General features: G+C 67.3%; 48 protein-coding genes and 1 tRNA gene (2 of these 49 only partly in view). 30 read left to right on the forward strand and 19 right to left on the reverse strand.

Going from position 1 to position 57,671, the window contains the following annotated elements; all coding sequences use genetic code 11:
* From bamA to rpsB, 9 genes are all read right to left on the reverse strand, one after another.
* Positions 1-1,733, reverse strand: the 5' portion of a protein-coding gene (bamA, locus tag CTP10_RS08835) for an outer membrane protein assembly factor BamA (RefSeq protein ID WP_116320651.1). Its footprint begins 577 nt before the window's first position; 1,733 of the gene's 2,310 nt are visible here — the first part of the coding sequence; its start codon is at positions 1,731-1,733; the stop codon falls past the left edge of the window.
* A 120-nt stretch (positions 1,734-1,853) separates the two neighbouring features.
* Positions 1,854-3,257, reverse strand: a complete 1,404-nt coding sequence (gene rseP, locus CTP10_RS08840; RefSeq protein ID WP_116320650.1) for an RIP metalloprotease RseP — start codon at positions 3,255-3,257, stop codon at positions 1,854-1,856.
* Positions 3,258-3,372: 115 nt separating this feature from the next.
* On the reverse strand, positions 3,373-4,554 hold the full coding sequence (ispC, locus tag CTP10_RS08845) for a 1-deoxy-D-xylulose-5-phosphate reductoisomerase (protein WP_116320649.1): 1,182 nt from the start codon (positions 4,552-4,554) through the stop codon (positions 3,373-3,375).
* Positions 4,555-4,577: 23 nt separating this feature from the next.
* Complete coding sequence (locus CTP10_RS08850; protein ID WP_116320648.1) at positions 4,578-5,399, reverse strand: phosphatidate cytidylyltransferase; 822 nt, start codon at positions 5,397-5,399, stop codon at positions 4,578-4,580.
* Between the two features lie 60 nt (positions 5,400-5,459).
* Positions 5,460-6,230 (reverse strand): isoprenyl transferase, encoded by a 771-nt coding sequence (locus tag CTP10_RS08855; protein WP_116320647.1) that lies wholly within the window; start codon positions 6,228-6,230, stop codon positions 5,460-5,462.
* Positions 6,231-6,275: 45 nt separating this feature from the next.
* Positions 6,276-6,836, reverse strand: coding sequence for a ribosome recycling factor (frr, locus tag CTP10_RS08860; RefSeq protein WP_116320646.1), 561 nt, complete (start codon positions 6,834-6,836; stop codon positions 6,276-6,278).
* A 117-nt stretch (positions 6,837-6,953) separates the two neighbouring features.
* Positions 6,954-7,664: a UMP kinase gene (gene pyrH / locus CTP10_RS08865; RefSeq protein WP_063237869.1), complete on the reverse strand. Its 711-nt coding sequence runs from the start codon at positions 7,662-7,664 to the stop codon at positions 6,954-6,956.
* Positions 7,665-7,958: 294 nt separating this feature from the next.
* A complete protein-coding gene (gene tsf, locus CTP10_RS08870) occupies positions 7,959-8,837 on the reverse strand; it encodes a translation elongation factor Ts (RefSeq protein WP_116320645.1) in 879 nt (292 codons plus the stop codon).
* A 284-nt stretch (positions 8,838-9,121) separates the two neighbouring features.
* Positions 9,122-9,865: a 30S ribosomal protein S2 gene (gene rpsB / locus CTP10_RS08875; RefSeq protein WP_078196561.1), complete on the reverse strand. Its 744-nt coding sequence runs from the start codon at positions 9,863-9,865 to the stop codon at positions 9,122-9,124.
* Between the two features lie 362 nt (positions 9,866-10,227).
* Here rpsB and map point away from each other — a divergent pair, with 362 nt between their 5' ends.
* The 3 genes from map (at position 10,228) to CTP10_RS08890 (ending at position 15,791) form a co-directional block, all read left to right on the forward strand.
* Positions 10,228-11,046, forward strand: a complete 819-nt coding sequence (gene map, locus CTP10_RS08880) for a type I methionyl aminopeptidase (protein ID WP_116320644.1) — start codon at positions 10,228-10,230, stop codon at positions 11,044-11,046.
* 76 nt (positions 11,047-11,122) lie between these two features.
* Complete coding sequence (locus tag CTP10_RS08885; protein ID WP_116320643.1) at positions 11,123-13,714, forward strand: [protein-PII] uridylyltransferase; 2,592 nt, start codon at positions 11,123-11,125, stop codon at positions 13,712-13,714.
* Positions 13,715-13,733: 19 nt separating this feature from the next.
* Entirely contained in the window at positions 13,734-15,791 is a 2,058-nt protein-coding gene (locus CTP10_RS08890; RefSeq protein ID WP_116320642.1) for a pseudouridine synthase, read from the forward strand.
* A 73-nt stretch (positions 15,792-15,864) separates the two neighbouring features.
* Here the strand turns inward: CTP10_RS08890 and def are convergent, their stop codons facing one another.
* From def to smc, 4 genes are all read right to left on the reverse strand, one after another.
* Positions 15,865-16,398, reverse strand: a complete 534-nt coding sequence (gene def / locus CTP10_RS08895) for a peptide deformylase (RefSeq protein WP_116320641.1) — start codon at positions 16,396-16,398, stop codon at positions 15,865-15,867.
* 15 nt (positions 16,399-16,413) lie between these two features.
* On the reverse strand, positions 16,414-18,546 hold the full coding sequence (gene ligA / locus CTP10_RS08900) for an NAD-dependent DNA ligase LigA (RefSeq protein WP_116320640.1): 2,133 nt from the start codon (positions 18,544-18,546) through the stop codon (positions 16,414-16,416).
* A gap of 12 nt (positions 18,547-18,558) precedes the next feature.
* Positions 18,559-19,920 carry a cell division protein ZipA C-terminal FtsZ-binding domain-containing protein gene (locus CTP10_RS08905; protein WP_116320639.1) on the reverse strand — a complete coding sequence of 454 codons (1,362 nt, stop codon included), beginning with the start codon at positions 19,918-19,920 and terminating at the stop codon, positions 18,559-18,561.
* 106 nt (positions 19,921-20,026) lie between these two features.
* Positions 20,027-23,542, reverse strand: a complete 3,516-nt coding sequence (smc, locus tag CTP10_RS08910) for a chromosome segregation protein SMC (RefSeq protein ID WP_116320638.1) — start codon at positions 23,540-23,542, stop codon at positions 20,027-20,029.
* A 701-nt stretch (positions 23,543-24,243) separates the two neighbouring features.
* Between smc and CTP10_RS08915 the strand changes: the two genes are divergently transcribed.
* The 10 genes from CTP10_RS08915 to CTP10_RS08960 all read left to right on the forward strand — a co-directional run bounded on the left by CTP10_RS08915 (position 24,244) and on the right by CTP10_RS08960 (position 33,990).
* Positions 24,244-24,933: a carboxypeptidase regulatory-like domain-containing protein gene (locus CTP10_RS08915; protein ID WP_116320637.1), complete on the forward strand. Its 690-nt coding sequence runs from the start codon at positions 24,244-24,246 to the stop codon at positions 24,931-24,933.
* Between the two features lie 57 nt (positions 24,934-24,990).
* A complete protein-coding gene (locus CTP10_RS08920; RefSeq protein WP_116320636.1) occupies positions 24,991-26,118 on the forward strand; it encodes a metallophosphoesterase family protein in 1,128 nt (375 codons plus the stop codon).
* A 48-nt stretch (positions 26,119-26,166) separates the two neighbouring features.
* Complete coding sequence (locus CTP10_RS08925) at positions 26,167-26,625, forward strand: hypothetical protein (protein ID WP_116320635.1); 459 nt, start codon at positions 26,167-26,169, stop codon at positions 26,623-26,625.
* Between the two features lie 40 nt (positions 26,626-26,665).
* A complete protein-coding gene (locus tag CTP10_RS08930; protein WP_116320634.1) occupies positions 26,666-28,096 on the forward strand; it encodes a cbb3-type cytochrome c oxidase subunit I in 1,431 nt (476 codons plus the stop codon).
* Complete coding sequence (locus CTP10_RS08935) at positions 28,093-29,805, forward strand: cbb3-type cytochrome c oxidase subunit II (RefSeq protein ID WP_116320633.1); 1,713 nt, start codon at positions 28,093-28,095, stop codon at positions 29,803-29,805. Before CTP10_RS08930 ends, CTP10_RS08935 begins: the two co-directional genes overlap by 4 nt.
* Positions 29,806-29,813: 8 nt before the next feature.
* On the forward strand, positions 29,814-29,990 hold the full coding sequence (ccoS, locus tag CTP10_RS08940) for a cbb3-type cytochrome oxidase assembly protein CcoS (protein WP_116320632.1): 177 nt from the start codon (positions 29,814-29,816) through the stop codon (positions 29,988-29,990).
* The gene (locus CTP10_RS08945) at positions 29,983-30,192 is read left to right on the forward strand and encodes a hypothetical protein (protein ID WP_116320631.1); all 210 of its coding nucleotides are present in this window, start codon (positions 29,983-29,985) and stop codon (positions 30,190-30,192) included. Before ccoS ends, CTP10_RS08945 begins: the two co-directional genes overlap by 8 nt.
* A 264-nt stretch (positions 30,193-30,456) precedes the next feature.
* On the forward strand, positions 30,457-31,212 hold the full coding sequence (locus tag CTP10_RS08950; protein WP_116320630.1) for a sulfite exporter TauE/SafE family protein: 756 nt from the start codon (positions 30,457-30,459) through the stop codon (positions 31,210-31,212).
* 25 nt (positions 31,213-31,237) lie between these two features.
* Positions 31,238-33,406 carry a heavy metal translocating P-type ATPase gene (locus CTP10_RS08955; protein ID WP_116320629.1) on the forward strand — a complete coding sequence of 723 codons (2,169 nt, stop codon included), beginning with the start codon at positions 31,238-31,240 and terminating at the stop codon, positions 33,404-33,406.
* On the forward strand, positions 33,403-33,990 hold the full coding sequence (locus CTP10_RS08960; protein ID WP_116320628.1) for an SCO family protein: 588 nt from the start codon (positions 33,403-33,405) through the stop codon (positions 33,988-33,990). Before CTP10_RS08955 ends, CTP10_RS08960 begins: the two co-directional genes overlap by 4 nt.
* A 24-nt stretch (positions 33,991-34,014) precedes the next feature.
* On the opposite strand, the gene CTP10_RS08965 is transcribed toward CTP10_RS08960, so the two are convergent.
* On the reverse strand, positions 34,015-34,980 hold the full coding sequence (locus tag CTP10_RS08965; RefSeq protein WP_116320627.1) for a DMT family transporter: 966 nt from the start codon (positions 34,978-34,980) through the stop codon (positions 34,015-34,017).
* Between the two features lie 203 nt (positions 34,981-35,183).
* Here CTP10_RS08965 and dapC point away from each other — a divergent pair, with 203 nt between their 5' ends.
* The 10 genes from dapC to CTP10_RS09015 all read left to right on the forward strand — a co-directional run bounded on the left by dapC (position 35,184) and on the right by CTP10_RS09015 (position 44,769).
* Complete coding sequence (gene dapC, locus CTP10_RS08970) at positions 35,184-36,398, forward strand: succinyldiaminopimelate transaminase (RefSeq protein WP_116320626.1); 1,215 nt, start codon at positions 35,184-35,186, stop codon at positions 36,396-36,398.
* 66 nt (positions 36,399-36,464) lie between these two features.
* Positions 36,465-37,292: a 2,3,4,5-tetrahydropyridine-2,6-dicarboxylate N-succinyltransferase gene (gene dapD / locus CTP10_RS08975; protein WP_018005704.1), complete on the forward strand. Its 828-nt coding sequence runs from the start codon at positions 36,465-36,467 to the stop codon at positions 37,290-37,292.
* Between the two features lie 117 nt (positions 37,293-37,409).
* A complete protein-coding gene (locus tag CTP10_RS08980) occupies positions 37,410-37,769 on the forward strand; it encodes a hypothetical protein (RefSeq protein ID WP_233528185.1) in 360 nt (119 codons plus the stop codon).
* Between the two features lie 25 nt (positions 37,770-37,794).
* Entirely contained in the window at positions 37,795-38,142 is a 348-nt protein-coding gene (locus tag CTP10_RS08985) for an arsenate reductase (RefSeq protein ID WP_116320624.1), read from the forward strand.
* A gap of 86 nt (positions 38,143-38,228) precedes the next feature.
* The gene (gene dapE, locus CTP10_RS08990; protein ID WP_116320623.1) at positions 38,229-39,380 is read left to right on the forward strand and encodes a succinyl-diaminopimelate desuccinylase; all 1,152 of its coding nucleotides are present in this window, start codon (positions 38,229-38,231) and stop codon (positions 39,378-39,380) included.
* 24 nt (positions 39,381-39,404) lie between these two features.
* Entirely contained in the window at positions 39,405-40,298 is an 894-nt protein-coding gene (prmB, locus tag CTP10_RS08995) for a 50S ribosomal protein L3 N(5)-glutamine methyltransferase (RefSeq protein WP_116320622.1), read from the forward strand.
* Positions 40,299-40,463: 165 nt separating this feature from the next.
* On the forward strand, positions 40,464-41,732 hold the full coding sequence (locus tag CTP10_RS09000) for an MFS transporter (protein ID WP_116320621.1): 1,269 nt from the start codon (positions 40,464-40,466) through the stop codon (positions 41,730-41,732).
* A 209-nt stretch (positions 41,733-41,941) separates the two neighbouring features.
* The gene (locus CTP10_RS09005) at positions 41,942-42,949 is read left to right on the forward strand and encodes a Bug family tripartite tricarboxylate transporter substrate binding protein (RefSeq protein WP_116320620.1); all 1,008 of its coding nucleotides are present in this window, start codon (positions 41,942-41,944) and stop codon (positions 42,947-42,949) included.
* A 64-nt stretch (positions 42,950-43,013) separates the two neighbouring features.
* Positions 43,014-44,585, forward strand: a complete 1,572-nt coding sequence (locus CTP10_RS09010) for a class I adenylate-forming enzyme family protein (protein ID WP_116320619.1) — start codon at positions 43,014-43,016, stop codon at positions 44,583-44,585.
* Between the two features lie 107 nt (positions 44,586-44,692).
* Positions 44,693-44,769 (forward strand) — tRNA-Val (locus tag CTP10_RS09015).
* A gap of 83 nt (positions 44,770-44,852) precedes the next feature.
* Here the strand turns inward: CTP10_RS09015 and CTP10_RS09020 are convergent.
* From CTP10_RS09020 to CTP10_RS09030, 3 genes are read right to left on the reverse strand one after another with little or no spacing between them, the layout of a single operon-like run.
* Positions 44,853-45,992, reverse strand: coding sequence for a CaiB/BaiF CoA transferase family protein (locus tag CTP10_RS09020; RefSeq protein WP_116320618.1), 1,140 nt, complete (start codon positions 45,990-45,992; stop codon positions 44,853-44,855).
* A gap of 15 nt (positions 45,993-46,007) precedes the next feature.
* On the reverse strand, positions 46,008-47,021 hold the full coding sequence (locus CTP10_RS09025; RefSeq protein WP_116320617.1) for an NADPH:quinone oxidoreductase family protein: 1,014 nt from the start codon (positions 47,019-47,021) through the stop codon (positions 46,008-46,010).
* Positions 47,022-47,031: 10 nt separating this feature from the next.
* The gene (locus tag CTP10_RS09030) at positions 47,032-48,030 is read right to left on the reverse strand and encodes a tripartite tricarboxylate transporter substrate binding protein (RefSeq protein ID WP_116320616.1); all 999 of its coding nucleotides are present in this window, start codon (positions 48,028-48,030) and stop codon (positions 47,032-47,034) included.
* Positions 48,031-48,281: 251 nt separating this feature from the next.
* Here CTP10_RS09030 and CTP10_RS09035 point away from each other — a divergent pair, with 251 nt between their 5' ends.
* The 7 genes from CTP10_RS09035 to CTP10_RS09065 all read left to right on the forward strand — a co-directional run bounded on the left by CTP10_RS09035 (position 48,282) and on the right by CTP10_RS09065 (position 56,642).
* A complete protein-coding gene (locus tag CTP10_RS09035; RefSeq protein WP_116320615.1) occupies positions 48,282-48,782 on the forward strand; it encodes a MarR family winged helix-turn-helix transcriptional regulator in 501 nt (166 codons plus the stop codon).
* A gap of 72 nt (positions 48,783-48,854) precedes the next feature.
* Positions 48,855-50,438, forward strand: coding sequence for an ABC transporter substrate-binding protein (locus CTP10_RS09040; RefSeq protein ID WP_116320614.1), 1,584 nt, complete (start codon positions 48,855-48,857; stop codon positions 50,436-50,438).
* A 195-nt stretch (positions 50,439-50,633) separates the two neighbouring features.
* Positions 50,634-51,575, forward strand: a complete 942-nt coding sequence (locus CTP10_RS09045) for an ABC transporter permease (RefSeq protein ID WP_116320613.1) — start codon at positions 50,634-50,636, stop codon at positions 51,573-51,575.
* An 11-nt stretch (positions 51,576-51,586) separates the two neighbouring features.
* On the forward strand, positions 51,587-52,516 hold the full coding sequence (locus CTP10_RS09050; protein WP_116320612.1) for an ABC transporter permease: 930 nt from the start codon (positions 51,587-51,589) through the stop codon (positions 52,514-52,516).
* Entirely contained in the window at positions 52,513-54,165 is a 1,653-nt protein-coding gene (locus tag CTP10_RS09055) for a dipeptide ABC transporter ATP-binding protein (RefSeq protein ID WP_271815146.1), read from the forward strand. The genes CTP10_RS09050 and CTP10_RS09055 overlap by 4 nt, the downstream gene beginning before the upstream one ends.
* 52 nt (positions 54,166-54,217) lie before the next feature.
* Complete coding sequence (locus CTP10_RS09060; RefSeq protein WP_116320611.1) at positions 54,218-55,663, forward strand: amidase; 1,446 nt, start codon at positions 54,218-54,220, stop codon at positions 55,661-55,663.
* A gap of 79 nt (positions 55,664-55,742) precedes the next feature.
* The gene (locus tag CTP10_RS09065; RefSeq protein WP_116320610.1) at positions 55,743-56,642 is read left to right on the forward strand and encodes a LysR family transcriptional regulator; all 900 of its coding nucleotides are present in this window, start codon (positions 55,743-55,745) and stop codon (positions 56,640-56,642) included.
* Positions 56,643-56,654: 12 nt separating this feature from the next.
* Here the strand turns inward: CTP10_RS09065 and CTP10_RS09070 are convergent, their stop codons facing one another.
* Both CTP10_RS09070 and CTP10_RS09075 read right to left on the reverse strand, forming a co-directional pair.
* Positions 56,655-57,617, reverse strand: coding sequence for a phosphatidate cytidylyltransferase (locus CTP10_RS09070; RefSeq protein ID WP_116320749.1), 963 nt, complete (start codon positions 57,615-57,617; stop codon positions 56,655-56,657).
* Between the two features lie 5 nt (positions 57,618-57,622).
* Positions 57,623-57,671, reverse strand: partial view of a lysophospholipid acyltransferase family protein gene (locus tag CTP10_RS09075; RefSeq protein WP_116320609.1) — the end only. 578 nt of this gene lie beyond the right edge of the window; only the last 49 of its 627 coding nucleotides appear in the window; the start codon falls outside the window, past its right edge — the gene reads right to left on this strand; the stop codon is at positions 57,623-57,625.

Genomic DNA, 57,671 nt, shown 5'->3' on the forward strand with positions numbered 1-57,671 from the left:
GCCCAGCCGATCGTGAACGGGAAGTTGTTGATCCCGTCGCCGCTGTTCTTGCCGATCGCGTTCAGCCACTGCGTGTACTGGCTCGGCGTGTTGACCGAGGTATAGACCTGGGTGCGCTCGTAGCCGATGCCGAAGAACACGGTATCGACTTCCGAGAACGGCACGCCGAACTTGAAGCCGCCGCCGGCGGACACGATCTTGTAGTCCTGGTCGCCCGTGTAGTACAGGGGACGCGAGGTACGGTAGTAGATATCGGTCGAGCGGCTGATGCCATCCACCGTGAAGTACGGGTCGTACTGCGTCAGCGCGATGGTACGGAACGACTTGGCGGTGTTCACGTCCACGCCCAGGCTGGTACCGGAACCGAACACGTTGTCCTGGCGCAGGCCGGCCTGCAGCACCAGCTTGTCGGTGGACGAGAAGCCCACGCCCAGGCTGATCTGGCCGGTCGGCTTCTCGGTCACGTTGACATTCACATCGACCTGGTCGGGCGCGCCGGCCACGTCCTCGGTGGTGATGTTGGTGTCGGTGAAGTAGCCGGTCCGGTTGATACGCGCCTGCGACTGCTGCAGCTTCTCGCTGTCGAACCACGAGCTTTCCATCTGGCGCATCTCGCGGCGCACCACTTCGTCGCGGGTCTTGCTGTTGCCCACCACGTTGACGCGGCGCACGTAGACGCGCCGTCCCGGGTCGACCATCAGCGTCAGCGCGACTTCACGCTTTTCCTGGTCGATGTTCGGCTGCGGGTTGATCGTGGTGAAGGCGTAGCCATAGGTGCCCAGCAGGTCGGTAATGGCCTTGGTGCTGGCGGTCAGCTTTTCGGACGAGAAGATGTCGCCCTTCTTCAGCTGCAGCAGCTTTTCCATTTCCTCCTGCTTGCCCAGCAGTTCGCCGGCCAGGCGGATGTCCGACACCTTGTACTGCTCGCCTTCCTTGATGTTCAGGGTCAGGAAGATGTCCTTCTTGTCCGGCGTGATCGACACCTGGGTCGATTCGATCGCGAACTCGAGGTAGCCGCGGTTCAGGTAGTAGGAACGCAGCGCCTCCAGGTCGGCCGTCAGCTTCTGCTTCGAGTACAGGTCATTCTTGGTGTACCACGACAGCCAGTTCGGCGTAGACAGCTGCATTTCGTCGCGCAGCGTGCCTTCCTTGAACGCCTTGTTGCCGACGATATTGATCTGGCGGATCTTGGCGACCGGGCCTTCCTCGACGTTGAACACGACCGAGACGCGGTTGCGGTCCACCGGCGTGACCGTGGTCTGTACGTCGGCAGCATAGTAGCCGCGCGCGACGTACTGGCGCTTGAGCTCCTGCTCCGCCTTGTCGATCAGCGCCTTGTCGTAGTAGCGGGCTTCGGCGACACCGACCGCGCGCAGCGAACGGCGCAGCGTGTCCTTGTCGAATTCCTTGATGCCGACGAATTCCAGCTGCGAGATCGCCGGGCGTTCTTCCACCTGCACGACCAGCACGCCATCTTCGGCGCGGATCTGCACGTCCTTGAAGAAGCCGGTATTGTAGAGGGCACGGATCGCATCGGCGCCCTTGTCGTCGGTAAAGGTTTCTCCGACGCGCACGGGGAGGTAGCCAAACACCGTACCCGGCTCGACGCGTTGCAGGCCCTCAACGCGGATGTCCCTGACGACGAACGGATCGGCAGCCCAGCCCGCCGGGCTCCAGGCTGCAATAACGGCACTCGCCAGCAAGCCTAGCGAAATGCGCTTATGTCTGATCAATGTTGATCCCCTCTTTGATTCCATCCAGGATTTTCCATGCCTCGTGGGACCGCGCATGGCAATGGCGCCCCCTGGCGACGGTGTCCGACGACACGACCGCCCCCTTGCCGACATGCGTTTCTAGCCGTTCGCCAGAAACATTCGGCTGACGTCATTGAACAAAGCGAGCGAGGTCAGGAGCAAGATGCAGGCGATGCCAACCTTTTGCAGCATTGCCTGCCAGTGGTCTGGGACGGGCCGGCCAGTCAAAAATTCCACGCAATAATACAGCAAATGCCCCCCATCCAGAACCGGAATAGGTAACAAATTCAGTACACCGAGGCTAACGCTGACCAGCGCCAGGAAGCTGACAAAGGCCTGCAGGCCGAGGTTTGCGGCACGCCCGGCGTAGTCGGCCACGGTCAGCGGACCGCTCAGGTTCTGCAGCGACGCCTGCCCCACCAGCATCTTGCCGAGCAGCTTCAGCGACAGCGCGCTGGTGTCCCACACCTGGCCGAAGGCGCGGGTCAGCGCCTCGTCCGGACGGTAGCGCACCGTCTCCATCTCTACGGCCTGGCTGAGGGCCGCGCCCAGTTTGCCCGCCGGCGGGGCCGGCGCGCCGCTGGCGTCTTTTTCGCCGTCGCGCGGGGCGGCAGCATCCAGTGTCACCGGCACGTCCAGGCGCTTGCCGTCGCGCTCGATGCCGAGCGTCACGGTCTGCCCGGGCTGGCTGCGCACCGCCTTGATCAGCGCGCTGGCCTGGGTCAGCGGGGTGCCCTGCCAGGCAACGACGCGGTCGCCCTTCTTCAGCCCGGCACGCTCGGCGGCCGAATCTGCCAATACCTCGGTGATGGTGACCGGCCCGCCCTTCAGATGCAGGCCGAGCGTGCTGAGCGGATCCTGCTCCGGGTTGCCGCCGGTATTGGGCAGGCGCGCCAGCGTGACGTCCCGCTCGGCGCCGTCGGCGGCGCGCACGCGCAGCACGGCACGTGTATCGCCGAAGCCCTCGGCGAAGACCGCCATGCGCAGGTCGTTCCAGGAACGCACCGCTTCGGTATGGCCGTTGGCGGTCAGCGACAGCACCCGGTCGCCTTCGCGCACGCCGGCCTGTTGCGCCATGGTACCGGCCGCCGGTGCGGCGACGATGGGGGCGGGTTCGCGCATGCCGCCGGTGAACAGCGCGAAGTACAGCACGATCGCCAGCAGGAAATTGGCCATCGGCCCTGCCGCGACAATGATGAAGCGCTTGCCGACCGGCTGGCGGTTGAACGCGCGCGGCAGGTCGGCCGGATCGATCGGGGTGTCACGCTCGGGATCGACCTCACGCTCGTCCAGCATCTTGACGTAGCCGCCCAGCGGGATGGCCGCCACCGTCCATTCGGTGCGGTCGCGGCTCTTCGAGATCCAGCGCAGCAGCGGCCGCCCGAAACCGATCGAAAAGCGCAACACCTTCACGCCGCAGGCGCGCGCGGCGAGGTAATGCCCCATCTCGTGCACGTAGATGAGCACGCACAGGGCAACGATGAAAGCGAGTACGGTTTGCATGGCGTTGGGACGTCAGTAACAGTGGCTGGACTGGCGCGCCGGATCCGGGTGTTCCGGCATGTCCGGGGCCGCCGCAGCCGCTATTGTCGCAGATGCGGCTGGCCGGCCCGTCGGATCAGCGGCGCAGCGCCAGTCCGGCAACGGCCGCGCGCGCTGCGTCGCGCGCCACGCGGTCGGCATCAAGGATGGCGTCGAGCGTGTCCGCCGGGCCGGCCGGTGCCGCCTGGAGCACTTGGGCCACCAACCGCGCGATGTCAGTGAAGCGCACTTTTCCGCTCAGGAATGCTTCGACCGCCACCTCGTTTGCCGCATTGAGCACGGTCGGCGCCACCCCACCGGCGCCCAGGGCGTCGAAGGCGAGACCCAGGCACGGGAAGCGCTGCAGGTCCGGCTTCTCGAAATGCAGCCCGCCTGCCAGCGTCAGGTCGAGCGGCGACACGCCGGCATCGATGCGCTCGGGATAGGCCAGGCCGTAGGCGATCGGCGTGCGCATGTCCGGATTGCCCAACTGCGCCAGCACCGAGCCGTCATGGTAGGCCACCATCGAATGTACGATGCTCTGCGGGTGGATCAGCACCTCGATGCGCTCGGCCGGCGCGCCGAACAGCCAGTGCGCCTCGATTACTTCGAGGCCCTTGTTCATCATGGTGGCAGAGTCGACCGAGATCTTGCGGCCCATGACCCAGTTCGGGTGGGCGCAGGCCTCATCGGGAGAAATGTCGTGCAGCGTGTCGGGATCGCGCGTGCGGAACGGCCCGCCCGACGCGGTCAGCAGCACCCTGGCCACGCCGCGGCCATAGCGCGGATCGTCGGCCGGCAGGCACTGGAAGATGGCGTTATGCTCGCTGTCGATCGGCAGCAGCGTGGCGCCATGCTCGCGCACCGCGTCCATGAAGATGCGGCCAGACATCACCAGCGCTTCCTTGTTGGCCAGCAGCACGCGCTTGCCGGCACAGGCAGCGGCCAGCGTCGGGCGCAGGCCGGCGGCGCCGACGATCGCGGCCATCACGGCGTCAGTCTGCGCATCGGCGGCGACCGATTCAAGCTCGGCCTCGCCGTAGCTGACTTCGGTATCGACGCCGGCATCGCGCAGCAGCGTCTGCAGTTCTCCCGCCGCCTCGGCGCTGCCCACCACGGCGCGAGCCGGGCGGAATGCCATGCATTGATCGGCCAGCTTGCGCACTTGCCGGTGCGCCGTCAGCGCATGCACGGTGTAGCGGTCAGGATGGCGGCGGACGACGTCAAGCGTGCTTTCGCCGATCGAGCCGGTGGCGCCCAGGATGGTAATGCGCTGCATATCAGACCGATTCAGAGAAGGCTTCAGAGAAAAATCAGCATCAGGGCCGCCAGCGGGAACACCGGCAGCAAGGCATCGATCCGGTCCAGCACGCCGCCATGGCCTGGCAGCAGCCGGCTGCTGTCCTTCATGCCGACCTGGCGCTTGAGCAGCGACTCGAACAGGTCGCCCACCACACTCGCCGCCACCAGCAGCGTGGTCAGCCCGGCCACATAGCCCAGGCCACCGCGATCGCCCAGCACCGAGAACCAGGTGGGCGCGAAGGCATGGGTGGCAGCCAGCACCAGGGCGATGACAAGCGCCAGCAGCCAGCCGCCAATGGCGCCTTCCCAGGACTTGCCCGGGCTGATGGACGGTGCCAGCTTGCGCCGGCCAATGGCCTTGCCGGTGAAATAAGCGCCGATATCGGCCGCCCACACCAGCACCGCCGCGGTCAGCAGCACGCCAATGCCGGCGCCGCGCAGGATCATGGTGGCATGGGCAAACGCGGGCAGCATGACCAGGCCCAGGACGGCCCCCAGCACGGCAAAGCCCGGCGTCGCGGTGCGCACACCGCGCGCCAGCAGCACCAGCGCCACGCCCCAGCACACCACCGCCGCTTCCAGCAGCCAGGTGGTGGCGTGCCGCAGCGGCATGTCATGCCAGGTGATGGTGGCGATCAGGCAGGCCAGCGCATAGACGTACGGCCAGGGCCCGCGCAGCCCGATCAGGCGACCGAATTCCCAGCCCGCCAGCAGCACGATCACGCCGAGCAGACCCGCCAGGCCGGCCGGTGGCGCCAGGAACAGGATCGGAAGGATCAGCAGCAGCAGGCACAGGGCGGTGATGACGCGGGTGAGGAGCATGCGCTGCGATCCCGTGGAAGTTGTTGGAGTAGCCTGGAAGGCCAGTGTGCTCAGGCCGTGTCAGGCCGTGCCAGATAGTCCCGGCGCAACCAGTTGCGCGCTGGTGCGGCCGAAACGGCGTTCGCGCTGGCGGTACGAAGCAAAGGCCTTGTCCAGTTGGGCGGCGTCAAAATCCGGCCAGTACACGTCGGTGAAATACAGCTCGGAATACGCGAGCTGCCACAACAGGAAATTGCTGATGCGCTGTTCGCCGCCGGTGCGGATAAACAGGTCGGGCTCCGGCGCATAGGCCATGGCCAGGTGCGGCGCCAGCATGGATTCGTCGATCGACTCCGGATCGAGCATCGGCGAGCGCGCCAGCATCTTGCGCATGGCCTGCAGCAGGTCCCAGCGGCCGCCGTAGTTGGCGGCGATGGTCACGGTCAGGCCAGTATTGCCGGCGGTACGCGCCTCGGCATCCTTGATCAGCTTCTGGATGCGCGGGCTGAAGCGAGCCAGGTCGCCAACCACCCGCAGGCGGATGTTGTTGGCGTGCATCTTCACCACTTCGCGCCGCAGCGACATCATGAACAGCCGCATCAGGAACGACACCTCGTCCGCCGGACGCCGCCAGTTCTCTGAACTGAATGCGAACAGCGTCAGGTACTGCACGCCCCGCGCGGCGCTGGCTTCCACCACCGCGCGCACGGCGTCCAGTCCCCGGGAGTGCCCGGCAACGCGCGGCAGGTGCCGCTGGGTCGCCCAGCGGCCGTTGCCGTCCATGATGATGGCAACGTGACGGGGCACGTAAGAGGTATCGGGTACGTCGAGCGTTGAACTGATGTGCTGCATGATGGCAGACGGTCGCTGACTGTCCCGGCAATTGCCGGGACGGCGTCAGACCGTCATGATCTCCTTCTCTTTTTCGGCGACCATCTTGTCGATCTCGGCCACGTACTTGTCGGTCAGCTTCTGCACGTCTTCCTGGCCGCGGCGATCGTCGTCCTCGGAGATGGTCTTGTCCTTGACCAGCTTCTTGAACTGCTCGTTGGCATCGCGGCGCAGGTTGCGCACCGCCACCTTGGCGCCTTCGGCCTCGCTCTTGACGACCTTGGTCAGCTCCTTGCGGCGCTCTTCGGTCAGCGCGGGCATCGGCACGCGGATCACGTCGCCCATGGTGGCCGGGTTCAGGCCCAGGTCGCAGTCGCGAATGGCCTTCTCGACCGTGCCAACCATCTTCTTTTCCCACGGCTGCACCGTGATGGTGCGAGCATCGGCCAGGCCGACGCTGGCAACCTGGCTGATCGGCACCATCGAGCCGTAGTAATCCACCTGAACGTGGTCGAGCAGGCCGGTGTGGGCACGGCCAGTGCGGATCTTCGCCAGATCGGCCTTGAAGGCTTCGATCGACTTCTGCATTTTCTGCTCGACGCTCTTCTTTGTGTCGGCGACGCTCATGTTAACCTCCGGAAATCAGCCAACCATGATCCCGCCAGGCGGGATCGAAAATGAATCATTCTACTCTTTGCCCGGCCAGACACCAGCGCCACGGCGCGGTATCCGGGGGCGCCTGCCTCAGACGTGGACCAGGGTGCCCTCGTCTTCGCCCAGGATCACGCGCTTGAGCGCGCCCGGCTTGACGATCGAGAACACCCGGATCGGCAGCTTCTGGTCTCGGCACAGGGCGAAGGCGGTGGCGTCCATCACCTGCAGGTTCTTCGAGATGGCCTCGTCGAAGCTGATGGTGGTGTAGCGCGTGGCGCTCGGGTCTTTCTTGGGGTCGGCAGTGTAGACGCCGTCCACCTTGGTCGCCTTGAGCACGACCTCGGCACCGATTTCCGAGCCGCGCAGCGCGGCGGCGGTGTCGGTGGTGAAGAACGGGTTGCCGGTGCCGGCGGCGAAGATCACCACCTTGCCCTCTTCCAGCTGGCGGATCGCGCGCGGGCGGATATACGGCTCGACCACCTGGTCCATGCGCAGCGCCGATTGCACGCGGCCTTCGATATTGGCGTGGCGCATCGCATCCTGCAGCGCCAGCGCGTTCATCATGGTGGCCAGCATGCCCATGTAGTCGGCCGTGGCGCGGTCCATGCCGGCCGCACCGCCCGCGACGCCGCGGAAGATATTGCCGCCGCCGATGACCACCGCGACCTGGACGCCGAGTTTCACGATCTCGGCAATGTCGTTCACCATCGCCTCGATGGTGGAGCGGTTGATGCCAAAGGCATCGTCGCCCATCAGGGCTTCACCGGACAGTTTCAGAAGGACGCGCTTGTAGGCTGGCATGTTCACCCTCGGACAGGAGCAAGTCGCTCGTTTGGGACTCAACACAAATGAGACGATTGATTTTTTGACACCGGCGGCTCGGATCGGCGCGCCACCGGAGGAAGAAAGCCGGTTTTCGGGGTCGCCCCACCCTGCTGGCAGGCGACGGGAAGACGACCGCGAAAACTGACTGCTGCAGTGCAACGTGCAATACGCCTCACTGCACTACTTATGCAGAGGGGCACCTTGCGGCGCCCCTGCGGCATTATAGGCGCCCGGACCCGCCCACAAGGGCCGGCCGGCACGCCCCGGACATCAGCCCTTCTGGGCAGCGGCCACCTGGGCGGCCACTTCAGCGGCGAAGTCGTCCTGCTTCTTCTCGATGCCTTCGCCCACGACGTACAGGGTGAAGCCCTTCACGGTCGTGTTGGCAGCCTTGAGCATCTGCTCGACAGTCTGCTTGTCGTTCTTCACGAACGGCTGGTTGAACAGCGACACTTCCTTCAGGTACTTCTGCACCGAACCCTCGACCATCTTGGCGACGATTTCGGCCGGCTTGCCCGACTCGGCAGCCTTCTGCTCGGCGATGCTGCGCTCCTTGGCGATCAGGTCTGCAGGGACCTGCTCGGCCGACAGCGACACCGGCTTCATGGCGGCCACGTGCATGGCCACGTCCTTGGCGGCGGCTTCGTCGCCGTCGAACTCGACCATCACGCCGATACGGGTGCCGTGCAGGTACGAAACCAGCTTGCCGCCGTTGGCGTAACGGACAAAGCGGCGGACCGTCAGGTTCTCGCCGATCTTGCCGATCAGGGCCGTGCGGGTGGCTTCAACGCTCACGCCGTCGATTTCCAGCGCCGACAGGGCTGCCACGTCGGCCGGGTTCTGCTTGGCGATCAGTTCGGCAACCTTGGCCGAGAAAGCCAGGAAGTCGTCGTTCTTGGAGACGAAATCGGTCTCGCAGTTCAGTTCGACCAGCACGCCGGTGGTGCCGTCGATGAACGAAGCGACCACGCCTTCGGCGGTCACGCGCGATGCGGCCTTGCTGGCCTTGTTGCCCAGCTTGACGCGCAGCAGTTCTTCGGCCTTGTTCAGGTCGCCGTCGGCCTCGGTCAGGGCCTTCTTGCATTCCATCATCGGCGCGTCGGTCTTCGCGCGCAGTTCTGCAACCATGCTTGCGGTAATTGCCGCCATTTGTCACTCCTTGAATGGTTCGCGCCGGGCCCCGGCAGTCTGCCCGCGGCACCCGGTCGGTGGGTCTACAGCGCACCCGCGGCAGATACTGCCTGCGGCGGATGACAACAATTCAAATTCGAAAAAAGGGGGCGCCAGAAGTGCCCCCTTTTTTGCCCTGCTGCCGACGTACCCCGGCTTGCGCCCTGCGCGCTGCCCGGCGTGCCGGGCGGCAAGCGATGCTTGCCTGTCGTGTGTTGACGTGCGCGCTATCGGGTTCCTTTCAGGCAGCGGGCCGGAGGCTATCAGCCTTCCTGCACTTCGACGAATTCGTCGTCGCCGCGGGCGGCTTCAACGACTTCCTGCACCGCGTTGGCACGGCCTTCCAGGATCGCGTCAGCCACGCCGCGCACGTACAGGGCCACGGCCTTGCTCGAGTCGTCGTTGCCCGGGATCACGTAGTCGATGCCTTCCGGCGAGTGGTTGGTATCAACCACGCCGATCACGGGCACGCCCAGCTTGTTGGCTTCGGTCACGGCAATCTTGTGGTAGCCGACGTCGACCACGAAGATGGCGTCAGGCACGCCGCCCATGTCCTTGATGCCGCCGATCGACTTTTCCAGCTTGAGCATCTCGCGCTCGAACATCAGCGCTTCCTTCTTGCTCATGGTTTCCAGCGCGCCGGCTTCCTTGGCGGCTTCCATGTCCTTCAGGCGCTTGATGGAGATCTTGACCGTCTTGAAGTTGGTCAGCATGCCGCCGAGCCAGCGGGCGTCGACGTAAGGCATGCCGGCGCGACCGGCCTCTTCAGCCAGGATTTCGCGCGACTGGCGCTTGGTGCCCACGAAAAGGATGGTGCCGCGATTGGCTGCCAGCTGACGCACGTACTTCATGGCGTCCTGGAACATCGGCAACGTCTTTTCGAGGTTGATGATGTGGATCTTGTTGCGATGGCCGAAGATGAAGGGGGCCATCTTCGGGTTCCAGAAGCGGGTCTGGTGGCCGAAGTGGCAACCGGCTTCCAGCATTTCGCGCATGGTAACGGACATGTGATTCTCCAAAGGGTTAGGTCTGAAGCCCGCCCCGACATTCCTGAAAAGGAACACCCCGGATAGGCGGGCCAGCGATTTCCAAAAAACATCGTCGCAGCTGGATGCTGCAAACTGTCGACCTGGCTGTGCGATGTTGCACCGCAACCAGGCGAGCCCGCTATTGTAGCAATAAAAGTGCGACGCGCTCAAGCCGCCCGTCGCCCACCGGCGTTCGGCTCCACGCCTCGCGCATGTCCGCTGGGCCACCCAAATCCGCGCCGCCACAAGCTGCGATCCCGCGCCGATGGTGCGATAATCCCACATTGATCTTTCGAATTCGGCGCGGCCAGTGGCCCCGCCATCACTTTTGGCGACGCAGCATGAGCATTTACCTGAACACCGCCGAAGACATCGCCCAGATGCGCGTGGCTTGCCGCCTTGCCTCCGAAGTCCTCGACTACATCACGCCCTTCGTCCAGCCGGGCGTCACCACAGGCGAGCTGGACCGCCTGTGCCACGCCTATATGCGCGACGTGCAAGGCACCGTGCCGGCGCCGCTGAACTACGCGCCCCCCGGTTACCCGCCCTTCCCCGGCGCGATCTGCACCTCGGTCAACGACGTGATCTGCCACGGCATCCCCGGCGAGCGCGTGCTCAAGAGCGGCGACGCGATCAACCTGGACATCACCGTCATCACCAAGGAAGGCTATTACGGCGACACCAGCCGCATGTTCATCGTCGGCGAAGGCTCGATCCTGGCCAAACGCCTGGCGCAGGTGACGTACGAATGCATGTGGAAGGGCATCTCGCAGGTGCGCAACGGCGCGCGCCTGGGCGATATCGGCCATGCCATCCAGGTGCACGCGGAAGCCGCCGGCTACAGCGTGGTGCGTGAATACTGCGGCCACGGCATCGGCAAGAACTTCCACGAAGACCCGCAGATCCTGCACTACGGCCGCGCCGGCACCGGTGCCGAGATCAAGGCCGGGATGATCTTCACCGTGGAACCGATGATCAACGCCGGCAAGCGCGATATCCGCACCATGCCCGACCAGTGGACGGTCAAGACCCGCGATCGCAGCCTGTCGGCGCAGTGGGAGCACACCGTGCTTGTCACCGAGACAGGCTTTGAGGTGCTGACGGTGTCGGCCGGCACCCCGGCGCCGCCAGCCTTCATTACGGAATCCGTCGCGGCCTGAAGTCGCACACCAGCCAGGGCGCCTGACCGGCGCCCTTATTTTTCCAGCCGTGCCCACGCACCATCCCGCCCTCTCCATGGACACCACGCCGGAACTGCTGCTTGCCGCGCGCGTGCGCGACCAGCTCAAGGCCGATAAGCAGGCGCTGTTTGCCGACTTCAACCTCAGCGCCAACGTCGGCACGTTGATCACGCGGCTGCGCCGTGCCGTCGACGCCGCGCTGGTGGAAGCGTGGCGCGGCCTGGAGATGCCTGCGGGCGCGGCGCTGGTGGCGGTGGGCGGCTACGGCCGCGGCGAGCTGCTGCCCTATTCGGACGTCGACGTGCTGCTGTTGCTGCCCGCCGAGCCCGACCAGGACACCACCGGTCGGCTGGAGCGCTTCATCGGCCTGTGCTGGGACCTGGGCCTGGAGATCGGGTCGTCGGTACGCACCGTGGACGATTGCATCCGCGAGTCGCGCCAGGACGTCACCATCCAGACCTCGCTGCTCGAAGCGCGGCTGGTGACCGGCAGCCGCAAGCTGTTCGAGTCGATGCGCACGCGCTACCAGGCCGACCTGGACCCGGCCGCGTTTTTCCAGGCCAAGCTGCTGGAAATGCGCCAGCGCCACGCCAAGTACCAGGACACGCCGTACGCGCTCGAGCCCAACTGCAAGGAAAGCCCGGGCGGCCTGCGCGACCTGCAGGTGATCCTGTGGATGACCAAGGCCGCTGGCCTGGGCGACAGCTGGAAAGAACTGTTCGAGCGCGGCCTGCTGACGCAGCGCGAAGCGCAGGAGCTGGCACGCAACGAGCGCCTGCTCAAGACCATCCGCGCGCGCCTGCACCTGGTGGCGGGCCGGCGCCAGGACGTGCTGGTGTTCGACCTGCAGACCGCCCTGGCGGAGTCCTTCGGCTACCGCCAGACCACCAACAAGCGCGCCAGCGAGCAGCTGATGCGGCGCTACTACTGGGCGGCCAAGGCGGTCACGCAGCTCAACATCGTGCTGCTGCTGAACATCGAGGCAATGCTGTTCCCCAGCGAGTCGCAGGTCACGCGCGTGCTCAACGAACGCTTCGTCGAGCGCCAGGGCATGCTGGAGATCACCAGCGACGACGTTTACGAGCGCGATCCTCACGCGATCCTGGAAACCTTCCTGCTGTACCAGCGCACGCCCGGCGTGAAGGGCCTGTCGCCGCGCACGCTGCGCGGGCTGTACAACGCGCGCACCGTGATGACCGCGGGCTGGCGCAACGATCCGGAAAACCGCCGCCTGTTCCTGGCCATCATGCAGGAACCGCAGGGCATCACCCATGCGCTGCGGCTGATGAACCAGACCAGCGTGCTGGGCCGCTACCTGATCAACTTCCGCCGCATCGTCGGGCAAATGCAGCACGACCTGTTCCACGTCTACACCGTGGACCAGCACATCCTCATGGTGGTGCGCAATATGCGCCGCTTCGCCATGTTCGAGCACACCCACGAGTTCCCGTTCTGCAGCCAGCTGATGGCGAGCTTCGACAAGCCGTGGGTGCTGTGGGTGGCGGCGCTGTTCCACGATATCGCCAAGGGCCGCGGCGGCGACCACTCCAGGCTCGGCACCGTGGACGCGCGGCGCTTCTGCAAGGCGCACGGCATTGCGCGCGACGATGCCGACCTGATCTGCTGGCTGGTCGAGCACCACCTGACCATGAGCCACGTGGCGCAGAAGCAGGACCTGACCGATCCGGACGTGGTGCATGCCTTCGCGCGCGTGGTCGGTAGCGAACGCCACCTGACTGCGCTGTACCTGCTGACCGTGGCCGATATCCGCGGCACCAGCCCCAAGGTCTGGAACGCGTGGAAGGGCAAGCTGCTGGAAGACCTGTACCGCATCACGTTGCGCGTGCTCGGCGGCGCGCGCGTGGATCCGCATTCGTTGTGGTCGCTGCGCAAGGAAGAGACCATCTCCGAGCTGCGCCTGAAAGCCTTCGACCCCGAGCTGGGCAAGCGCCTGTGGGCGCAACTGGACGTGGCGTTCTTCCTGCGGCACGATTCGCGCGACATCGCCTGGCTCACGCGCCACCTGTACGACAAGGTGGACAGCACGAACCCGGTGGTCAAGGCGCGCATCTCGCCGGCGGGCGAAGGTTTGCAGGTGGCCGTCTACGTGCAGGACCAGCCCGACCTGTTCGCGCGCATTTGCGGCTATTTCGAGCGCAAGGCGTTCTCGATCCAGGACGCCAAGATCCACACCACCCGCCACGGCTACGCGCTGGATACGTTCCAGGTCACCGATCCGGGCATGGCCAGCGACGGCAACTATCGCGGCAACTACCGCGACATCATCGCGCTGGTGGAGCACGAGCTGTGCGAAAGGCTGCGCCAGCAGGCCGCATTGCCCGAGCCCACGCAGGGACGCCTGTCGCGCCAGTCGCGCAGTTTCCCGATCAAGCCGCGCGTCGATTTGCGCCCGGATGAGCGCGGCCAGTATTACCTGCTGTCGCTGTCCGCCAACGACCGCACCGGCCTGCTGTACGCCATCGCCCGCGTACTGGCACGGCATCGCGTGTCCGTGCACACGGCACGCATCAACACCCTGGGCGAACGCGTCGAAGACGTGTTCCTGGTAGACGGCAGCCGCCTGGCCGCCGACAACCGATTGCAGATTCAGCTTGAACAGGACTTGCTCTCCGCCCTCGCGATCTGAGGCGGGCAGCATCAACGATATGACCGACAGCAATTCGCCGAAGCGCAAGACGCTAGGCATCAAGGCCGCAGGCGACACCGGCACCGCCGCGCGCAAGACCGGCAACCGTCCGGTTCGGGTTTCCGACCTGAACCGGAACCGCGTGCGGGCCGTGACCGAAGGCATCAAGCGTGCGCAGCAGAGCGACGGTGGCAAGAGTGCCGGCCGCCGCGCGCCAGGCGAAGCGCAAGCCGGCGGCGATGCCGGCCGCGGCGTGCGCAAGCCGCGTCCGCCCCGCCCCGCTGACGGCGAGCGGCAGGCACGGCCGCGCCGTGCCGAAGGCGAAGCACGGCCGCCTCGACGTTCTGGCGACGACGACAACCGTCCGCGCCGCTATGGCGACGACCGCGGCGAAGCGCGCCCGCGCCGTTTCGAGGGCAATGAATCGCGGCCGCCGCGGCGCGTTGGCGATGACGACAGCCGTCCGCGCCGCTATGGCGACGATCGCGGCGAAGCACGTCCGCGCCGTTTCGAAGGCAATGAATCGCGGCCGCCGCGACGCTTCGGCGACGACGAAAATCGTCCGCGCCGCTATGGCGACGATCGCGGCGAAGCACGTCCGCGCCGTTTCGAGGGCAATGAATCGCGGCCGCCGCGGCGCTTTGGCGACGACGACAACCGTCCGCGCCGCTATGGCGACGACCGTGGCGAAGCGCGTCCGCGCCGCTTCGAAGGCAATGAATCGCGGCCGCCGCGACGCGTTGGCGACGACGACAACCATCCGCGCCGCTATGGCGACGATCGCGGCGAAGCACGTCCGCGCCGTTTCGAGGGGAATGAGTCGCGGCCGCCGCGGCGCTTTGGCGATGACGAAAATCGTCCGCGCCGCTATGGCGACGATCGCGGCGAAGCTCGCCCGCGCCGCTTCGAAGGCAATGAATCACGGCCGCCGCGGCGCTTTGGCGATGACGACAACCGTCCGCGCCGCTATGGCGACGATCGCGGCGAAGCGCGTCCACGCCGTTTCGAGGGGAATGAATCGCGGCCGCCGCGGCGCTTTGGCGATGACGAAAATCGTCCGCGCCGCTTCGAAGGCAGCGAGTCGCGGCCGCCACGACGCTCCGGTGACGACGACAACCGTCCGCGGCGCTACGGTGACGACGACAACCGTCCGCGGCGCCCTGCCCCCACCGGCGACCGCCGCCGCGAAGGCTCCGCGCCGGCGCGCCGCTTCAGCGATGCCGCCGGCACGCCCCGGCCGCAGGCACCGGCCCCGCGCCCGCAGAAGCCGGCTCGCGACGATGCCGCGCCTGAAACCACCCATGACGACGGCCTGGTGCGCCTGTCCAAGCGCATGTCCGAACTCGGCCTGTGCTCGCGCCGCGAAGCCGATGAATGGATCCCGCGCGGCTGGGTGCTGGTCGACGGCAAGCCGGTGACCGAGCTGGGCAGCCGCATCCGCCCGGATGCCGAGATCGAGATCCTGCAGGAAGCGCGCTCCGAACAGGGCGAGCGCGTTACCGTGCTGCTGAATAAGCCGGTGGGATACGTATCCGGCCAGGCCGAAGACGGCTATGAGCCGGCCGCGGTGCTGTTCACCGCCGAGAACCAGTGGGAGGGCGACGCCACGCGCAAGCGCTTCGCGCCGTGGCAGCGCAAGAGCCTGGCGCCGGCCGGCCGCCTCGATATCGACTCCACCGGCCTGCTGGTGCTGACGCAGGATGGCCGCGTCGCGCGCGCGCTGATCGGCGAGGACTCGAACGTCGAGAAGGAGTACCTGGTACGGGTGGTCTGGCATGGCCCGCAAGGCGTGGTCGAGCGCAATGTCAGCGAGGCGTTCCCCGCCGACCAGCTCGAACTGCTGCGCCATGGCCTGTCCCTGGATGGCGTGCTGCTCAAGCCGGCCAAGGTCAGCTGGCAGAACGAAGAGCAGCTGCGCTTCGTGCTGCGCGAAGGCCGCAAGCGCCAGATCCGCCGGATGTGCGAACAGGTGGGGCTGGAAGTCGTTGGCCTGAAGCGCGTGCGCATGGGCCGCGTGGTGCTGGGCGACCTGCCGCCGGGCATGTGGCGGTTCCTGGGACAGTTCGAGAAGTTCTGACGACGAGTCTGGACTGACCATGGAAAAAGCGGCCGCAATGGCCGCTTTTTTTGTCTCGCCTGTAGCGCCTGATTCAATCGTCGCTATTGGCCGGCAGATCCGGGAACAGGATCTCGGTAAACCCGAACTTTGTAAAATCCTTGATCCGCATCGGATAAAGAATCCCCTGCAGGTGGTCGCACTCATGCTGCACCACGCGCGCATGGAAGCCATCGGCGATCCGCTCGATCCGATTGCCCATCAGGTCATGGCCGCTGTATTTCAGCCGCACATGCCGCGGCACCACCCCGCGCAGGCCGGGTACCGACAGGCACCCTTCCCAGCCGTCTTCCTGCTCATCCGACAGCATCTCCAGCACGGGGTTGATCAGCACCGTCTTGGGCACCATCGGCGCATCCGGATAGCGCGGATTGCGGTCGAAGCCGAAGATCACCACTTGCAGGTCGACGCCGATCTGCGGCGCGGCCAGGCCTGCGCCGTTGGCGTGGTCCATGGTGTCGAACATGTCTTCGATCAGCGTGCGCAACTCCGGCGTATTGAACCGCTCCACCTTGCGCGCCACCTGCAGCAGGCGCGGATCGCCCATCTTGAGAATCTCGCGGATCATGGCTGTTTCCCCGGTTTATTCCTGCGCGGGCGCAGCGCCCGCTTCAGCCAGCAATGCCAGCATGCCGCCCTCGTCCAGCACCGGCACGCCCAGCGCCTCGGCCTTGTCGAGCTTGCTGCCGGCTTCGGCCCCCGCCACCACGTAGTCGGTCTTCTTCGACACCGAGCCTGCCACCTTGGCGCCCGCGGCTTCGAGCAATTCCTTGGCGTCCTCGCGCGACATGGTCGGCAGCGTGCCGGTCAGCACAAAGGTCTTGCCCGACAGCGGCGCCGGTGCTGCCCTGGCCACCGGCTCGCTTTCCGGCCAGTGTACCCCTGCGGCGCGAAGTTGTTCGATGACCTCGACGTTATGCGGCTCGCCAAGGAAGTGCGCGATCGACTGCGCCACCACCGGGCCGACGTCATTGACCTCCAGCAGAGCGGCTTCGTCGGCGGCCATCAGTCCGTCGAGCTTGCCGAAATGCCTGGCGAGATCCTTGGCAGTGGCTTCGCCCACGTGGCGGATGCCGAGCGCGAAGATAAAGCGGTTCATGGTGGTCTCGCGCGACTTTTCGATCGCCGCGACGAGGTTGGTGGCCGACTTGTCGGCCATGCGCTCCAGCGCCGCCAGCTTGGCCACGCCCAGCTTGTACAGGTCCGCCGGCGTGCGCACGATGCCCTGGTCGACCAGTTGCTCCACCACCTTGTCGCCCAGCCCCTCGATATCCATGGCACGGCGCTGCGCGAAGTGCAGCAGCGCCTGCTTGCGCTGCGCCGCGCAGATCAGGCCGCCGGTGCAGCGCGCGATCGCCTCGTCTTCCAGGCGCTCGATATGCGAACCGCACACCGGGCAAGCGGTGGGCATCACAAAGGCGCGCGCATCCGCCGGCCGGCGCTCGGCCACCACCGCCACCACCTCCGGGATCACGTCGCCGGCGCGGCGCACGATCACGGTGTCGCCGATATGGACGTCCTTGCGGCGGATCTCGTCCTCGTTATGCAGTGTGGCATTGGTCACGGTCACGCCGCCGACGAACACCGGCTGCAGCCGCGCCACCGGCGTGATCGCGCCAGTGCGGCCGACCTGCACCTCGATATCCTCGACGATGGTGGTCATTTCCTGCGCCGGGAACTTGTGCGCCAGCGCAAAGCGCGGCGCGCGCGAGACAAAGCCCAGCCGTTCCTGCTCGGCCAGCGCATTGACCTTGTAGACCACGCCGTCGATGTCGTACGGCAGGTCGTCGCGGCGCTTGCCGATATCCGAGTAGAAATCCAGCAGCCCCTGCGCCCCCTTAACCACCGCGCGTTCCTTGCACACCGGCAGTCCCAACGCATCAAAGCCGTCGAGCATGGCGCTGTGCGTGGCCGGGCGATCCACGCCCTGCAGTTCGCCCAGGCCATAGGCGAAGAACGACAGCGGCCGCTTCGCGGTAATACGCGGATCGAGCTGGCGCAGGCTGCCGGCAGCGGCATTGCGCGGATTGACGAAGGTCTTTTCGCCGGCTTCCGCCTGGCGTGCGTTGAGCTTGTCGAAGTCGCGGCGATACATGAAGACTTCGCCGCGCACCTCCAGCACCGCTGGCGCCTGGCCGCGCAGCTTCAGGGGGATCGCCTTGATGGTGCGCACGTTGACGGTCACGTCCTCGCCGGTTTCGCCGTCACCGCGGGTGGCGGCCTGCACGAGCCGGCCGTCTTCATAGCGCAGCGACATGGCCAGCCCGTCGAACTTCAGCTCGCAGGAGTACTCGACCGCGTCCGCCGCGCTGAACAGGTCGGCCTCGCCCGCCGCGGGTGCGGTGCGGCCCAGCCCCTGCGCGCAGCGGCGGTCGAAGTTGAGCACGTCGTCGTCCTCAAAGCCGTTGTTCAGCGACAGCATCGGCACCCGGTGGCGCACCGTGTCGAACGCGGCCAGCGCCTCACCGCCGACGCGCTGCGTGGGCGAATCCGGCGACTGCAGCTCGGGATGCTCCAGCTCGAGCGCAACCAGCTCGCTGAACAGCGCGTCGTACTCGGCATCCGGGATGGTAGGCGCGTCCAGCACGTAGTACTGGTAGCTGTGGCGGTCGAGCTCATCGTGCAGCCAGGCGACACGCGTGGCTGCGGCTTCGGGCGGCAAGCCGCCGGCGGGCGCGGAGGCTTCTGCCTGCGCGCCGCGTGGTTTTGCGGTCATGGCAGGCTCCGGCTATACGCTGAACAGCCGCAATGCGACCGGCGAGCCGGCGGGCATGCCGCGCGCTTCCAGCTTCTGGTACAGCGTATCCAGCTGGGTGAAGATGGCGATGAACGAGGCTTCGGTCAGCGGGCGCATATTGTCGTCGACCAACTGCGCGCCCATGCGCTGGGCCAGCGTGTGGCCATATTCGCATACCGTCTTGAACGGCTTGGCGCCCTGGTCCGCCAGCGGCACGTCGAGCAGCAGCGTGATCTGGCGCCCGGACTTGACCGTCAGGTCATCGCGCAGGAAGTTGGTATCGCCGAACTGCAGCGTGAACAGCGGGCGCTGTACGCCTTCGGCGTTGGCCTGGTAGCGGATAAAGCGCGTGCCGTCGCGGGACAGCACCAGCCCGTCCTGCGTCGCCACGTTCTGCACGTAGGCGGCCGACCACGGCGCGCCGTCGGAGATCACGTTGACACCAAGCTGCACGTCGCTGCCCGCGGCAAAGCCATCGAGCTCGCGCGCATTGGCCACGGTCTCGCTCATGTCCGGCAGGTCGGCGGAGGCGTCGAGCGCTTCAGCGAGCGATTCCACCGCGGTGATGAACTCGGAGAACTCCAGCGCATTGAGCGGACCGCTGCGGTTGGCCAGTTGCACCCCGACCTGCAGGTTCTCGTACTGGTGGCCGGCCGTAACCGGCTCCCATGCATTGGCTTCGGCGCGCAAGCCCTCGATATGGACCTGCTTGGTGCCGGCGCGGCGCAGCCGACCGGTCAGCGGCAGGATGCGGTCGCCAGACGCCTTGCGCTCCAGGTGCAGCGGCACGATGCAGTCGATCAGCGGATCGACCACGGCCGGCGCGGGCTGGCCATCCGGAACGGCGGCGACCGGTGCAGGCGCGGGGGCGGCTGCGGGAGCCGGAGCGGCCTCGGCCTCGGCCTCGGCCTCGGGCAACTCGGCTTCCGCGCCTGCGTCCGCCTGTACCACGCCGGCGGCAACCGCGACTTCTTCCATCACGGCTTCGTCGGCATCGGCGGTGCTGGCCGCCGCAGCAGCCGCGGCGGCAACATGGTTGGGCTGCGTGGCGGCAGCCGGTGCGGGCTGTGCTGCGTTTGCCGCGCTTGCCGTGTTTGCCGCGTGTGCCGAAGCCAGCGTCGGCTCGCGCCGCTCAGCTTGCTCCGATGCCGTCTCGTGCAGCCGCGCCGCGGTTTCCGGCGCAGTGGCCTGGCCGACCACCGGTTCGCGCATCGGCGGCAGGTCGTCCTCCGGGCTCAGTTCGCGGGGACGGCGCGCCTTGCGGATCTGCCACTGGTTGTAGCCGAACAGCAGCGCCAGGAATACCAAACCCGCGACGATCAGCGCGGTCTGCAGGTCCATGTTCAGCTTCATGCTGCAATCTCCAAAGCGCCCATATTGGTCACAGCATTGTGGTGTCGGTTGCGCGCAGCATTCGCGAACGTGCGCCGCCCCGCTGCGCGGGGCCCCTGCTTACTGCTCATGCTGCCTCCGCCATCGAAACCGCCGCGTCCATATCCACGGCCACGATCCGCGAAACGCCCTGCTCCTGCATGGTCACGCCAATGAGTTGATGAGCCATTTCCATGGCGATCTTGTTATGTGAGATGAAAACGAATTGGGTCTTGCTCGACATGCGCGCCACCATGTTGGCGTAGCGTTCGGTGTTGGCGTCGTCCAGCGGCGCGTCCACCTCGTCCAGCAGGCAGAATGGTGCCGGGTTGAGCTGGAACATCGCAAACACCAGCGCGATCGCGGTCAGCGCCTTCTCGCCGCCCGACAGCAGGTGGATAGTCGAGTTCTTCTTGCCCGGGGGCTGTGCCATCACCTGCACGCCGGCGTCGAGGATTTCCTCGCCGGTCATGATCAGGCGCGCCTGGCCGCCGCCGAACAGCGACGGGAACAGTTCGCCGAAATGGTGGTTGACCTGGTCGAAGGTGCCCTGCAGCAGCGCACGGGTTTCCTGGTCGATCTTGGCGATCGCGTCTTCCAGCGTGCTGATGGCGTCGTTCAGGTCGGCCGACTGCGCGTCGAGGAAGGTCTTGCGCTCGCGTGCCGCCGCCAGTTCGTCGAGCGCGGCCATGTTGACCGGGCCCAGCGCGTTGATGGCGTTGTTGATGCGCGTGACTTCACCCTGCAGGTACGACGGCTTCAGGTCGCCGGTGAGCTTGTGCGCCAGCCCTTCTTCGTCAACCTTGGCTTCGGTCAGTTGCTCGCTGAACTGCTCCTGGTTCAGGCGCGCGGCCTGCTCCTTGAGTTGCAGTTCGGTGATGCGGTCGCGCAGCGGCTGCAGGCTGCGCTCGGCGGCGAGGCGCTGTTCGTCGAACTGGCGCAGTTGCGCCGACAGCGCATCGAGCTCGGTGCGCGCGACGGTGAGCTTTTCTTCTTTCTCGGCGCGCAGTTCCAGCGCATCCTGCAGGCCGGTATGCGCGGTCTGCTCGTTGATGGTTTCGAGCTCGGCGCGGGCGTTTTCCAGCGACTCGGCAATGCGCTCGGCCTGGTCGGCCGCCACCTGGATATTGCGGCGCAGCTCGTCGATGCGGCTCGACAGGTTGCGCTCGGCAAAGAGCGCTTCCTGTGCGGCGCGCTCGAAGTCGCGCAGCTGGTGGCGCGCTCCCGAGAGCTTGCTGTCCAGCGCCTCGAAGGCCATCTGCTGGTCTTCGTGCGAGGCCTGCATCTCGGCCAGCGCGGCATCGTGCTGTTCGAAGCTGGCTTCGGATTCGGCGCGGATCGCGCGCTGCTCTTCGATCTGCGCGTGGATTTCGTCCAGTTCTTCGCGGATCTGGCCGCTGCGGGCGGAGTAACGCTCCATCGCCTGCGACAGCTTGAGCACGTCCATCTGCAGCGCATGCACGCGGCGCGTGGCCTGCTCGGCGCGCGTGCGGGCTTCACCCAGCGCCTGGCTGGACTGGGTATAAGCGGCCTCGGCGCGCACTGCCTGGGTCCTGGCTTCGTCCGACAGCAGTGCCTGCGCGCGCGCCTGCTTCTGCAGGTTTTCGATTTCCTGCTCGCGCGCCAGCATGCCGGCCTGCTCGGAATCGGCGGCGTAGATCTGGATCGCGTTGCGGCCAACCAGGTGGCCCTCGGCGACCACGAACGAGGCGCCTTCGGGCAGTGTGCCGCGCGCGGCCAATGCCTGCGTCATGTCGGTGGCGACGAAGATGTCGGCCAGCCAGTCCTGCATCACCGCGCGGATGCCCGGCTCGGTGATCTGCACCAGCGACATCAGCGGACGCAGCCCCGCCGGCGTTTCCAGCGGACGGGCCGCAGCCGGCGGCGAGTAGAACGCCAGCTTGGCCGGCGGCGCATCCGTCAGGAAGGCCTTGACCCAGTCAAGGTTGGACACCTCCAGCGCGTTCAGCTTTTCGCGCAGCACGGATTCGAGCGCGTTTTCCCAGCCAGGCTCGATATGGACCTTCTTCCACAGGCGCGGCAGTTCGGCCAGCTCATGCTTGGCCAGCCAGGGCTGCACCTTGCCGTCGGTCTGCACGTTCTCCTGCAGCTGGCGCAGCGCATGCAGGCGTGCTTCCAGCGAGGCAATCGCGCCAGCTTCGCTATGCACGCGCGCCTGCGCGGCGCGGCGCTCTTCGTCCAGGCGCGGCACAGTCTCTTCGGCGTCGGCCAGCACGGCCTGCGCTTCCTCGACGACGGCTTCCTGCTCGGCCAGTTCGGCGCGGCCCTGTTCCAGCCGGGTTTCGTCCGGACGGTCCAGGCCCTTTTCCTCCGCGGACAGACGTTCGCGGCGCTGTTCCAGCTGCTGCAGCATCTGGTCGGCGCTGCGCTGCTGCGCGGCTTCGAGCTTGAGCGCCTGCTCCGCCTGCATGATGCCGGCGCGCTGCTCGTTGAGCAGTTGCTGGGCATCGCGCCACTGGCCTTCCAGCGTCGGCAGCTCGTCGTTCTTGTGCGCGACGGCCTCTTGCGCCTCGACCGTGCGGCCTTCGGCCACGGCGAGGTTTTCCTCGGCCTGCGCGAGTTCGTCGGTAGCCTGCTCGGCCTTGCCCTGCCACTGCTCGCGCTGCGTCGTCAGCGCGGCGATCTGGGCCTGCACGCGATTGCGCGACTCCACCACGTAGCGGATCTCGGCCTCGAGCTTGCTGACCTCGGCATTGGCTTCGTACAGCGCACCCTGCGCGGCGTGCATGCCATCCGATGCGGCGTAATGCGCGGCGCGCATGGTTTCCAGCTCGGCCTCGACATGGCGCAGCTGCGCGGTCTGCGCTTCCAGGTCGATCTGGGCCTGCTCGATGGCGCGCTGGTGGCGTTCCTGCTCGACCTGTGCCTCGCGCTTGCGCAGCAGCCACAGCAGGTGCTGCTTTTCTTCACCATCGGACTGCAGCGTCTTGAAGCGCTGCGCGACTTCGGCCTGGCCTTCGAGCTTTTCCAGGTTGCTGCCAAGCTCGCGCAGGATGTCTTCGACACGGGTCAGGTTCTCGCGCGTGTCGGACAGGCGGTTTTCGGTCTCGCGGCGGCGCTCCTTGTACTTGGACACGCCCGCGGCTTCTTCCAGGAAGATGCGCATGTCATCGGGCTTGGCCTCGATGATGCGCGAGATCATGCCCTGCCCGATGATGGCGTAGGCGCGCGGGCCCAGGCCCGTGCCCAGGAAGATGTCCTGGATATCGCGCCGGCGCACCGGCTGGTTGTTGATGTAGTAGGACGAGGTGCCGTCGCGGGTCAGCACCCGCTTGACCGCCACTTCGGCGTACTGGCTCCACTGGCCGGCGGCCCGGCCTTCGGCATTGTCGAACACCAGTTCGACGCTGGCCCGTCCGGCCTGCTTGCGCGCTGTGGAGCCGTTAAAGATCACGTCCTGCATCGACTCGCCGCGCAGCTCGGAAGCGCGTGACTCGCCCAGCACCCAGCGCACTGCGTCGATGATGTTGGATTTGCCGCAGCCGTTCGGACCGACGATGCCGACCAGTTGGCCAGGCACCTGGAAATTGGTGGGATCGACAAATGACTTGAAGCCCGCCAGCTTGATCGAGGATAGTCGCACGGTTTCTCGTGTGGTATCGGCCGCCGCCGGTACCGGTGTTGCGGTACCGCCCGCAGCCTGGTATCGGGGCTATAGCAATGTTCAGAAGCCGGGCTGCGCGGGAGCCGGCGCGGCGTGCCGCCTGCGCCTCAAAATCCCCCCCGGGCCCGAGAATTGGGGCTAATCATACCATCGCAGATGCCTTCGCCGGCCCGTTTGGAGGTTGCCCGGGCGCCATATGCCTCCGCCGTTTTCCTTTGCTTTTCCGTCCTTTACAGGCGATTCCGCAAGCACTTTGGCATCCGCGCCCTACGCGCTCAGCCGACTCCCATGTGAAGTCAGTGCGAAGCTAATCAGGGTAAATACCAAGCTCCAGGCGTGATCCCGGAAACGCTCCGGGCACCGCGCACCACGAAAGCGCCCCCGAAGCCCCCCGCCGATCGAAATAACAGTGGGTTGCTGATTCACCCACTCCCCTGCGGCGGTGCTGCGGGTGATGCTGCATTAAGCGCATTGCCGCTGCGAGCGTCCGCGGCATCACGCGCATCGCACAAAATGTCAGTTGCGCTTTGCTTCGACCTGCGTGCGTACTATGCTTCAGCGACAACCAATAGTGCCCTGCTGCACCTTGAAACTGTCCGGGGGGACTCAGAAGTTGAGCGCGCACGGTGCGCTCGGGAGCGGGAAACATCATGTGTTTCTTTCTTCGCAAAGCTTGCTGCATGCCACTGGCAGTGCTCAGCCTGTTCAGCGTTTCCGCCTTCGCCTATGAAGTCGCCCCGGTCAGCGGCGGCGGCAAGATCGAAGGCAAGGTCACCTTCCAGGGCACCGTCCCCATCCGCAAGATCATCCCCACCAAGGACCGTGAAGTCTGCGGCGGCCCGCGCGACGAGCCACAGATCCGCGTGGGCGCCGGCAAGGGCGTCCAGGATGCGGTCGTGTACCTGAAGGAAGTCCCTAAAGGCAAGGCCTGGGGCGCGCCCGACAAGGTCCCGGTGCTCGACCAGGAACACTGCATTTTCAAGCCTGCCGTGCAGGTGGTCCGCCCCGGCAAGCTTGAAGTGACCAGCTCCGATCCGGTGCTGCACAACACCCACGGCTTCTACGGACAGCGCACCGCATTCAACCTTGCGCTACCCGAGAAAGGGGTCAGGATCACGCGCGAACTGCCACGTCCCGGGCTGGTCCGGGTCGAGTGCGACGCGCACGGCTGGATGCTGGCCCACATCTATGTCGCCGATAGCCCGTACTACGCGCTGACCGCAGAAGACGGCAGTTTCCGCATCGACGACGTTCCACCCGGCAGTTACACCCTGGTCGCCACGCAGTACTACACCGGCGACACCGAGACGCCAGTCACGGTAACCGGAGGCCAGACCGCGAAACTCTCGATCGAACTCAAAAAGAAATAGAACGATCGGTTTTGCCGCTGCCTTTTCATCATCCCCCGGGGGGCGGAGGACCGCCAGATGAACGCATTCGAACTCGAACGACGCGAGCTGCACCGGACCCTGACCGGTTCGGACGATCGCCCGGAAGGCGCCGCAGTATGGACGCGCCGCACTTTCCTGCACCAGGCGCTGCTCAAAGGCGTTGCAGGTGCCGCCGCATGCGGGTTCTTCCCGCTTCTGAACACGCTTGACGTGGCCTACGGTCAAACCGGCCAGAACTTCCGCTTTGCCTGGGTCTCCGACACGCACCTCTACCCCAGGGAGCTCAACTCCCGCTTCGTGGAAAAGACGGTGCGCGCCTTCAAGGAAGTGCAGGCCATGAATCCGCCAGCCGACTTCATGATCTTCGGCGGCGACCTGGCGCAGCTGGGCGACCCCGTCGAGCTGCAGCTCGGCGCCGAACTGCTGAAGGAAGTGAAGATCCGCAAGGTCTTCATCCCGGGCGAGCACGACTGGTACCTCGACATGGGGTCGACGTGGAACAAGACCTTCGGCAACACGCCCTGGACCTTCGACCACAAGGGCGTGCGCGTGATCGGCCTGAACACGATCGCAGGCGCACCGGACTTCTGGACGGCACGCAAGATGACACCGAAAGACCGCATGGGACATATGGCCACGCTCGACGGCACGCTGGGCGGCGCCTGGTCCGTCATCGGTGAAAAGCAATTGCGCTGGCTCAACAGCACGCTGTCGAACTGGCCCAAGAGCAGCCCGGTCATCCTGTTCACGCATACGCCGCTGTACGAGTACTACCCGCCGTGGAATTTCTGGATCCGCGACTGGCGCGAGGCGCATGAAATCCTCAAGCCCTATGCCAACGTCACCAATGTCCACGGGCATACGCACCAGGTGCTCTACAACGAGATCGGCAAGTTGCGCTCGATCGGCATGCTGGCCACGTCGTGGCCATGGCCCTACGCGCCGGAAGGCGTGCCGCTTCTGACCAAGCCGATGATTCGCGCCGACCCGGGCGATCACTTCGACGGCGTTGGCTGGAGCACGCTGACCATGACCCCGCAGGGACGGGTGGAAAACGAATACAAGATGTGGCGCAAGACGGTCTTCGCAGACCAGCCGGCGGATTCCGGCACCGAGGACAACCGCAACCAGGTCCTCAGCCCGCGCATCGCCGACCGGATCTAGACCGGCCAGCACCCCTGATCCGGCGCAGCAATGCGTGAGGAGCGAATGATGAAGAACGACATATGGCACGCCCGTGCCCTGACGGCAGGGGTAGCCGTGTTGCTGCTGCTCGGCTACGACAGCGACCAGCCGATGGCACACAAGGAACCCCACACGGCAGACCAGCTGAAAGCGTTTGAAGACGTGTTCATGGAACAGGTGAAGGTCGGTGACCAGCTGTTCCACGGCGATCCCGGCGCGCAGAAGCAGCTGAACGTCAAGCTCTCGAACACCGGCGTGGCCTGCGCCATGTGCCACCCGTACGCATCCGACACTCACCCGCATGAATTTCCCAAGTTCCAGGAGCAGATGAACGAGTTCGCCACGCTGCGCGACATGATCAACTGGTGCATCGAGAAGCCCAATGAAGGCGAGAAGATCGACCCCAACGGGCCCGCCATGAAAGCGCTCGAGGCCTATATCTACTACTCGAACCGCAACAGCAAGCTCGATCCGGGCAGGCACTGAGCGATGGGCCGGCCGTGAACACCAACGGAGCTAGAAGCATATGACTGCCGCCCGCGCGACATCGGACCCATCCGAAGCATTTCCCGACCTGGATTCGCTGATCGACCGCGGGCTTATTCTCAAGTGGCTCTATTGGGGACTGTTCTGGCTGATGTTCACGCCCAGCATTGGCGTGACCATCTCCAGCCTGTTCAACTTCCCCGACTACCTGGGAACCTCGCAATACCTGACCTTCGGCCGCTTGCGGCCGATGCACGTCAATGGCGTGATCTTCGGCGCCTTCTCCACGCTGTTCATCGGCCTGTGCTACTACCTGCTGCCGCGCCTGTGCGGCGTGCCGGTCTGGAAAGGCCGGTGGGGACACTGGCTGGTATGGGTGTGGAACCTGGGCCTGGTTGCCGGCATGGCATCGCTGATGCTCGGCTACAACCAGGGCCTGGAGGCCGGCGAATTCCCGCTTGCGATCGACGCCATCATCTTCGTCGTGGTAACGGTCACCACCGTCCAGTTCCTGATGACGATCGCGCACCGGCGCGAGCCGCAGCTTTACGTGGCGGTGTGGTACCTGATCGGCGCCTTTGTCTGGACCGTGATGAACCTCGTGCTCGGCAGCTTTATCCTGCCGTACACCTTCACCGGCATCAACAGCGCCGCCTTCCACGGCCTGTTCATCCACTACATCGTGGGGCTGTGGATCACGCCTGCCGGCTACGTGCTGATCTACTACTTCCTGCCGGCGAGCGTGCAGAACCCGGTCTACAGCCACAAGCTGTCGCTGGTGGGGTTCTGGTCGCTGGCGCTGTTCTATCCCTTCGTCGGCATCCACCACTATCTGTACAGCCCCATCGCCGACTGGGCCGAGACGCTGGCGATCATCACCTCGATGCTGCTGATCGTGCCGGTCTGGACGGTATTGCAGAACTTCTTCGGCACCATGATGGGCCGCTGGCACACCTTCACCCAGAACCTGACCGCCAAATTCCTGATCATGGGTTCGCTGATGTACCTGGCGGGGTGCTTCCAGGGCTCGACCGAAGCCCTGCGCGCGATCCAGCAGCCGACGCACTTCAGCGATTTCGTCATCTCGCATTCGCACCTGACGGTGTTCGGCACCTTCGTGGTGTGGGCCATCGGCGGCACGGTCTATGTGATACCGCGGCTGGTGGCGCGCCCGCTGTGGTCGCCACGGCTCGGCAACTGGTCGTTCTGGCTGATCACCTTCGGCATCAGCCTGATGGGACTGGACCTGACCATGGCCGGCCTGCAGCAGGGCTACATGCTGATGGCGGGCGTGGAATGGCTGGACTCGCTGGTGGCCATCCGCCCCTACTGGCTGGTGCGCACGACCGCCGGCATCTCGATGGACATCGGCATGTCGCTGCTGGTCTATAACCTGATGCGCACCGTGCTGTCGGCCGAGCCCGCCACGGCACCCAGCGCCGCGGGCGCCGTACGCGGGGCGTCGACATGACCCCGCGCCGACCCGATGGCCGCTATGGCCTGCGTTTCTATGCGCTGGTCGCGGGGTTCGGCTGCCTCTCGCTGGCCGCCTTCGTGCAGGGCGTACTGCCGATGCTGGAGCCACAGTCGCGCACCGACAAGGTTACCCAGGTGGTGCGCACCGACCTGGGCGAACTCAAGTGGATGGAAGCACGCGCCACCGACTACACGCCGCTGCAGCTGCGCGGCCGCGAGGTGTATACGCGCGAAGGCTGCTGGTACTGCCACTCGCAGTTCGTGCGCCCGGTCACCGGTGAAACCCGCCGCTGGGGCCCGGTCTCCCAGGCCGGCGAATACGCGTTCGACCTGCCGCACCTGTTCTCGACTCGGCGCATCGGCCCCGATCTCTCGCGCGTTGGCCTGAAGTTCAGCGACGCCTGGCACCTGGCGCACTTCTGGGATCCGCGCATGTTGTCGCCCGACTCGATCATGCCGCGCTTCTCCGCGCTGTTTTCCGAGCCGCACACCGCAAGGCTGGTGACCGACCAGCAGGGCCGCCGCACCATCGAGAACACGCCCGCGACGCGGCAGCTGTTCGATTTCGGCAGCAGCGAGACCATCGCGCTGACGCCCAACCAGGCCGGCCTGCTGTATGTCCCGGAGCGCGGGAAGTACCCCGTGATCCTGACCCCCAACAAGGAATTCACCGGCGAGACCGTGATCCTGATCACCGATACGGAAGACCTGCGCGCACTGGTGGCCTACCTGCAGAAGCTCGGCACCAACCGAGGCAAGTGGCGCGACCGCTTTGAACCGCAGCAGATGGAGGCCTCGCAGACGAGCATCCCGCGCTCCGAGGAATGGATCGCGCACGGCAAGAACGTCTATGAGCGTCGCTGCCTTGGCTGCCATGGGGTCAAGGGCGACGGCAACGGACCGGCCGCCGCGTTCATGCAGAAAGACCGCCCGCGCAATTTCACGCTGGGGGTGTTCAAGTTCCGCCTTACGCCGTCGGGATCCATGCCGGATGACGGCGACCTGCTGCGAACCATCACGCGCGGCGTGCGCGGCACCGCGATGCCAAGCTGGCACGAACTGCCGGAAAAAGACCGGCTGGCCGTGATCCAGTACATCAAGTACGTGCTGGCGGCCGACCGCAGCAAGCCCGACAAGCCCTACTTCTACTTCCTCGAAGAACCGCCGCTCGCGCCGATCTTTATCGGCGTGCCGCCCAAGCCCTCGGCCGAACTCATCCTGCGCGGCAAGCAGGCGTGGGACCGCGCCAAATGCTGGGAATGCCACGGGCGCACCGGCAAGGGCGACGGCGAAAAAGCGGCCGGACTCGAGGACGATTTCGGCTTCCCGATCCCGCCGGCCAACCTGACCACCGGGCAGTTCAAGTCCGGGGCATCGGTGAAGGACATCTTCCGCACCGTGAGCACCGGGCTGTCCGGCACGCCGATGCCGTCGTTCAGCGACACGGTGTCCGAGGACGACCGCTGGGCGCTGGCCTACTTCGTCCTGTCGCTGTCCGCCTACACCGACCCGCTGACCGGCCAGCCGCTGCCGATTCCGCCCGAGCAGAAAGCCGCGCTGAACGACCCCGACCTGCGCGCCGACGAATCGCGCCACGCCTATCGTCCCCCGGCCGGCGAACCGGGACAGCCCGGCCAGCCAAGCACCTATGCCGGCGAGGCGTGGGCCAAACGGCACGGCTTCGCATTTGCTGACGAGCGCTAGGAGCGAGCATGGCTGAACTCACCTTCCTGCAATTCGTGGTGGCCTTCTTCATGAGCCTCGGCGCGGTCTGCGTGTTTATCTGGGCCGTGCTGTCGGGGCTGTTCGAAGACGTCGAGGCCATCAAGTACAAGGCCTACCGGGCCGAAGTCAAGGATGACGAAGCGGAGGCATCCGGCCATGAATGATGAACCCGACACTCCGCCCGCCGGACCCGAAACACCGCATCACCAGCAGACCGAAGACTACGGCGGCGGCCATATCCAGGCGCGCCATGGCCGCATCAATGTATGGCTGCTGGTCGTCTACCTGGTGTTGTTCATCTGGGCGTTGTACTACGGCTACGCCTACTGGGGCGGGCTCGGGCCAGGGCTGGACCTGACGCGCTGAGTGACCGCCCGCCGACCGCCCGCCGACCGTCCGCCACACCATCGGAGCCGACCATGATACCGAGACTGCTGCTGGCGCTGGCCCTGCTGAACCTGGCCTTCCTGTTCGGCGAACTCGCGCTGAACGTGCTCGGCCTGCAACTGTTATAGCGGAGCCGGTCATGACCCTTGCCGAAGCGATCGCCTTCTGGATCTTCGTCATCATGACGGTTGGCTTCTTTGCCTGGGTGGCCTACCTGGCGATACGCAAGTAGCGGGAGAGGCCATGAGCGACCTGTGGCTGGTCTTTCTGGCAGGCGTGGCCGGCAGCATGCACTGCGTGGGGATGTGCGGTGGCTTTGCCTGTGGCCTGGGCCCCGCGCCCGGCGGACGCCTTGCTACCATGCTGCGGCACCTGGGCTACAACCTGGGCCGCATCGCCAGCTATGCCTTCCTTGGCACGCTGGCCGGCTATCTCGGCATGCTGCTGGTCGGCCACGCTGGTGAAAGCACCACGGCCAGCATGGTGCAGCGCGGACTGGCCATTTTCTCCGGGCTGCTCATGCTGATGATCGGGCTGAACCTGGCCGGGTTCATTGGCCGAGGCGGCCATGCGCTGGGCGGCGTGGGCGCGCAATGGCTGGCGCAATCGCTGCGCACCTTGCTGCGCCAGCCCGGACCTGCCGCGCCGCTGGCATTTGGCGTACTGAACGGCTTCCTCCCCTGCCCGCTGGTCTATGCCTTCGCCGCCCAGGCGGCAGCCAGCGGCACCGCGCTGGGCGGGCTGCAGATCATGCTCGCGTTCGGGCTCGGCACCCTGCCGACCATGCTGGCAATGGGCGGATTCGGGCTCTGGTGGCGCGCGCGGCGTCGGCCTGCCGGCATCCCGGCGCAGCCGGTCGTGGCCAGCTTCCTGCCTGCGCCGGCGGCGCGCCTGGGCTGGCGCATGCAGGGCGTGCGTGCCGCCGGCGCGTTTATCGTCCTCCTCGGCCTGATCACACTCGCGCGCGGGGTGGTGCCGATGAGCGCTCACCTGCATTAGCGAGGCCGCATTAACCAGGCCATCCATGCCCATCGAAACCACACACGCCTGCAGTCACTGCCAGTTGCCGGTCGGACGGCTGGGCCAGCAGCGCGAACTGGACGGCGAAGCGCACTGGTTCTGCTGCTATGGCTGCTGCCTGGCGTATCAGGTGCACCATGGCGAGCACGAGGAACCGCAGGCCGCTGCCGCGCTGATACGGCTCGGCGTCGGCGGGTTTCTCGCGATGAACGTCATGCTGTTCAGCTGGCTGCTCTACGCCGATGCGTTTACCGGCGACGAAGCGTGGCTGCGGGGCCCGGTTCACTGGCTGCTGTGGGCGCTGGCGACGCCACTGGCATTGCTGCTGGGGCGGCCATTTGCCGAAGGCGCGTGGCAGGCCATGCAGCAGGGCCGGCTGTCGACCGATACCCTGGTCTGCATCGGCGTGCTCGCCGCCTACTGCTACTCAGGCTGGCAGGTATTGCTCGGCTCGAGCCTGGTCTATTTCGATACCGCCGCCATGGTGCTGCTGCTGTTTACGCTGGGCCGCCTGCTTGAGGCGCAGGTGCGCGTACGCACCGCGCGCCGCCTCGCGCCGATGCTGGCGGCTGAACGCGCCGAGGCGCGCGTGGTCGAGGGCGGCACCGAAGGCTGGCGCGCCGTCGTCGACATCCGGCCGGGCGAAATGGTGCGGATACTTCCCGGCGAACGCGTGCCAGTCGACGGCATTGTCGTCGATGGCCGCTCGGAGTGCGACGAAGCCGTCCTGACCGGGCAGGACGAGCCGCAGTTCAAGCCGCCGGGCGCATTGGTGCACGCCGGCAGCATCAACGGCAGCCGCCCGCTGCTGGTCCGCGCCACGGCGGCCGGCTCGCAGACCCGGTGGCAGCAGATCGGCCGGCAGGTGCGTGCAGCGCTGGCGCGCAAATCGCTGGCGGGCGACACCGTCGACCGGATCATTGCCGTGTTCATTCCCGGCGTGCTGGCGCTGGCCGCGGCCAGCGCATGGTTCTGGGGGAGCCGCGCAGGCGCGCCGGCGCAGGCGGCGGATGCCGCGATGCTGGCCGGACTGGCCGTGCTGGTGGTGGCGTGCCCGTGCTCGCTGGGCCTGGCTGCACCGCTTACGCATGCGTTGGCAATCGGGCTGGCGGCACAACGCGGCATTCTCGTGCGCGGCGGCGACGTGCTGGAAAGGCTGGCGCGGCTCAAGGGCATTGCCTTCGACAAGACCGGCACGCTGACGGCGGACACGCTGCACCCGGTCGGCATGCAGACCGAAGGCGCCAGCCATGCCGAAGTCCTGCGCGTGGCGGCTGCGCTGGCGCAGGCTTCGGACCATCCGGCAGCGCGCGCAATTGCCGCCATGGCCCGCGCCGCGGCGTCGCCGCCCGCAACCTCAAACGAAGTCGAGGCCAATGCCGGCGAGGGCCTGTGCGGTCGATTCGACGGGATGGAGTGCGCGCTGGGGTCGCCCGCCTTTCTCGGCACGCTCGGATGGCACGTGCCCCCGGGCCTGCTGGCTACGGCGCCACTGGGATGCACGCTGGTACTGGTCGGTTGGGAGGGACAGGCGCGCGGGCTGATCGCGCTGCGTACGCTGCCGATGCCGCATGTTGGCGACGTGATCGCCGAGATGCAGCGCCAGGGCCTGCGCACGCTGCTGCTGAGCGGCGACAATCCGCACGCGGTGGCGGCCATGGCCGGCACGCTGCATATCGCTGCGTGGCAAGCCAGGCTGCTGCCGCAGGACAAGGTGCTTGCCCTGCGCGACTGGGCCGCCGGCACAGGGCCGGTCGCCATGGTCGGCGATGGCCTCAACGACGGTCCGGTGCTGGCGGCTGCCTCGGTCGGCATCGCCGTGGGCAATGCCTCCGACCTGGCGCGCGAAAGTGCGGACGTCGTGCTGCCGCGCTCCGGCCTGGCCAGCTTGCCGTGGCTGTTGCAGCAGGCGCACCAGGTGCGCCGCACGGTCCGGGCCAACCTGGCCTGGGCCTTCGGCTACAACGCGATCGCGCTGGCGCTGGCCGCCGCCGGGCTGCTGCAACCGGTGCTCGCGGCGGTGCTGATGGCGGGTTCCAGCGTGCTCGTGGCGATGCGCTCGTGGCGCGCCAGCGCAACTGCCGAAGCCAATGCAGGCACCGCCGAGCACGCAGGCGCCACGGCTCCGGGCCAGCCTGCCGCACTACGATCCGGTCACGGAGTGTCACCATGAACCGATGGCTGGCCAGCCTGGCCGCCTGCCTCTTCGCGGCCTCGCTGCCGGACCTTGCGCCGGCCACGCACAATGAGACCCAGCACACCGACCTGTCGTCGCGCGGCTGGCCGGTGGGTGATTTCCGCCTTACCGATCAGAACGGCCGCTCCTTTACCCACGCGCAACTGCAAGGCCGCTGGACCCTCGTGCTGTTGGGCGACACCCATTGCGGAGCGCCGTGCGGCGCTGCGCTGACGGCCCTGACGGGGTTGTACCAGCGCATCAGCACGACGCAGAAGCTTGCCACCACGCAGGTGCTGTTCGTCTCGCTGGACCCGCGGCGCGATACACCGGAGGCACTGCGGCGCTACCTTGCCCCGTACGACGCCCGCTTCATGGGTGCCACCGGCAGCCCGGAGACGCTGGCACGAATGATTGACGATCTCGGCGCCAGACCAGGCGTGCCGCCCGCCCCGAACGCAGCCTATCCAGGCTCGCTGATCCTGGTCGGGCCGGATGCCACGGTGCGCGAGCAGTTCCTGCCGCCGTTCGACGTGCCGCTGCTGACCGCCGCCTACCTGAAAGCACGCGTGCGAAAGTGACACGCACGCCCCAACGGCGACGGCTCAAGCTGCCAGTTCGGCGTCAGCCACTGCCGAAGCACGCGCCGGCCGGCTCCGGTGCACCAGCCCCGACAAGGCCCCGGCCGCGACAATGCACAGCCCGCCGGCCGCCTCCTTCCAGCTCAGCACCTCGGTCGCCAGCCACCACGCCGATACCGCCGCGATCACGATCTCGAACAGCATCAGCAGTGACACCCGGTTGGCCGGCAGCCGCTGCAGGCCGTACTGCACCACCGAATTGCTGACCACCAGCACCGCGGCCAGGCCCAGCACCAGCATGGCGACGCTGACCTGCGCGCCCGCCGCGACCACCACCGAGGTGCCATCCAGCAGCAGTGCCGCCGGCACGCCGACCACGGTGCAACCGAGAAACACCACCACGGTACGCACGCGCGCATCCATGTCGGGAAAGCGCTGGCCGGCCCGGCGCGACAGCACGTTGTTGACGGCAAAGCCCATGCCGCCGACCAGCCCCGACCATTCCGCGGCGTTGCCCGGCAGTGGCACGCCGACCTCCGGCGTCCACAGCATCAGCCCCGCGCCGAACAGGGCCAGCGCCACCAGCCCCAGCCCGGCCGCCGACAGCCGCTCACCCAGGAACAGCCGCGCGAACAGCGCGGTCCAGACCGGCGTCAGGTAGAACAGCAGCAGCACGCGCATGACATGGCCGTTGACGCTGCCCCAGACAAAGCCTGCATTGGTCACCCCCGCCGCCAGCCCGATTGCGACAAAGAGCCAGTGCGGGCGCAGCCCGGCCAGCTGGCGGCGGAACGCCAGCATCGACAGCACCGCGGCGACCGCGCTGACCAACGCGGCGGCGTGCATGCCGCCCAGCCCCCAGCCGGCCAGCACGCGGTACGGAAACCAGGCGATGCCCCAGACCGAGGCCCCCAGCAGGATGGAAAGTGATGCCTTGACCGCATGGCGGTCGGCCGGCGCAGCCTGCGCCGTAACGAGTTTCGTGTTCATGAAGGAATCTGTTTGAGGCGAGCCGGGCTTGTTGCGGCGACTCAAAGACGAGCGAGCAGGCAAGTCCGGACGGCGCCGGCGGCATCACTGCGATGTGATGCCCGCCATCCGTGCCCCGGCCGGCCGCGCGGGCGGCCCCGGTGCACGGTAACCCGCGCCGTTCCTCTATAATGCGTCGTTTTAACCGGCCCCGACTGCTAACCGTGAATCCGCGCCTCGACCTGCTCCAGCCCTACCCGTTCGAGAAACTGCGGGTGCTCTTTTCGCAGGTAACGCCTGCCGACAAACCGGCGATCAGCTTCGGCATCGGCGAACCCAAGCACCCGACGCCCGAGTTCATCAAGCAAGCGCTGGCCGGGTCGCTTTCGGGACTGGCGAATTATCCCACAACGGCCGGTTCCGATGCACTACGACAGTGCATCGCGGGCTGGCTGGAACGCCGCTACGGCCTGCCCAAGGTCAATGCCGCGACCGAAGTGCTGCCGGTGACCGGCTCGCGCGAGGCGCTGTTCGCCTTTGCCCAGACCGTGGTTGACGGCACCAGGCCCGGCGCGCTGGTGATGTGCCCGAACCCGTTCTACCAGATCTACGAAGGCGGCGCGCTGCTGGCCGGCGCCACGCCGGTGTTCGCCAACAGCGACCCGGCGCGCAACTTTGCCCCGGCGTTCGACCGCATTGGCGAAGACGTGTGGCAGAACGTGCAACTGCTGTTCGTCTGCACGCCTGGCAATCCGACCGGCGCGGTGCTGTCGCTGGACGACTGGAAGCAGCTGTTCGCGCTGTCGGACCGCTACGGCTTCGTGATTGCGTCGGACGAGTGCTATTCGGAAATCTATTTCGACGAAGGCCGCGCTCCGCTGGGTGCGCTGGAAGCCGCGCACAAGCTCGGCCGCGCGAATGGGGCCAACCCCTTCGAACGGCTGGTGATGTTCTCCAGCCTGTCCAAGCGCTCCAACGTGCCGGGGCTGCGTTCCGGCTTTGTCGCCGGCGACGCCGCGCTGCTGAAGAAATTCCTGCTATACCGTACCTATCATGGCGGCGCGATGAACCCGGCGGTGCAGACTGCCAGCATCGCCGCCTGGAACGATGAGGACCACGTGCGCGAGAACCGCGCCGCCTACGTGCGCAAGTTCAGCGAAGTGACGCCGATGCTGGCCGAGGTGCTGGACGTGGCGCTGCCCGATGCCGGTTTCTACCTGTGGGCCGATGTCTCGCGCACCGGCCTGAGCGATACCGAATTCGCCACGCGGCTGCTGGCCGAGCAGAACGTGACCGTGCTGCCCGGCAGCTACCTGGCGCGCGAAGCCGACGGCATCAACCCGGGCGCCAACCGGGTGCGCATGGCACTGGTCGCCACGCCGGAGGAATGCCTGGAAGGCGCGCGCCGCATCGTCGAATTCTGCAAATCGCTGGGCTGAGGCAGCTGCCTCGCCCACCGCATTGGCCAGACCCAAGCATCAATATTCAACCCTGAGAAAACGAACATGACGCAAGCACTGCAAGCCCTGATCGACCAGGCCTGGGAAGACCGCACCAGCCTGTCGCCCAAGTCCGCCCCCAACGACATCCGCGAAGCCGTGGCCAACGTCATCGGCCAGCTGGATGCCGGCACGCTGCGCGTGGCCGAGAAGCAGGGCAAGGACTGGATCGTCAACCAGTGGGTCAAGAAGGCCGTGCTGCTGTCGTTCCGCCTGGAAGACAACGCACCGATGAGCGCCGGCGGCTTCGCCCAGTTCTACGACAAGGTGCCGACCAAGTTCGCCAACTGGAGCGGCGACGACTTCGCCAAGGCCGGCTTCCGCGTGGTGCCGCCCGCCGTGGCCCGCCGCGGTTCGTTCATCGCCAGGAACGCCGTGCTGATGCCGTCGTACGTCAACATCGGCGCCTATGTCGATGAAGGCACCATGGTCGACACCTGGGCCACCGTCGGTTCGTGCGCGCAGATCGGCAAGAACGTCCACCTGTCGGGTGGCGTGGGCATCGGCGGCGTGCTGGAACCGCTGCAGGCCAACCCGGTCATCATCGAAGACAACTGCTTCATCGGCGCCCGTTCGGAAGTCGTGGAAGGCGTGATCGTGGAAGAAAACTCGGTGATCTCGATGGGCGTGTACCTGGGCCAGTCGACCAAGATCTACGACCGCGAAACCGGCGAGATCCACTATGGCCGCGTGCCGGCCGGTTCGGTCGTGGTCGCTGGCAACCTGCCGTCCAAGGATGGCAAGTACAGCCTGTACTGCGCCGTGATCGTGAAGAAGGTCGACGCGCAGACCCGCGCCAAGACCAGCCTGAACGACCTGCTGCGCGGCGACTAAGCCCGCGCCTGGCGCAGCCCGGCTGCGCCACACCGTCCCGGGGCCGGCCCCGGGATTGCATTTCCGCTGTTACCCCGCCTGGCCAGGCTGAACATGCCTTCCCTCCGCAAGCGACTCATGGCCCTGGATCCCGCCACCGTCAGTACCGTGCTCTCCCTGTTGCCCACCATTCTCGAGCAGGCAAACAAGACCATCGAGAAGATCAAGAAAGGCAAGCGCAAGGACGACGCGCCGGAAGGCGCCGTGGCCGAAGCGCGCGATCCCGCCGCCCGCATTGCCGAGTTGGAAGCAGCCGCCGTGCAGCAGGCCGAAGCGGTCAAGCTGCTGGCCGAGCAACACGCCATCACCATCGAAGCGCTGCGCAAGGAAGCCGCGCGGCTGGACCGCCGCCTGCGCCTGATGACCGCGGTCGCCATGGGCGGCGTGGCGCTGGGCCTCGGCAGCCTGGTAATCGCGCTGAACCTGCTGTTCCGCTGAGCCCGAATTTCACAAAGAACAAGCCATGACCGTCCTGCTCTACGGCATTCCCAACTGCGATACCGTCAAGAAAGCCCGCACCTGGCTGGACGCCAACGGCGTGGCCTACACCTTCCACGACTTCAAGAAGCAAGGCGTGGATGAAGCCATGCTGCGCGGCTGGCTCAGGCACGTGCCGCTGGCCACGCTGCTCAACCGCAAGGGCACCACGTATCGGGCACTGTCGGATGCCGACAAGGCCCGCGCCGAGGAAGAAGCCGGCGCGATCGCCCTGATGCAGCAGAGCCCGTCGCTGATCAAGCGCCCGGTGCTGGCCCACGATGGCAAGGTGATGGTGGGCTTTTCCGCCGACCAGTACGCCAGCCAGTTCTGATTTCCCTGCCGATATCCCCGCCGATATCCCCGCCGATATCCCTGCCGATATCCCGGCTGATTTTCCTGATTTAGCGCCGCCGTCACATGACCGCCACCCTCGCCCTCACCGAAGACCTGATCCGCCGCCGCTCCGTCACGCCCGCCGACGAAGGCTGCCAGGCCATCCTGGAAACCCGCCTGAAGGCGCTCGGCTTCGACTGCGAAGCCATCGTCAGCGGTCCGGACGATTTCCGCGTGACCAACCTGTGGGCGGTCAGGCGCGGCACGCAGGGCAAGGACGGCAAGCTGCTGGTGTTCGCCGGCCATACCGACGTGGTGCCGACCGGCCCGCTGGAGCAGTGGCACTCGGATCCGTTCGAGCCGACCCACCGCGACGGCAAGCTGTACGGCCGCGGCGCGGCCGACATGAAGACCTCGATCGCCGGCTTCGTGGTGGCGGTGGAGGAATTCGTCAAGGCGCATCCCGCGCATGCCGGATCGATCGGTTTCCTGATCACCAGCGACGAAGAAGGCCCGGCGCATGACGGCACCATCAAGGTCGTCGAAGCGCTGACCGCGCGCGGCGAGCGCCTGGACTACTGCGTGATCGGCGAGCCGACCTCGGTCAACGCGCTCGGCGACATGGTCAAGAACGGCCGCCGTGGCTCGCTGTCGGGCAAGCTGACGGTCAAGGGCATCCAGTGCCATATCGCGTATCCGCACCTGGGCCGCAACCCGATCCACGAAGCCGCCCCGGCAATGGCCGAACTGGCCGCCGAGCTCTGGGACGAAGGCAACGAGTATTTCCCGCCGACCAGCTGGCAGATGTCGAACATCCACGGCGGCACCGGCGCCACCAACGTGATCCCGGGCCACGTCACCATCGACTTCAATTTCCGCTTCTCGACCGCCAGCACGCCCGAAGGCCTGAAGGCGCGCGTGCATGCGATCCTGGACCGCCACAGCCTCGAATACACGCTGGACTGGACCCTCGGTGGCGAGCCCTTCCTGACGCCGCGCGGCGATCTGTCCGAGGCGCTGTCCGCGGCGATCCACGCCGAAACCGGCTTCGACACCGAGCTCTCGACCACCGGCGGTACCTCCGACGGCCGCTTTATCGCCAAGATCTGCCCGCAGGTGATCGAGTTCGGCCCGCCCAACGCCAGCATCCACAAGATCGACGAGCACGTCGAGGTGCGCTTCATCGACCCGCTGAAGAACGTTTACCGCGGCGTGCTGGAACGCCTGATCGCCTGATTTTTTTCGCCGAAAGATACCTACATGGCAACGCCCTCTCCCCTGCGCACCGTGCGCGACCTGCTGCGTCTCGCAGTCTCGCGCTTTACCGCCGCGCGCCTGTCCTTCGGCCACGGCAGCGCCAACGCCTATGACGAGGCAGCCTACCTGGTGCTGCACACGCTGAACCTGCCGCTCGACACGCTCGACCCGTTCCTCGATGCGCGCCTGCTGCCCGAGGAAATCGACGCCGTGCTGAAGGTCATCGACCGCCGCGTCAACGAGCGCGTGCCGGCCGCTTACATCACGCACGAGGCCTATATGCATGGCCTGCGCTTCTACGTCGACTCGCGCGTGATCGTGCCGCGCAGCTTTATCGGCGAACTGCTGCAGGAAGGACTGGAGCCGTGGATTGGCGAAACCGACCAGATCGGCCCGGTGCTGGAACTGTGCACCGGCTCCGGCTGCCTGCCGATCCTGGCCGCGCATGTGTGGCCGAAGGCGAAGATCGATACCGTCGACATCTCGCCCGACGCGCTGGCCGTGGCGCGCCGCAACGTTGCCGACTACAAGATGGACGACCGCATCCATCTGTACGAAGGCGACCTGTACGCGCCGCTGCCGCATGGTGCGACCTACGATGTGATCCTGACCAACCCGCCGTACGTCAACGAAACCTCGATGCAGGCGCTGCCGGCCGAATACCAGGCCGAGCCGCGCATCGCGCTGGCCGGCGGGGACGACGGCATGGACGTAGTGCGTCGGATCATCGCCGGCGCCAAGGCGCGGCTGAATCCGGGTGGCGTGCTGGTGGTCGAGATCGGCAACGAGCATGCCAACGTGGAGGCTGCCTTCCCCGACCTGGAAATCGTCTGGCTGCCGGTCAGCGCGGGCGAAGAGCAGGTGTTCTTGCTGACGTACGACGCATTGCCGGGCTGATGCGCTGAATCCGCCGACGGTTTGCCCCCCTCTCCCGCAAGCGGGAGAGGGGGCACACAATCTGCACAGGGAGCGGCCGCGCAATCTGGGCGAACACCGGCCAACCGTTGATCAGGCAACACGCGCAGGCTCTACACTCGCTGCAGATATTGCGCTACTGACGCCGTGACCGCCAGCAACTCCCCCCTTCCCGGATCCCCACCCGGTTCCAACGCCCTGCCCGCCCGGGCCGCGACGACGCATGCCGTGCGCGGCATCGCCATCCTGACCTTCGCCTTCGCGCTCAGCCAGTTCTTCCGCTCCTGCCTGGCAGTGATGGCGCCGGAACTGCAGCATGACTTCGGGCTGTCGCCGGCAGGGTACGGCGCACTCTCTTCATCGTTCTTCCTGGCCTTCGCCGTGGCGCAGATCCCGGTGGGCATCGCCTTCGATCGCTACGGCGTCGGACGCCCCACCGCGCTGCTGCTCGCCGTTGGCGCGCTGTCGTCGATCGTGTTCGTGCTGGCGCCCAACGGCACCGCGGCCACGCTGGCGCAGGTGGGGCTGGGGCTGGCATGCGCACCGGTGTTCATGGGCCTGCTGCATTTCGCCTCGGAGCAACTCTCCGAACGCGATTACACCCGCGTGGTCAGCCGCTCCAACGCCACCGGCATGATCGGCTCGCTGTGCGCGACCGCGCCGCTTGGCTGGGCCATCTCGCTGATCGGCTGGCGGCCATCGATGGCGGTATCGGCGCTGGGCATGGTGGCGGCCTGCTACGGCGTGTGGCGCTTCGTGCGCGACCATGGCCATGCCGAGGCTCGCAGCGCCTCGTGGCCGGCGATGCTGTCGGAAAGCGTGCAGCTGCTGAAGCTGGCGCCGCTGTGGACGCTGATTCCGCTGTGCGTGGCGATGGCCGCCGGCACCGCCTTCCGCAATGCCTGGAGCGGCCCCTACCTGGCAGAGGTGTTCGGCCTGGGTTCAGCGACGCGCGGCGTGGCGCTGACGCTGCTGAGCCTGGCCGGCTTCCTGACCGCCTTCCTGCTGCCGGTGCTGGTCCGCCGCAGCACGCTCAAGACCACCATCGCCGCGTGGTCGTGCTTTGCCATGTCGGGAGCGATCCTGCTGGCGCTGTGGCCGGCCACCGGCATCGGCTACGCCGTGGCGATGATGGCGCTGCTGTCGACCATCGGCATGCTGCATCCGCTGGTGATGGCGCAGGGGCGCGGGCTGATCCCGCCATCGCAGCGCGGCCGGGGGCTGGGACTGCTGAATACCTTCGTGTTCCTCGGCTCGGCGCTGACGTCATGGGCCTTCGGGCTGATTGCCAATGCGGGGCATGTGCGGCAGTGGCCGGTGGCGTCGACGTATGCGGCGATCTTCGTATCCGCGGCGGTACTGGTCGCGCTGTCGCTGATCCCGTATTTCTTCAGTCCGCCGCATCCCGCCAACTGAGCGCCATTTCGGACGGGGCCCGCCAGGCAGCCGCGCGGCGTGTGGATCACCACGAGACCGCCCTGGGCTTTGCCCACAAAAAGCCAGACTTATCGATTTAAGAATTCCCCTGCCACGCATCCCGCTTTACCGTTTGTGACATCCACGTCCCAGCCCGCTACATGGGACGACCGGCCGCGCCCGCGGCCGCATAACAAGGAGACACATCGATGGCATCCACCCTGCGCCCCGTCCGGGGCCGTCGTGCATGGCTCACCCGCGGACTGGCCGGCATGCTGGCCGCCGCGTCGCTGGCCGTACCGCTTGCCGCCGGCGCCGAGACCTGGCCCGCGCGGCCGATCCAGCTGCTGATTCCCTACCCGCCCGGCGGCAGCGCCGACCTGCTGGCGCGCCCGGTGGCCGCCAAGCTGCAGGAGAAGCTGGGCCAGCCGGTGGTGCTCGACTACCGGCCCGGCGCCGGGGGCACCATCGCCACGCAGGCGCTGGCGCGCGCCAAGCCGGACGGGTACACGCTGATCATGGTGCTGGCCGCACATGCCATCAATGCGAGCCTGTATCCCAAGCTGCCGTATGACACCCGCAAGGACTTCGCGCCGGTGTCGCTGGTGGCCAACCTGCCGATGATCCTGGCCGGCAGCTCGTCGCTGCGCGCAAACAACGTGCAGGAACTGATCGCGGAGGCAAAGGCCAATCCCGGCAAACTGACCTTCGCCTCGGCCGGCAACGGCAATACCGGGCATCTGGCCGGGGAGCTCTTCGATTCCGTGGCCGGCATCAAGATGACGCATGTCCCGTACAAGGGCAGCGCGCAAGTGGTGACGGCGATGCTGTCGGGCGAGGTCCAGCTGACCTTCGACAGCATCTCGACAACGCTGCCGCACGTGAAGAGCGGCAAGCTGCGCGCGTTGGCGGTGACCGGCAGCCAGCGCGCCGCGGTCGCGCCTGACGTGCCGACGCTGGCCGAAGCCGGCGTGCCAGGCATCAGCATCACTGGCTGGTACGCCGTGCTGGCACCGGCCGGCACGCCGCAGCCGGTGGTCGACCGCCTCAGCACCGAGATCGCCACGGTGCTGCGCCAGCCCGACCTGAAGGCCACGCTGGCAACCAATGGCTATGAGCCGGTCGGCTCCACGCCCGCCGCGCTGCGCACGCATATCGATGCCGAGATCAACCGCTGGAGCAAGGTAGTGAAGGACTCCGGCGCGCAGATCCAGTAACCGCTGTTCAACGGGCGCCGCCATGCTGGCGCCCGCTCCGTTTTTGCGACATGAACTTGCCGACATGACCCAGACGACCACCCAGCCCATCCAGCCCGCCCCGCTCACCCGCCCTTTCACCACCATGTCCGTGCTCGTGCGCGAGCACGCCACCGAACGCCCCACGCAGCCCGCGCTGATGCATGACGGGCGCGTGCTCGACTATGCCGGGCTGGACGCCGCCATGGACCGCATCGCCGCAGCGCTGGCGCGCGACAGCGTGCGCCCGGGCGAGGCCATCGCGATCTGCGCGAACTCGTCGATCGAATATGCCGCGGTCTATCTGGGCGCGGTGCGCGCCGGGGTGGTGGTGGCGCCGCTGGCACCGTCGTCGACGCCTGAAAGCCTGGCCGGCATGGCCGCCGACGCGGGTGCGCGCATCCTCTTCACCGATGCCGCGGTCGCGGCCGCCTTGCAGCCGGTACGCGCGCAAGTGGCGGGCACGCCCATCGTCACGCTCGATGGCAGCGACGCTGGCCAGCCGTATGCGGACTGGCTCGCCCCGGCCGGCACGCCGGTGCAGGAGCCCGGGATCCGCCCGGAAATGCCGCTGAACATCATCTATTCGTCCGGCACCACCGGCAAGCCCAAGGGCATCGTGCAGTCGCACGGCATGCGCTGGGCGCACGTGTCGCGCGGCGCGGCCACCGGCTACGGCACGGACGCGGTCACGCTGCTGTCGACGCCGCTGTACTCCAACACCACGCTGGCCAGCTTTTTCCCGACCATCGGCCTGGGCGGCACGGCGATCCTGATGGCCAAGTTCGATGCGGGCAAGTACCTGACGCTGGCGCAGCAGCACCGCGTCACGCACACCATGCTGGTGCCGGTGCAATACCAGCGCCTGCTGGCGCATCCGGACTTCGATAGCCATGACCTGTCGTCCTTCCGGCAGAAGTTCTGCACCAGCGCACCGTTCAGCCCGGCGCTGAAGGCCGAGGTGCTGCGCCGTTGGCCGGGAGGGCTCACCGAGCTGTACGGCATGACCGAAGGCGGCGGCAGCTGCCTTTTGCACGCGCACCAGTTCCCCGACAAGCTGCATACCGTGGGCCGCCCCGCACCGAACGCCGACATCCGCATCATCGACGACGAAGGCCGCGAACTGCCGCCCGGCAGCACCGGCGAAGTGGTCGGCCGTTCGCCGGCCATGATGAACGGCTATCACAACCAGCCGGAGAAGACCGCCGAGACTGAATGGCACGACGCGCAGGGCAATCGCTTTATCCGCACCGGCGACATCGGCCGCTTCGATGAAGACGGCTTCCTGCTGCTGCTCGACCGCAAGAAGGACATGATCATCTCGGGCGGCTTCAACATCTATCCGAGCGATATCGAGGCGGTGGTGCGCGAGCATCCGGCAGTCGCCGAAGTATCGGTGGTGGGCGTGCCGTCGGAGCGCTGGGGCGAGACGCCAGTGGGCTTCGTCGCGCTGCGCGCGGGCAGCGGCGCCACGGCGCAGGACGTGCTGGCCTGGGCCAATGAGCGCCTGGGCAAGACCCAGCGGCTGGCGGACTTGCACGTGGTCGACAGCCTGCCGCGCAGTGCCATCGGCAAGGTGCTCAAGCGCGAGTTGCGCGACCGGCTCGCGCTGGCGTGAAGCATCGATGCAAGAGACGCTGACGCGCTGCGCGCAGCACAATCGCAGAAAGTTTGCGAAGGTGCTTGCGCAATCGCGAAGGCGTACCTATAATCTGCGGCTTCGCTAGGCTCGTAGCTCAGCTGGTTAGAGCACCACCTTGACATGGTGGGGGTCGTTGGTTCGAGTCCAATCGAGCCTACCAACGCACAAAGGAAACGGACGGTACGCAATCGCGCACCGTCCGTTTTTCTTTTGCCGCGCGGAAATTTTCCCCGCGCGGAAATGTCAGGCGCTGATGCCGAACTCCGCCAGCACCGCCTCGGTGTGCTGGCCCAGCGTGGGCGCATCGCCCTCGGGCCGCGCCATGCCTGCCATGCCCGGCAGGTTCGCCCAGGGCACCTCGCCAATCCCATCCAGCGTCAATCGGCCGAATACGCCCGCCTGCCCGCATTGCGCGCTGCGCAGGAAATCACTTGCGTGACTGACGCGGCCGAACAGCACGTCGTGCTCGGTCAGCAGCGCTTCCCAGTGCGCGAGCGGCTGCGCGGCCACCGCCTGCGCCACGCGCCGGTTCAGTTCCGCCGCGCGCGGCAGCCGGCCGGCACTGGTGCGCAGCGCGGCATCGCCGAGCCAGTCGTCAAAGCCCATCACGCGCGCCAGCCGCACGAACATCGCGTCGTTGAGCATGCTGATGTAGAGCATGCCGTCCGCTGCCGCGAACAACCCGGTCGGTGCGTTGGCCGCGGCCATTTCCGCGTCGGGGAACATGGCATCGTCCACCAGCAGGTACGATTGCAGCGCCGCGCTGGTCTCCAGCAGCGACAGCCTCACATGGCGCCCGCTGCCATGGCGTGCGGCCTTGAACAACGCCGCGCACGCATGCTGGGCGGCATAGAGTCCGGTGTTGAGGTCGATCAGGAAGAACGGGATGCGCCGCGGCTGGCCGGCGCTGTCGCGATTCAGGTGCATCAGCCCGCTGACCGCCTGCACGGTGGTATCGACCGCCGGCAGCGCCGCCATCGGGCCAGCGTGGCCGTAGCCGGTGATCGACACATAGACCAGCGCCGGGTTGCGCGCGGCCAGCGCGTCATAGCCCACGCCCATGCGCTCGGCAACACCGGGGCGGAAGTTCTGGATCACCACGTCGGCACGCTCGGCCAGTTGGGCGATGGCGGCGCGGCCGCTGTCGGTGCGCGCATCCAGTAGGACGCTTTCCTTGCCGGCATTGCACGCCACCGCGATCGCGGTCTGGCCGGCGCGGATGCGGCCCATGTTGCGCGACCAGTCGCCGCCGGGCGGCTCCACCTTGATCACGCGCGCGCCCTGCTGGCGCAACACCAGCCCACAGTACGGGCCGGCGATGCCCTGGCTCAGGTCCAGCACCGTCAGGCCGTCGAGCAGCGCAGCGTCTTGTTCGGGTTGCATGTCGTCCTCCGCGTTTCAGATATCCAGCATGACCTTGCCGATGGCCCGGCGCGACATCGTGGTGTCGACCGCCGCCAGCCAGTCGCGCAGCGGGAAGTGCTGCAGCACCGGCGGCGGCAGCTTGCCACTTGCCACCGCCTGCATGATCTGTTCGACCACCTGCTGCACGCGCGGCGCGAAGCGCTGCCGTTCATCGCTCAGTCCCCAGCCGATGTAGTAGCCGTAGTTGAAGCCGATCACTGACAGGTTCTTGACCAGCAGCAGGTTGGCCGGCACTTCCGGGATGCGCCCGCTGGCATAGCCGATCGACAGCAGCCGCGCGCCCGGTGCCGCGCAGCGCAGCGAGGCGTCGAACAGGTCGCCGCCGACCGGATCGAACACCACGTCGACCCCACCCGCCGGGCACAGCGCCTTCACCGATGCCGCCAGCGTGGCAGCATCGGCAGGCAGCGCGTGCGCGGCGCCGTTGCCGAGTGCCGCCTCGCGCTTGGCGTCGGTGCTGGCAGTAGCGATCACGCGCGCGCCCATCAGCTTGCCCACCTGCACGGCCGCCGTGCCAAGCGCGCCGCTGGCACCGTGCACCAGCATGGTCTCGCCGGGCTGCAGCGCGGCGCGCCACGCCAGCGCGGCCCACACCGTGCCATAGGTGACCGGCAGCGCCGCGGCGTGCGCCAGTGACAGCCCGTCCGGCACCGGATAGACCGTGTCGGCGGTCGTCACCACTTCTTCGGCAAAGCCGCCCCAGTCCAGCGCCGCCGCCACGCGCTGGCCGACATGCAGCCGCGTCACGTCCGGCGCGACTTCCAGGATCTCGCCCGCTGCCTCGGTGCCGGGCGTAAACGGCAGCGGCGGCTTGCGCTGGTACTTGCCCGATACGAACAGGCTCAGCGCAAAGCCGACGCCCGCATGCCGCACGCGGATGCGCACCTGCCCCGGCCTGAGCGGCTGGCGCGGAATGCGTTGCAGCGCAAGCTCGCTCCAGTGGCACCAGCGCGAGCAGACCAGCCCCAGGTAATCGTTGTCTTGCATCGCCTATCCTTTACTCCAGCGTGATACCGACATCGCGGATGATGCGGCTCCATTTGTCGCGGTCGCTCTTCAGCACCGCGGCGAAGGCCTCCGGCGTGCCGCCGACCGGCACCAGGTTCAGGTCCTGCATCTTCTTCGCGATCTCCGGCATGCGCACGATGCGCGCGACTTCGCGCGACAGTGCCTCGACCCGCGCCTTCGGCACGCCTGCCGGGAACAGCAGGCCCATCCACGCATCCGGCTCGAAGCCCTTGTAGCCCGCCTCACGGAAGGTCGGCACCCTGGGCAGCAGCGCCGAGCGCTCCGCGCCCGCCATGGCCACTGGAATCAGCTTGCCGCCCTGCAGCAGCGCCATCGCCGTGCCCACCGGAACAAAGCCGATCTTCACATGCCCGGCGGCCAGGTCCGTGACCAGCGGCACGCCGCCCTTGTAGGCCACGTGATCCATCTGCAGCCCTGCCTCGCGCTTGAACAGTTCGCCCAGGATATGGCCGGTGGTGCCGGCACCGTAGGAGCCGTACGGGTACTTGTTGGGATTGGCCGTGACCAGCGCCACCAGTTCCGGCAGCGTGCGCGCCGGGAAGTCCGGCGACACGGCCAGGATCGTCGACGAGATCGCCACCTCGCTGACCGGCGCGAAATCGGCGATCGGGTCGTAGCCGATGCGCGGGTACAGCGATGGGTTCTGCACGTGCGCGGTAAAGGTCAGCAGCGCGGTGTAGCCGTCCTTCGCGGCGCGCGCAACGTGCTTGGTGCCGGTGGTGGTGCCAGCGCCCGGCTTGTTGTCGACGATGACCGGCTGGCCCCACGTCCTGGTCAGTTCCTGACCGATCAGCCGGGCGACCGCGTCGTTGACATTGCCGGCCACCGACGGCACCACGATGGTCAGCGGCCGCGACGGAAACGGTTCGGCGTCGGTGGCGGCATCGGCGGCGTGCGCAATGTTGGCGAACGCGGCCAGCACGATGGCGGGCATGGCGGCAAGCAGCCGCGAGCGGATGGTCGGCATGGTTGGTGTCTCCTGTTGGCTCCCTTCTGTGATGCCCGCCAGCGCCGGCGATGCGAGGGATGCCAGCGCAGTCTATGGCACCGGCCGCGCCCCGCCGATTCCCGCGCGGCGCGAGGCGAGTCCTGGCAGGCATCGCGCGGCGCGTCATCAGCCCCCTTGCCTTCGCAGGCAGGGTAATCCCCCATGTCGAGGTGCCGCCTCGCTGGCTACCATTTGTTGAAACTTTCAACTATCGAATTTTTCATCGAATCATGCGCAGCCCGCTACGGCTCAAGACCGACTACATCAATATCCTGCTCGACCAGGCCGCGGAGCGCACGCGCGAGCGCGGCTCGCGCGTCTACGAGGCGAGGTTCGGCATCTCGCTGCGCGACATTCGCCTGCTGCGCATGATCGGCATCACCCCCGGTATCACCATGGGCCAGTTGGTGCAGCAGTCTGCCATCGAGAAGACGCTGGCATCCAAGCTGGTCGGCGCGCTGGTGAAGCAGTCGCTGGTCCAGCGCGAGATCTGCGCCGAAGACGCGCGGCAGGTGCGCCTGTCGCTGACCGACGAAGGCGCCGACCTGGTGCGGCGCGCGGAGCCGCTCGGCATCGAGCTGGAATCGCGCTTCCTGTACTGCCTGACGCCGGAGGAGATCGACACCCTGCGCGCCACGCTGCTCAAGCTGATCGACGCCGAATCCGCCTCGCGCGACGCCTTCGAAGCGTCGATGGCCAGGTTGCAGAAGCAAGCCGCCAGGTCGGAGTGAACCGGCCGCCTTCCCGTTCGCCTTCCCGTTCGCCTTCCCGTTCGTCTTCCCTTCCCCCCACAGGTGATGATCATGATGTCTGCCACCCTGCTTCGCCATGCCGGCACCGCCGCGCTGTGCGCGCTGGCCTGGATTTCCGCCGGCAGTGCCAGCGCCGAAACGGTGCTGCGCACCGTGCCGTCTTCGGACCTGAAGATCCTGGACCCGGTCTGGACCACCGCGAACATCACGCGCAACCACGGCCTCATGATCTACGACACCTTGTTCGGCATGGACGAGAAAGGCGTGATCCGGCCGCAGATGGTCGACAAGTACAGCGCCAGCGCCGACAACAAGACCTGGACCTTCACGCTGCGCCCCGGCCTGAAGTTCCATGACGGCGCGCCTGTGACCGCGCAGGACGTGATCGCGTCGCTGACGCGCTGGGGCAAGCGCGACGTGCTCGGCCAGCGCATGTTCGAGGCCATGGCGAGCCTCACCGCCGAGGGGCCGTCGACCGTGCGCATGACCTTCCGCCAGCCCTTCGGCGCGGTGCTCGACGCACTCGGCAAGCCCAGCCCGCTGGCGCCCTTCATCATGCCCAGGCGCGTGGCCGACACGCCCGCCGACAAGCAGATCGACGATCTGACCGGCTCCGGCCCCTTCACGCTGAAGAAGGAGGACTACCGCCCCGGCGACCGCGTGGTCTACCGCCGCAATCCCGCCTACGTGCCGCGCAAGGAACCGGCGTCGGGCCTGGCCGGCGGCAAGGTCGTGCATGTCGACCGCGTCGAATGGGTGTTCCTGCGCGATCCGCAAACCCAGGTCAACGCGCTGCTCAATGGCGAAGTCGATATCGTCGAGACCGTGCCGGCATCGCATTACCCGCAGCTGCGCACCGACAACCGCGTGCAGATGGTCGACATCATGCCGGCCGGCCCCTTCACCGTGATCTACAACCACAAGGTGCCGCCGTTCAACGACGCCCGCGTGCGCAAGGCCGCCATGCTGGCCATCAACCAGGAAGCGATGCTGCGCGCGCAGGCCACCTATCGCGACTTCTACAAACCGTGCACCTCGGTCTACCTGTGCGGCTCGCCGTATGCCAGCGACCAGACCGGGTTCTTCACCGGCAAGCCGCAGTTCGAGCAGGCGCGCAAGCTGCTGAAGGAGGCCGGCTATGACGGCAAGCCGGTGGTGATCATGCTGCCCGGCGACGCGCCCGCGCTGAGCCGTTTGCCGGTGGTGTACGGCCAGCTGCTCAAGCAGGCCGGCTTCAATGTCGACGTGCAGGCTACGGACTGGAGCACGCTGATCACGCGCCGCACCCGGAAGGACCTGCCCGAGAACGGCGGCTGGAATGCCTTTATCACCTTCTGGGGCGGCGTCGATGCCAGCAGCCCCGTCACCTACAGCCCGCTGACCGGCAATGGCGACCGCGGCTATTTCGGCTGGGCGGAAGATGCAGAACTGGAAGCGCTGAAGACGCGCTTTATCGAGACGGCCGATACGGCCCAACGCAAGGACCTCGCCGCCAGGATCCAGCTGCGCGCCATCGAGAGCGGCGTGCTGGCGCCGGTCGGCGAAGGCAAGGCGCCTACCGTGGTGCGCCGCGGCGCCGTCAGCGGGCTGCTGCCCGCGCCGGCGGTGCTGTACTGGAACGTGCGCAAGCCATAGCGCAGACAGAGGCATCGGTAGCCGACCGATTACCTGCTCCCTTTCCCGCTTGCGGGAGAGGGTTGGGGAGAGGGCCGGCTTATCGACGAAGTACAGGCCGTTGGTATGCCAGTGCATGCCCTCTCCCCCGGCCCCTCTCCCGCAAGCGGGAGAGGGGAGAAAAAAAATCCGCTCTCCCCCCAACGAGGCTAGTCCATGATGAATTTCCTGGTCCGCCGCAGCCTGGCCACCGTGCCGGTGCTGGCGGTGGTGGCGGTCATCGTCTTCCTGCTGCTGCGGCTCACGCCCGGCGATCCGGCCGCGGCCATCGCCGGCGATGCCGCCAGCGCGCAGGACATCGCCCGCATCCGCATGCAACTTGGCCTGGACGAGGCGCTGCCGCGCCAGTTCGTCCACTGGATCGGCCAGGTGCTGCGGGCCGACCTGGGCTACTCCTACTACTACAAGATGTCCGTGACCACGCTGATCGCACAGCGGCTGGAGCCGACCCTGTCGGTGGCGGCGCTGACCATCGCGCTGACCGTGCTGGCGGCGGTGCCGCTGGGCACGCTGGCCGCTTACCGGCGCGGGCACTGGGTCGACCGCATGGTGATGGGCGGCTCGGTGCTGGGATTCTCGCTGCCAGTCTTCGTGGCCGGCTACCTGATGATCTGGCTGTTCTCGCTGCACCTGGGCTGGTTCCCGGCACAAGGCTACAAGCGCCTGGCCGATGGCGTCGGGCCGTGGCTGCACAGCCTGGCGCTGCCCTGCGTCACGCTGTCGGTGATGTCGTGCGCGCTGGTGGCGCGCGTGACCCGCGCCGCGGTCGCCGAGGCCCTGACCGAGGACTTCGTGCAGACCGCGCGCGCCAAGGGCATCCCGGAGTGGCGCATGCTGACGCGCCATGCGCTGGCCAATGCCGCGGTGCCGATCGCGACCGTGATCGGCCTGAGCGTCGCCGGCCTGATCGGCGGGGTGGTGGTGACCGAGACCATCTTCGCCATTCCCGGCGTCGGGCAGCTCACCGTCGATGCGGTGCTGTCGCGCGACTACCCGCTGATCCAGGGCATCACGCTGTTCTTCTCGGTGTCCTACGTGGTTATCAACCTGCTGGTGGACATGAGCTACCTGCTGCTCGATCCCCGTATCCGCTACTGAGAGACGCCCCCATGACTTCACTCACCACCGCCATCGAGACCGCCGCACCCGCGGCTGCCCGCCGGCCCTCGCGGCTGCGCACGGTACTGGGCAACGGCGCCGTGCGCGCCGGCGGCGCCATCCTGCTGCTGATGCTGTTCCTCGCCGTGGCCGCGCCCTGGCTCTACACCATCGATCCCAACACCATGGACCCGGCCAGCTCGCAGCTCGCACCGGGCACCCGCGCCGAGATCATGACGCTGGCCGGCGATACCTTCGAGCGCCTGTTCCTGTTCGGCACCGACAGCCTGGGCCGCGATATCTGGAGCCGCACGCTGTACGGCGCGCGCGTGTCGCTGGCGGTAGGCGTGTGCGTGGCCCTCGCGTCGGTGGTGCTCGGGCTGGCCGTGGGGCTGGTGTCGGGCTATTTCCGCTGGCTGGATGGCCCGGTCATGCGCGTGATGGACGGCATGATGGCGATCCCCGGCATCCTGTTCGCGATCGTGCTGGTGGCCGCGTGGCGGCCCAGCCTGCTGACGGTGATCGTGGCCATGACGGTGCCCGACACGCCGCGCGTGGCGCGGCTGGTGCGCTCGGTGGTGCTGTCGGTGCGCGAAGAGCCCTACGTCGAAGCCGCCATCGCCCTCGACACGCCCGCGTGGAAGCTGATGCTGCGCCATATCCTGCCCAACACCATCGCGCCGCTGCTGGTGCAGGGCACGTTCATCTGCGCCGGCGCGATGCTGGTGGAAGCAGTGATGTCCTTCCTCGGCATCGGCCTGCCCACCGACATCCCCACCTGGGGGAACATCATGGCCGAGGGCCGCGCGCACTTCACCTCGCACCCGCATAGCGTGCTGCTGCCCGGCGCGTTCCTGGCCCTGACCGTGCTGGCCGTCAACATGCTCGGCGACGGCCTGCGCGACACCCTCGACCCCAAGTTCAACAAGCGGAACGGATGATGATGGCAGCCAACCCCACCACGGCGGCGCACGCCTCTGCGCCCGCCCTGCGCGTGCAAGACCTGCGCATCGACCTGCCGCCCGGCGCAGACCGGCCCCACGCCGTACAAGGCGCTTGCTTCGACGTAATGCCCGGTGAAGTGGTCTGCCTGCTGGGTGAATCCGGCTCTGGCAAGTCGGTGATCGCGCGTGCGGTGATGGGTCTGCTGCCCGAAGGCCTGCACGTTTCCGGAGGCAGCATCGCGCTATGCGGCGAAGACCTGCTGGCGGCATCGCCGGCACGCCGGCGCGCCTTGCGGGGCACCGGCGTGGCGATGGTGTTCCAGGAACCGATGACGGCGCTCAACCCCGTGATGCGCTGCGGCGCGCAGGTGGAGGAAGTGCTGGCGCAGCACACCGCGCTCAGCGCGGCGCAGCGGCGCGAGCAGGTGTTCTCGATCTTTGCGCGCGTGCGGCTGCCCGATCCCGAGCGCATCTATGACGCCTATCCCCACCAGCTGTCCGGCGGCCAGCGCCAGCGCATCGTCATCGCCATGGCGCTGATCCTGCGCCCCGCCCTGCTGGTGTGCGACGAGCCCACCACGGCGCTCGACGTCACCACGCAGGCCGAGATCCTGGCGCTGGTGCGCGAGCTGCAGCATGAACACCGCACCGCGGTGCTGTTCATCACGCATGACTTCGGCGTGGTCGCCGACATTGCCGACCGCGTGGTGGTGATGCAGCTGGGCCGCCAGGTCGAATGCGGGCCGCGCGACCAGGTCTTGCGCCGTCCCGAGGCCGACTACACGCGCATGCTGCTCAATGCCGTGCCCGGGCTGGAGCCTGCACGCCGCCCCCCGGACACCGAACGCCCATTGCTGCTGGACGCCAGTGCGATCGGCAAGACGTACACCTCGGGCGCATGGCCTGGCCGCCGGCGCGTGGTGCAGGCGGCCAGCGAGGTGTCGCTGCAGGTGCATGCCGGCGAGACCGTCGGCATCGTCGGCGAATCCGGCTCCGGCAAGTCCACGGTGGCGCGCTGCATCGCGCGGCTGATCGAGCCCTCGGCGGGCGAGATCCGCATCCTGCCGGCGCAGCCGCGCGGGCTGTCGCGGCGCGCGCAGCTGTCGGCATTTCGGCGCGCCGTGCAGGTGGTGTTCCAGGATCCCAACCGTTCGCTCAACCCACGCCGCACCGTCGGCCAGTCGATCGTCGAAGGCGCGATCAACTTCGGCGCCACGCCCGCGCAGGCCTGGGAACGCGCCGAATCGCTGATGGAACTGGTGCGGCTGCGGCCCGACGCATTGCACCGCTATCCCAGCGAGTTTTCCGGCGGCCAGCGCCAGCGGCTGTGCATCGCCCGCGCACTCGCATGCGAGCCACGCGTGCTGATCGCCGACGAAGCGGTGTCGGCGCTCGACGTCTCGGTGCAGGCGCAGATCCTGAAGCTGCTCGCCGATATCCAGCAGCGGCTCGCCATCGGCATCCTCTTCATCACCCATGACCTGCGCGTGGCCAGCCAGATCTGCGACCGGCTGATCGTGATGCACAAGGGCCGTGTCGTCGAGCAGGGCCCCACCCGCGACGTGGTGCTGTCGCCGCGGCAGGACTACACCCGCGCGCTGCTGGCCGCCGCGCCGGGACGCGGCTACCGCTTCGGCGAAGCGTAAACATCGCCACCCAAAGATTCCCAGGCAGTTGCCACCCACAACGGACAACAACATGAACCAACCGCTCTACGCACTCAGCGCCGTCGAACTGACCCGCTATTACCGCCAGCGTGAATTGTCTCCGGTCGAGGTCGTGCAGGCCGTCCTCGACCGCATCGGACAATGGGAGCCCACCATCGGCGCCATGTACCTGGTGCATGCGCAGCAGGCGCTGGACGCCGCCCGCGCCGCCGAAGCGCGCTGGCTGGCTGGCACGCCCTGCGGCGCGCTCGACGGCGTACCGGTGACGCTGAAGGAGAACATCGCCACGCAAGGCACGCCGACGCCGCTGGGCAGCGCCGCCACAGTGCTGGCGCCGGCGCCCGCCGACGCCCCGGCCGCCGCGCGCCTGCGCGAAGCCGGCGCGATCGTGGTCGGCAAGACCACCATGCCGGACTTCGGCTTCCTCGGCGCGGCGCCGTCGAGCTTCCATCCGCTGACGCGCAATCCGTGGAATCCGGCGCGCAATACCGGCGGCTCCAGCTCCGGCGCGGGTGCGGCGGCAGCGGCCGGCTACGGCCCGATCCACCTCGGCACCGATATCGGCGGCTCGGTGCGCATCCCCGCCAGCTTCTGCGGCGTTTTCGGCCTCAAGCCCAGCCATGGCCGCGTGCCGGTGTATCCGCCGGCGGCGGCGCGCGTGCTCGGCCCGCTCACCCGCACCGTGGCCGACGCCGCCCTCGCCATGCAGGCGATCGCCCGGCCCGACGCGCGCGACTACATGAGCCTGCCGCCGCACGATCTGCCGTGGGACCGGCTGGCGTGCGATGTACGCGAGCTGCGCATCGGCCTGTGGCTGGAGCCGGCCGGCGGCTGGCAGGTCGATCCCGAAGTGCAGGCCGCGGTGCTGGCAGCCGCGCGCGTGTTCGAGCAGGCCGGCGCCGTGGTCGAGCCGGTGCGCGACTGGACCACCATGGACATGCGCATGGGCATGGCGCACTTCTTCACCATGCGCTGCCGCGTCGACCTCGCCGCGATGCCGCCGGAACGCGCCGGCCTGGCCGCGGGCTACATCCGCAAGGCCGCGGACTTCGCGGGCGCGCTGACGCCGGAGCAGACCTTCCAGGCCTTCACGCGCATGCAGCAGCTGCGCGAGGCCACCGTGGCCGCGACCCAGCCCTATGACTTCGTGATTTCGCCGGTGTCGCCGGTGTTGCCGTTTGCCGCCGACGCCATCAACAGCGGTGGCGACCTGCCGCTGAAGGACTCGCACTTCACCGCGGTGTTCAATCATTCCGAGCAGCCGGCGGCTTCGATCCCGTGTGGCTTTGCCGGCGACGGCATGCCGATCGGCCTGCAGATCGCCGGCAGGCGCTTCGACGACCTGGGCGTGCTGCAGCTGGCGCACTGGTTCGAACACGCCGTCAGGCTGCGGCCGCAATGGCCGCAACCTCAGCCGCAACCGCAGCCGCAACCGCAGCCGCAGCCGCAACCGCAACCGCAGCCGGCGGCAGGCTGACGCCCGCGCGGCGGCCCGTGGCCGTACCGGCGCTACAATGGCCCGCTCCGCCCCTGCGCGCCCATGCCCGGTACGTCCCATGCGATTCGAGGATCTTGAAGCCTTCCTGGTAGTCAGCGAACACGGCAACCTGCATCGCGCCGCCGACACGCTCGGCATGACCCAGTCCGGCCTGTCCAAGACGCTGGCGCGGCTGGAGGGCGAGGCCGGCATGCCGCTGTTCGAGCGCACGCCACGCGGGCTGGTGCCGACCAGCGTCGGCAAGACGCTGCTGGCGCATGCGCGCAAGATCTCGCTGGCGGCAACCGACCTGCGCAATGAGCTGGCGGAGCAGCGGCTGGCGCGCGCCGGCACCGTGCGGCTCGGCGCCATCCCCTACCTGGTGCCGTCGCTGCTGTCGCCGCTGCTGGCCCAGTTCTTCGTCAGCCGCCCGCTGGCGGTGTTCTCGATCGAGACGCACCTGAGCGCGCGCCTGATGGCTGTGCTGCAGAACGGCGACGCCGACCTGATCCTGGCGGCGCGCCCGGCCAGCGTGCCGGAGGATATCGACTGGCTGCCGCTGGGGCCGCTGACCATGCAGATCGTCTGCCGCAGCGCGCATCCGCGCCGCGACGGCTTCCGTACGCTGGCCGACCTGACCGAAGAGCGCTGGGCGGTGCCGGCCAGCTCGCTGTACCTGCGCCAATGGCTGGAAGAACGGTTCACCTCGGTGGGCCTGCCGCCGCCGCGCGTGGCGGTGGAAAGCACGGCCTCGCCGGTGGCGTTCGGCGAGTTGCTGCGGCACTCGGACCTGCTCGGCATCATGCCGCCGCGCATCCTGAAGCAGGCGGAGGGACAGGGGTTGCAGGCGATCGCCGGGCCGGGCATGTCGTGGCAGCACGAACTGGCGGTGCTGTGGCGCGCCGGCGGCTACCTGTCGCCGATCTGCCAGGACTTCCGCGACGCGGTGGTCAAGTGGTGCGAAGAGATGGAAATCTGAGGGAGCGGCGGCTCAGGGCACCCACCAGTAACGGGTGAGATGGAAGAACACCGGCGCGGCGAACACCACCGAGTCGAGCCGGTCCAGCATGCCGCCGTGGCCCTGGATCATGTGGCCCCAGTCCTTGATGCCGCGGTCGCGCTTGATCGCCGACATCACCAGCCCTCCCAGGAAGCCCATCAGCGCGATTACCAGCGCGATCAGGCCGGCCTGCCACGGCGTGAACGGCGTGATCCACCACAGCGCCGCGCCCAGCGCAGTGGCGCTGGCGACCCCGCCGACAAACCCCTCCACCGTCTTCGACGGCGACAGCAGCGGCGCGATCTTGCGCCTGCCGCACAGCTTGCCCCACACGTACTGCAACACGTCGCTGCCCTGCACCACGATCACCAGGAAGGCGATCAGCAGCAGGTTGCGGCCCTCGAAGCCCGGGATCGGCAGCGTCAGCAGCGCCGGTACGTGCGAGATGCAGAACACGCAGATCATCACCGCCCACTGCACCCCGGCGCAGCGTTCCAGGAAGCGCGTGGTCTCGGACGACAGCGCCGCCAGGATCGGCAGGAACAGGAAGGCGTAGACCGGGATCAGGATCGAGAACATGCCGTACCAGCCGGTGTAGACCAGCACGTACTGCAGCGGCAGGAACACGAAGAACGCGGCGGCGATGGCGCGGTGGTCGCCCCGGCGCGTGGTGGTGATGGTGACGAACTCGCGCAGCGCAAGGAACGACAGCAGGAAGAACAGCACGATCACCGCGGTGCGCCCCAGCGCGAAGGCCACGCCCATGATGCCGATCATCCACCACCAGGCATTGACGCGCTGCGCCAGGTTGTCGATCACCGCGTGCTGGCCGCCGCCGGCCACGCGCCAGCGCAGCAGCGCGGTCACGGTGGAGGCGAGCAGCAGCACCGCAAAGAGGCCGCCGAACAGCAGCCAGGTTTCATGGCTCCAGTGCAGGGTGGGCGTGGTCGGCATGGTCATCAGTCCAGTTCGGGGGCAAGCGCGAGCAAGCCGTCGCGGCAGCGGGAA

Origin of the sequence: Cupriavidus sp. P-10 (assembly GCF_003402535.2) — a bacterium.
Taxonomy (GTDB): Bacteria; Pseudomonadota; Gammaproteobacteria; order Burkholderiales; family Burkholderiaceae; genus Cupriavidus.

Excerpts from the sequence above, each read along its gene's own strand:
- rseP (WP_116320650.1), bottom strand. The coding sequence starts at position 3,257 with ATGCAAACCGTACTCGCTTTCATCGTTGCCCTGTGCGTGCTCATCTAC.
- ispC (WP_116320649.1), bottom strand. The coding sequence starts at position 4,554 with ATGCAGCGCATTACCATCCTGGGCGCCACCGGCTCGATCGGCGAAAGC.
- CTP10_RS08850 (WP_116320648.1), bottom strand. The coding sequence starts at position 5,399 with ATGCTCCTCACCCGCGTCATCACCGCCCTGTGCCTGCTGCTGCTGATC.
- CTP10_RS08855 (WP_116320647.1), bottom strand. The coding sequence starts at position 6,230 with ATGCAGCACATCAGTTCAACGCTCGACGTACCCGATACCTCTTACGTG.
- frr (WP_116320646.1), bottom strand. The coding sequence starts at position 6,836 with ATGAGCGTCGCCGACACAAAGAAGAGCGTCGAGCAGAAAATGCAGAAG.
- pyrH (WP_063237869.1), bottom strand. The coding sequence starts at position 7,664 with ATGCCAGCCTACAAGCGCGTCCTTCTGAAACTGTCCGGTGAAGCCCTG.
- tsf (WP_116320645.1), bottom strand. The coding sequence starts at position 8,837 with ATGGCGGCAATTACCGCAAGCATGGTTGCAGAACTGCGCGCGAAGACC.
- rpsB (WP_078196561.1), bottom strand. The coding sequence starts at position 9,865 with ATGTCCGTTACCATGCGCGAAATGCTGGAAGCCGGTTGCCACTTCGGC.
- map (WP_116320644.1), top strand. The coding sequence starts at position 10,228 with ATGAGCATTTACCTGAACACCGCCGAAGACATCGCCCAGATGCGCGTG.
- CTP10_RS08885 (WP_116320643.1), top strand. The coding sequence starts at position 11,123 with ATGGACACCACGCCGGAACTGCTGCTTGCCGCGCGCGTGCGCGACCAG.
- CTP10_RS08890 (WP_116320642.1), top strand. The coding sequence starts at position 13,734 with ATGACCGACAGCAATTCGCCGAAGCGCAAGACGCTAGGCATCAAGGCC.
- def (WP_116320641.1), bottom strand. The coding sequence starts at position 16,398 with ATGATCCGCGAGATTCTCAAGATGGGCGATCCGCGCCTGCTGCAGGTG.
- ligA (WP_116320640.1), bottom strand. The coding sequence starts at position 18,546 with ATGACCGCAAAACCACGCGGCGCGCAGGCAGAAGCCTCCGCGCCCGCC.
- CTP10_RS08905 (WP_116320639.1), bottom strand. The coding sequence starts at position 19,920 with ATGAAGCTGAACATGGACCTGCAGACCGCGCTGATCGTCGCGGGTTTG.
- CTP10_RS08915 (WP_116320637.1), top strand. The coding sequence starts at position 24,244 with ATGCCACTGGCAGTGCTCAGCCTGTTCAGCGTTTCCGCCTTCGCCTAT.
- CTP10_RS08920 (WP_116320636.1), top strand. The coding sequence starts at position 24,991 with ATGAACGCATTCGAACTCGAACGACGCGAGCTGCACCGGACCCTGACC.
- CTP10_RS08925 (WP_116320635.1), top strand. The coding sequence starts at position 26,167 with ATGAAGAACGACATATGGCACGCCCGTGCCCTGACGGCAGGGGTAGCC.
- CTP10_RS08930 (WP_116320634.1), top strand. The coding sequence starts at position 26,666 with ATGACTGCCGCCCGCGCGACATCGGACCCATCCGAAGCATTTCCCGAC.
- CTP10_RS08935 (WP_116320633.1), top strand. The coding sequence starts at position 28,093 with ATGACCCCGCGCCGACCCGATGGCCGCTATGGCCTGCGTTTCTATGCG.
- ccoS (WP_116320632.1), top strand. The coding sequence starts at position 29,814 with ATGGCTGAACTCACCTTCCTGCAATTCGTGGTGGCCTTCTTCATGAGC.
- CTP10_RS08945 (WP_116320631.1), top strand. The coding sequence starts at position 29,983 with ATGAATGATGAACCCGACACTCCGCCCGCCGGACCCGAAACACCGCAT.
- CTP10_RS08950 (WP_116320630.1), top strand. The coding sequence starts at position 30,457 with ATGAGCGACCTGTGGCTGGTCTTTCTGGCAGGCGTGGCCGGCAGCATG.
- CTP10_RS08955 (WP_116320629.1), top strand. The coding sequence starts at position 31,238 with ATGCCCATCGAAACCACACACGCCTGCAGTCACTGCCAGTTGCCGGTC.
- CTP10_RS08960 (WP_116320628.1), top strand. The coding sequence starts at position 33,403 with ATGAACCGATGGCTGGCCAGCCTGGCCGCCTGCCTCTTCGCGGCCTCG.
- CTP10_RS08965 (WP_116320627.1), bottom strand. The coding sequence starts at position 34,980 with ATGAACACGAAACTCGTTACGGCGCAGGCTGCGCCGGCCGACCGCCAT.
- dapD (WP_018005704.1), top strand. The coding sequence starts at position 36,465 with ATGACGCAAGCACTGCAAGCCCTGATCGACCAGGCCTGGGAAGACCGC.
- CTP10_RS08980 (WP_233528185.1), top strand. The coding sequence starts at position 37,410 with ATGGCCCTGGATCCCGCCACCGTCAGTACCGTGCTCTCCCTGTTGCCC.
- CTP10_RS08985 (WP_116320624.1), top strand. The coding sequence starts at position 37,795 with ATGACCGTCCTGCTCTACGGCATTCCCAACTGCGATACCGTCAAGAAA.
- dapE (WP_116320623.1), top strand. The coding sequence starts at position 38,229 with ATGACCGCCACCCTCGCCCTCACCGAAGACCTGATCCGCCGCCGCTCC.
- prmB (WP_116320622.1), top strand. The coding sequence starts at position 39,405 with ATGGCAACGCCCTCTCCCCTGCGCACCGTGCGCGACCTGCTGCGTCTC.
- CTP10_RS09005 (WP_116320620.1), top strand. The coding sequence starts at position 41,942 with ATGGCATCCACCCTGCGCCCCGTCCGGGGCCGTCGTGCATGGCTCACC.
- CTP10_RS09010 (WP_116320619.1), top strand. The coding sequence starts at position 43,014 with ATGACCCAGACGACCACCCAGCCCATCCAGCCCGCCCCGCTCACCCGC.
- CTP10_RS09020 (WP_116320618.1), bottom strand. The coding sequence starts at position 45,992 with ATGCAACCCGAACAAGACGCTGCGCTGCTCGACGGCCTGACGGTGCTG.
- CTP10_RS09025 (WP_116320617.1), bottom strand. The coding sequence starts at position 47,021 with ATGCAAGACAACGATTACCTGGGGCTGGTCTGCTCGCGCTGGTGCCAC.
- CTP10_RS09030 (WP_116320616.1), bottom strand. The coding sequence starts at position 48,030 with ATGCCGACCATCCGCTCGCGGCTGCTTGCCGCCATGCCCGCCATCGTG.
- CTP10_RS09035 (WP_116320615.1), top strand. The coding sequence starts at position 48,282 with ATGCGCAGCCCGCTACGGCTCAAGACCGACTACATCAATATCCTGCTC.
- CTP10_RS09040 (WP_116320614.1), top strand. The coding sequence starts at position 48,855 with ATGATGTCTGCCACCCTGCTTCGCCATGCCGGCACCGCCGCGCTGTGC.
- CTP10_RS09045 (WP_116320613.1), top strand. The coding sequence starts at position 50,634 with ATGATGAATTTCCTGGTCCGCCGCAGCCTGGCCACCGTGCCGGTGCTG.
- CTP10_RS09050 (WP_116320612.1), top strand. The coding sequence starts at position 51,587 with ATGACTTCACTCACCACCGCCATCGAGACCGCCGCACCCGCGGCTGCC.
- CTP10_RS09055 (WP_271815146.1), top strand. The coding sequence starts at position 52,513 with ATGATGATGGCAGCCAACCCCACCACGGCGGCGCACGCCTCTGCGCCC.
- CTP10_RS09060 (WP_116320611.1), top strand. The coding sequence starts at position 54,218 with ATGAACCAACCGCTCTACGCACTCAGCGCCGTCGAACTGACCCGCTAT.
- CTP10_RS09065 (WP_116320610.1), top strand. The coding sequence starts at position 55,743 with ATGCGATTCGAGGATCTTGAAGCCTTCCTGGTAGTCAGCGAACACGGC.
- CTP10_RS09070 (WP_116320749.1), bottom strand. The coding sequence starts at position 57,617 with ATGCCGACCACGCCCACCCTGCACTGGAGCCATGAAACCTGGCTGCTG.